The sequence below is a fragment of the Arthrobacter glycogeni genome (assembly GCF_054511155.1).
Genome location: NZ_JBTNDE010000001.1, coordinates 229,996 through 286,037 on the forward strand (window position 1 = coordinate 229,996; position 56,042 = coordinate 286,037).

The 56,042-nt window shown below is 63.9% G+C and carries 55 protein-coding genes (1 of these 55 running past the window's edge); 21 read left to right on the forward strand and 34 right to left on the reverse strand.

Features of this window, described 5'->3' with window-relative positions; all coding sequences use genetic code 11:
* Positions 1-33 precede the first annotated feature (33 nt).
* On the reverse strand, positions 34-1,125 hold the full coding sequence (gene dapE, locus ACX80O_RS01080; RefSeq protein WP_459332219.1) for a succinyl-diaminopimelate desuccinylase: 1,092 nt from the start codon (positions 1,123-1,125) through the stop codon (positions 34-36).
* A 33-nt stretch (positions 1,126-1,158) separates the two neighbouring features.
* On the opposite strand from dapE, the gene dapD reads away from it, so the two are divergent.
* Both dapD and ACX80O_RS01090 read left to right on the forward strand, forming a co-directional pair.
* Positions 1,159-2,118 (forward strand): 2,3,4,5-tetrahydropyridine-2,6-dicarboxylate N-succinyltransferase, encoded by a 960-nt coding sequence (gene dapD / locus ACX80O_RS01085; RefSeq protein ID WP_459332220.1) that lies wholly within the window; start codon positions 1,159-1,161, stop codon positions 2,116-2,118.
* A gap of 6 nt (positions 2,119-2,124) precedes the next feature.
* Complete coding sequence (locus tag ACX80O_RS01090; protein ID WP_459332221.1) at positions 2,125-3,012, forward strand: hypothetical protein; 888 nt, start codon at positions 2,125-2,127, stop codon at positions 3,010-3,012.
* Here ACX80O_RS01090 and ACX80O_RS01095 read toward each other — a convergent pair.
* Positions 3,009-3,590: a hypothetical protein gene (locus tag ACX80O_RS01095; protein ID WP_459305450.1), complete on the reverse strand. Its 582-nt coding sequence runs from the start codon at positions 3,588-3,590 to the stop codon at positions 3,009-3,011. The genes ACX80O_RS01090 and ACX80O_RS01095 overlap by 4 nt on opposite strands.
* A 172-nt stretch (positions 3,591-3,762) precedes the next feature.
* Here ACX80O_RS01095 and galE point away from each other — a divergent pair, with 172 nt between their 5' ends.
* A complete protein-coding gene (galE, locus tag ACX80O_RS01100; protein ID WP_459305449.1) occupies positions 3,763-4,776 on the forward strand; it encodes a UDP-glucose 4-epimerase GalE in 1,014 nt (337 codons plus the stop codon).
* 90 nt (positions 4,777-4,866) lie between these two features.
* Here the strand turns inward: galE and ACX80O_RS01105 are convergent, their stop codons facing one another.
* The 3 genes from ACX80O_RS01105 to fdxA form a co-directional block, all read right to left on the reverse strand.
* A complete protein-coding gene (locus ACX80O_RS01105; RefSeq protein WP_459332222.1) occupies positions 4,867-6,150 on the reverse strand; it encodes a citrate synthase in 1,284 nt (427 codons plus the stop codon).
* A 124-nt stretch (positions 6,151-6,274) separates the two neighbouring features.
* Positions 6,275-7,429, reverse strand: coding sequence for a succinyldiaminopimelate transaminase (dapC, locus tag ACX80O_RS01110; protein ID WP_459305447.1), 1,155 nt, complete (start codon positions 7,427-7,429; stop codon positions 6,275-6,277).
* Positions 7,426-7,752, reverse strand: coding sequence for a ferredoxin (gene fdxA / locus ACX80O_RS01115; RefSeq protein ID WP_459257918.1), 327 nt, complete (start codon positions 7,750-7,752; stop codon positions 7,426-7,428). Before fdxA ends, dapC begins: the two co-directional genes overlap by 4 nt.
* Positions 7,753-7,882: 130 nt before the next feature.
* On the opposite strand from fdxA, the gene ACX80O_RS01120 reads away from it, so the two are divergent.
* Positions 7,883-8,113 carry a putative acetyltransferase gene (locus ACX80O_RS01120; protein ID WP_459332223.1) on the forward strand — a complete coding sequence of 77 codons (231 nt, stop codon included), beginning with the start codon at positions 7,883-7,885 and terminating at the stop codon, positions 8,111-8,113.
* A 92-nt stretch (positions 8,114-8,205) separates the two neighbouring features.
* On the opposite strand, the gene ACX80O_RS01125 is transcribed toward ACX80O_RS01120, so the two are convergent.
* Both ACX80O_RS01125 and ACX80O_RS01130 read right to left on the reverse strand, forming a co-directional pair.
* A complete protein-coding gene (locus tag ACX80O_RS01125) occupies positions 8,206-9,051 on the reverse strand; it encodes a type IV toxin-antitoxin system AbiEi family antitoxin domain-containing protein (protein ID WP_459332224.1) in 846 nt (281 codons plus the stop codon).
* Positions 9,052-9,218: 167 nt separating this feature from the next.
* Complete coding sequence (locus ACX80O_RS01130; protein WP_459332225.1) at positions 9,219-10,487, reverse strand: MFS transporter; 1,269 nt, start codon at positions 10,485-10,487, stop codon at positions 9,219-9,221.
* Between the two features lie 67 nt (positions 10,488-10,554).
* Here ACX80O_RS01130 and ACX80O_RS01135 point away from each other — a divergent pair, with 67 nt between their 5' ends.
* Positions 10,555-11,049 carry an ArsR/SmtB family transcription factor gene (locus ACX80O_RS01135; RefSeq protein WP_459305443.1) on the forward strand — a complete coding sequence of 165 codons (495 nt, stop codon included), beginning with the start codon at positions 10,555-10,557 and terminating at the stop codon, positions 11,047-11,049.
* Between the two features lie 55 nt (positions 11,050-11,104).
* Here the strand turns inward: ACX80O_RS01135 and ACX80O_RS01140 are convergent, their stop codons facing one another.
* The 4 genes from ACX80O_RS01140 to ACX80O_RS01155 all read right to left on the reverse strand — a co-directional run bounded on the left by ACX80O_RS01140 (position 11,105) and on the right by ACX80O_RS01155 (position 17,566).
* Positions 11,105-11,632, reverse strand: a complete 528-nt coding sequence (locus ACX80O_RS01140; protein WP_459305442.1) for a hypothetical protein — start codon at positions 11,630-11,632, stop codon at positions 11,105-11,107.
* Positions 11,633-11,644: 12 nt separating this feature from the next.
* Complete coding sequence (typA, locus tag ACX80O_RS01145; protein WP_459305441.1) at positions 11,645-13,561, reverse strand: translational GTPase TypA; 1,917 nt, start codon at positions 13,559-13,561, stop codon at positions 11,645-11,647.
* Between the two features lie 209 nt (positions 13,562-13,770).
* Positions 13,771-15,552, reverse strand: coding sequence for a BCCT family transporter (locus ACX80O_RS01150; RefSeq protein ID WP_459305440.1), 1,782 nt, complete (start codon positions 15,550-15,552; stop codon positions 13,771-13,773).
* Positions 15,553-15,742: 190 nt separating this feature from the next.
* Positions 15,743-17,566, reverse strand: coding sequence for an ABC transporter ATP-binding protein (locus tag ACX80O_RS01155; RefSeq protein ID WP_459305439.1), 1,824 nt, complete (start codon positions 17,564-17,566; stop codon positions 15,743-15,745).
* Positions 17,567-17,646: 80 nt separating this feature from the next.
* On the opposite strand from ACX80O_RS01155, the gene ACX80O_RS01160 reads away from it, so the two are divergent.
* A complete protein-coding gene (locus ACX80O_RS01160) occupies positions 17,647-18,276 on the forward strand; it encodes a PH domain-containing protein (protein ID WP_459332226.1) in 630 nt (209 codons plus the stop codon).
* A 58-nt stretch (positions 18,277-18,334) separates the two neighbouring features.
* Here ACX80O_RS01160 and ACX80O_RS01165 read toward each other — a convergent pair whose 3' ends face one another.
* From ACX80O_RS01165 to ACX80O_RS01180, 4 genes are all read right to left on the reverse strand, one after another.
* Positions 18,335-19,378 carry an ABC transporter permease gene (locus tag ACX80O_RS01165; protein WP_459305437.1) on the reverse strand — a complete coding sequence of 348 codons (1,044 nt, stop codon included), beginning with the start codon at positions 19,376-19,378 and terminating at the stop codon, positions 18,335-18,337.
* Positions 19,375-20,916, reverse strand: a complete 1,542-nt coding sequence (locus tag ACX80O_RS01170; RefSeq protein WP_459332227.1) for an ABC transporter permease — start codon at positions 20,914-20,916, stop codon at positions 19,375-19,377. The genes ACX80O_RS01165 and ACX80O_RS01170 overlap by 4 nt, the downstream gene beginning before the upstream one ends.
* Before the next feature lie 212 nt (positions 20,917-21,128).
* The gene (locus tag ACX80O_RS01175; RefSeq protein WP_459305435.1) at positions 21,129-22,922 is read right to left on the reverse strand and encodes an ABC transporter family substrate-binding protein; all 1,794 of its coding nucleotides are present in this window, start codon (positions 22,920-22,922) and stop codon (positions 21,129-21,131) included.
* A gap of 263 nt (positions 22,923-23,185) precedes the next feature.
* Positions 23,186-24,910, reverse strand: a complete 1,725-nt coding sequence (locus ACX80O_RS01180; RefSeq protein ID WP_459332228.1) for a glycosyl hydrolase family 18 protein — start codon at positions 24,908-24,910, stop codon at positions 23,186-23,188.
* Positions 24,911-25,033: 123 nt separating this feature from the next.
* Between ACX80O_RS01180 and ACX80O_RS01185 the strand changes: the two genes are divergently transcribed.
* Positions 25,034-25,198 carry a hypothetical protein gene (locus ACX80O_RS01185; RefSeq protein WP_459305433.1) on the forward strand — a complete coding sequence of 55 codons (165 nt, stop codon included), beginning with the start codon at positions 25,034-25,036 and terminating at the stop codon, positions 25,196-25,198.
* A 32-nt stretch (positions 25,199-25,230) separates the two neighbouring features.
* On the opposite strand, the gene ACX80O_RS01190 is transcribed toward ACX80O_RS01185, so the two are convergent.
* The 7 genes from ACX80O_RS01190 to ychF all read right to left on the reverse strand — a co-directional run bounded on the left by ACX80O_RS01190 (position 25,231) and on the right by ychF (position 29,185).
* Entirely contained in the window at positions 25,231-25,569 is a 339-nt protein-coding gene (locus ACX80O_RS01190; protein WP_459332229.1) for a HepT-like ribonuclease domain-containing protein, read from the reverse strand.
* A 291-nt stretch (positions 25,570-25,860) separates the two neighbouring features.
* Positions 25,861-26,316, reverse strand: coding sequence for a hypothetical protein (locus ACX80O_RS01195; protein ID WP_459332230.1), 456 nt, complete (start codon positions 26,314-26,316; stop codon positions 25,861-25,863).
* Positions 26,307-26,891 (reverse strand): nucleotidyltransferase domain-containing protein, encoded by a 585-nt coding sequence (locus ACX80O_RS01200; RefSeq protein WP_459332231.1) that lies wholly within the window; start codon positions 26,889-26,891, stop codon positions 26,307-26,309. The genes ACX80O_RS01195 and ACX80O_RS01200 overlap by 10 nt, the downstream gene beginning before the upstream one ends.
* A gap of 184 nt (positions 26,892-27,075) precedes the next feature.
* On the reverse strand, positions 27,076-27,414 hold the full coding sequence (locus ACX80O_RS01205; protein WP_459332232.1) for a HepT-like ribonuclease domain-containing protein: 339 nt from the start codon (positions 27,412-27,414) through the stop codon (positions 27,076-27,078).
* Complete coding sequence (locus ACX80O_RS01210; RefSeq protein WP_459332233.1) at positions 27,411-27,713, reverse strand: nucleotidyltransferase family protein; 303 nt, start codon at positions 27,711-27,713, stop codon at positions 27,411-27,413. Before ACX80O_RS01210 ends, ACX80O_RS01205 begins: the two co-directional genes overlap by 4 nt.
* Positions 27,682-27,864 (reverse strand): type II toxin-antitoxin system RelB family anti-toxin, encoded by a 183-nt coding sequence (gene relB / locus ACX80O_RS01215; RefSeq protein WP_459332234.1) that lies wholly within the window; start codon positions 27,862-27,864, stop codon positions 27,682-27,684. Before relB ends, ACX80O_RS01210 begins: the two co-directional genes overlap by 32 nt.
* Positions 27,865-28,099: 235 nt before the next feature.
* Positions 28,100-29,185 carry a redox-regulated ATPase YchF gene (gene ychF, locus ACX80O_RS01220; protein WP_459305426.1) on the reverse strand — a complete coding sequence of 362 codons (1,086 nt, stop codon included), beginning with the start codon at positions 29,183-29,185 and terminating at the stop codon, positions 28,100-28,102.
* Between the two features lie 86 nt (positions 29,186-29,271).
* On the opposite strand from ychF, the gene ACX80O_RS01225 reads away from it, so the two are divergent.
* Positions 29,272-30,549, forward strand: coding sequence for a DNA recombination protein RmuC (locus ACX80O_RS01225; protein WP_459332235.1), 1,278 nt, complete (start codon positions 29,272-29,274; stop codon positions 30,547-30,549).
* A 31-nt stretch (positions 30,550-30,580) separates the two neighbouring features.
* Here the strand turns inward: ACX80O_RS01225 and ACX80O_RS01230 are convergent, their stop codons facing one another.
* Both ACX80O_RS01230 and ACX80O_RS01235 read right to left on the reverse strand, forming a co-directional pair.
* Positions 30,581-31,666: a 4-hydroxy-3-methylbut-2-enyl diphosphate reductase gene (locus ACX80O_RS01230; protein WP_459305424.1), complete on the reverse strand. Its 1,086-nt coding sequence runs from the start codon at positions 31,664-31,666 to the stop codon at positions 30,581-30,583.
* Positions 31,667-31,728: 62 nt separating this feature from the next.
* The gene (locus ACX80O_RS01235; RefSeq protein ID WP_459332236.1) at positions 31,729-32,598 is read right to left on the reverse strand and encodes a hypothetical protein; all 870 of its coding nucleotides are present in this window, start codon (positions 32,596-32,598) and stop codon (positions 31,729-31,731) included.
* A 223-nt stretch (positions 32,599-32,821) separates the two neighbouring features.
* Between ACX80O_RS01235 and xseA the strand changes: the two genes are divergently transcribed.
* Both xseA and ACX80O_RS01245 read left to right on the forward strand, forming a co-directional pair.
* A complete protein-coding gene (xseA, locus tag ACX80O_RS01240) occupies positions 32,822-34,123 on the forward strand; it encodes an exodeoxyribonuclease VII large subunit (RefSeq protein ID WP_459305712.1) in 1,302 nt (433 codons plus the stop codon).
* The gene (locus ACX80O_RS01245; RefSeq protein ID WP_459305422.1) at positions 34,120-34,371 is read left to right on the forward strand and encodes an exodeoxyribonuclease VII small subunit; all 252 of its coding nucleotides are present in this window, start codon (positions 34,120-34,122) and stop codon (positions 34,369-34,371) included. Before xseA ends, ACX80O_RS01245 begins: the two co-directional genes overlap by 4 nt.
* A 16-nt stretch (positions 34,372-34,387) precedes the next feature.
* Here ACX80O_RS01245 and ACX80O_RS01250 read toward each other — a convergent pair whose 3' ends face one another.
* The 3 genes from ACX80O_RS01250 to ACX80O_RS01260 form a co-directional block, all read right to left on the reverse strand.
* Entirely contained in the window at positions 34,388-35,242 is an 855-nt protein-coding gene (locus tag ACX80O_RS01250; RefSeq protein ID WP_459332237.1) for a PPK2 family polyphosphate kinase, read from the reverse strand.
* A 20-nt stretch (positions 35,243-35,262) separates the two neighbouring features.
* Positions 35,263-36,480 carry a pyridoxal phosphate-dependent aminotransferase gene (locus ACX80O_RS01255; RefSeq protein WP_459332238.1) on the reverse strand — a complete coding sequence of 406 codons (1,218 nt, stop codon included), beginning with the start codon at positions 36,478-36,480 and terminating at the stop codon, positions 35,263-35,265.
* Positions 36,481-36,698: 218 nt separating this feature from the next.
* The gene (locus ACX80O_RS01260) at positions 36,699-37,130 is read right to left on the reverse strand and encodes an NUDIX hydrolase (RefSeq protein ID WP_459305419.1); all 432 of its coding nucleotides are present in this window, start codon (positions 37,128-37,130) and stop codon (positions 36,699-36,701) included.
* Between the two features lie 79 nt (positions 37,131-37,209).
* Here ACX80O_RS01260 and ACX80O_RS01265 point away from each other — a divergent pair, with 79 nt between their 5' ends.
* From ACX80O_RS01265 to ACX80O_RS01275, 3 genes are read left to right on the forward strand one after another with little or no spacing between them, the layout of a single operon-like run.
* Complete coding sequence (locus tag ACX80O_RS01265) at positions 37,210-37,647, forward strand: MarR family winged helix-turn-helix transcriptional regulator (RefSeq protein WP_459305418.1); 438 nt, start codon at positions 37,210-37,212, stop codon at positions 37,645-37,647.
* Positions 37,648-37,662: 15 nt separating this feature from the next.
* On the forward strand, positions 37,663-38,673 hold the full coding sequence (locus ACX80O_RS01270; RefSeq protein WP_459332239.1) for a nitronate monooxygenase: 1,011 nt from the start codon (positions 37,663-37,665) through the stop codon (positions 38,671-38,673).
* 43 nt (positions 38,674-38,716) lie between these two features.
* Positions 38,717-39,232, forward strand: coding sequence for an Lrp/AsnC family transcriptional regulator (locus tag ACX80O_RS01275; protein ID WP_459305710.1), 516 nt, complete (start codon positions 38,717-38,719; stop codon positions 39,230-39,232).
* Between the two features lie 8 nt (positions 39,233-39,240).
* Here ACX80O_RS01275 and ACX80O_RS01280 read toward each other — a convergent pair whose 3' ends face one another.
* A complete protein-coding gene (locus tag ACX80O_RS01280) occupies positions 39,241-40,494 on the reverse strand; it encodes an MFS transporter (RefSeq protein WP_459332240.1) in 1,254 nt (417 codons plus the stop codon).
* 137 nt (positions 40,495-40,631) lie between these two features.
* Here ACX80O_RS01280 and ACX80O_RS01285 point away from each other — a divergent pair, with 137 nt between their 5' ends.
* The 5 genes from ACX80O_RS01285 to ACX80O_RS01305 all read left to right on the forward strand — a co-directional run bounded on the left by ACX80O_RS01285 (position 40,632) and on the right by ACX80O_RS01305 (position 44,598).
* Positions 40,632-41,105 (forward strand): Lrp/AsnC family transcriptional regulator, encoded by a 474-nt coding sequence (locus ACX80O_RS01285; protein ID WP_459332241.1) that lies wholly within the window; start codon positions 40,632-40,634, stop codon positions 41,103-41,105.
* Between the two features lie 52 nt (positions 41,106-41,157).
* A complete protein-coding gene (locus ACX80O_RS01290; protein WP_459332242.1) occupies positions 41,158-41,667 on the forward strand; it encodes a hypothetical protein in 510 nt (169 codons plus the stop codon).
* A 262-nt stretch (positions 41,668-41,929) separates the two neighbouring features.
* Positions 41,930-43,327, forward strand: coding sequence for a sensor histidine kinase (locus ACX80O_RS01295; protein ID WP_459332243.1), 1,398 nt, complete (start codon positions 41,930-41,932; stop codon positions 43,325-43,327).
* On the forward strand, positions 43,324-43,995 hold the full coding sequence (locus ACX80O_RS01300; protein ID WP_459305412.1) for a response regulator transcription factor: 672 nt from the start codon (positions 43,324-43,326) through the stop codon (positions 43,993-43,995). The genes ACX80O_RS01295 and ACX80O_RS01300 overlap by 4 nt, the downstream gene beginning before the upstream one ends.
* Before the next feature lie 267 nt (positions 43,996-44,262).
* The gene (locus ACX80O_RS01305) at positions 44,263-44,598 is read left to right on the forward strand and encodes a hypothetical protein (protein ID WP_459305411.1); all 336 of its coding nucleotides are present in this window, start codon (positions 44,263-44,265) and stop codon (positions 44,596-44,598) included.
* A gap of 213 nt (positions 44,599-44,811) precedes the next feature.
* On the opposite strand, the gene ACX80O_RS01310 is transcribed toward ACX80O_RS01305, so the two are convergent.
* Genes ACX80O_RS01310 through galU form a run of 4 tightly spaced genes read right to left on the reverse strand, consistent with a single transcriptional unit; the run spans position 44,812 to position 48,659 of the window.
* On the reverse strand, positions 44,812-46,098 hold the full coding sequence (locus ACX80O_RS01310; RefSeq protein ID WP_459332244.1) for a phosphotransferase: 1,287 nt from the start codon (positions 46,096-46,098) through the stop codon (positions 44,812-44,814).
* The gene (locus ACX80O_RS01315; RefSeq protein WP_459332245.1) at positions 46,070-47,044 is read right to left on the reverse strand and encodes a hypothetical protein; all 975 of its coding nucleotides are present in this window, start codon (positions 47,042-47,044) and stop codon (positions 46,070-46,072) included. The genes ACX80O_RS01310 and ACX80O_RS01315 overlap by 29 nt, the downstream gene beginning before the upstream one ends.
* Positions 47,045-47,072: 28 nt before the next feature.
* On the reverse strand, positions 47,073-47,753 hold the full coding sequence (locus tag ACX80O_RS01320) for a GNAT family N-acetyltransferase (RefSeq protein WP_459305408.1): 681 nt from the start codon (positions 47,751-47,753) through the stop codon (positions 47,073-47,075).
* Positions 47,754-47,762: 9 nt separating this feature from the next.
* A complete protein-coding gene (gene galU, locus ACX80O_RS01325; protein ID WP_459332246.1) occupies positions 47,763-48,659 on the reverse strand; it encodes a UTP--glucose-1-phosphate uridylyltransferase GalU in 897 nt (298 codons plus the stop codon).
* Positions 48,660-48,748: 89 nt separating this feature from the next.
* Here galU and ACX80O_RS01330 point away from each other — a divergent pair, with 89 nt between their 5' ends.
* From ACX80O_RS01330 to cpaB, 3 genes are all read left to right on the forward strand, one after another.
* Positions 48,749-49,396, forward strand: a complete 648-nt coding sequence (locus ACX80O_RS01330) for a 5-formyltetrahydrofolate cyclo-ligase (protein ID WP_459305406.1) — start codon at positions 48,749-48,751, stop codon at positions 49,394-49,396.
* Positions 49,397-49,485: 89 nt separating this feature from the next.
* Positions 49,486-49,839, forward strand: coding sequence for an FmdB family zinc ribbon protein (locus ACX80O_RS01335; protein ID WP_459332247.1), 354 nt, complete (start codon positions 49,486-49,488; stop codon positions 49,837-49,839).
* A 94-nt stretch (positions 49,840-49,933) separates the two neighbouring features.
* A complete protein-coding gene (cpaB, locus tag ACX80O_RS01340; RefSeq protein ID WP_459305404.1) occupies positions 49,934-50,635 on the forward strand; it encodes a Flp pilus assembly protein CpaB in 702 nt (233 codons plus the stop codon).
* Positions 50,636-50,677: 42 nt separating this feature from the next.
* On the opposite strand, the gene ACX80O_RS01345 is transcribed toward cpaB, so the two are convergent.
* Positions 50,678-54,697: a DUF4011 domain-containing protein gene (locus ACX80O_RS01345; RefSeq protein ID WP_459332248.1), complete on the reverse strand. Its 4,020-nt coding sequence runs from the start codon at positions 54,695-54,697 to the stop codon at positions 50,678-50,680.
* Positions 54,698-54,787: 90 nt separating this feature from the next.
* A protein-coding gene (gene guaA, locus ACX80O_RS01350; RefSeq protein WP_459305709.1) for a glutamine-hydrolyzing GMP synthase crosses the window boundary here: on the reverse strand, positions 54,788-56,042 show its 3' portion. 296 nt of this gene lie beyond the right edge of the window; the window shows 1,255 of its 1,551 coding nt (coding positions 297-1,551); its start codon lies off the right edge, out of view; its stop codon occupies positions 54,788-54,790.

The following is a 56,042-nucleotide window of genomic DNA, read 5'->3' on the forward strand; positions in this document are numbered from 1 at the left end:
GCCGGTCCCGCCGGCCGCCGGCCTCGGGGCGCGCTAGCCGAGCCAGGCCTTCAGCGCTCGCAAGCACTCGCGGATTTCGCCGGCGCTGACGTGCTCGTTGTCGGAATGCGCCAGCAGCGGGTCGCCGGGGCCGAAGTTCACCGCCGGAATCCCCAGCTCGCTGAAGCGTGCGACGTCGGTCCAGCCGTACTTCGGTTTCGGTTCGGCACCGACCGCGGCCACGAAGTCGGCTGCTGCCGGATGGTGCAGGCCGGGACGGGCTCCCGCTGCGGCGTCGGTGCGCTCGATGTCGTAGCCAGCCAGCACGGCTCTGACGTAGGCTTCGGCGTCGTCGGGTGATTTATCCGGCGCGAACCGGTAGTTGACCTCGATCACGGTCCGGTCCGGAATAACATTTCCCGCGGTCCCACCCTTGATCATCACCGCGTTGAGGCTCTCCCGGTAGGCCAACCCGTCCACGTCAACGGTGAGCGGTTCGTGGTCACGAAGCCGGGCCAGTATGTCGGCGGCCGCATGAATGGCGTTCTCGCCCATCCAGGCGCGCGCCGAGTGCGCGGCCGTGCCAGTGGTGGTGACGTTGAACCGGGCGGTACCGTTGCAGCCGCCCTCCACCGTGCCGTCGGTGGGTTCCAGGAGCACCGCGAAGTCAGCCGCCAGCCAGTCCGGGAATCTCTCGACCAACCGGCCCAGGCCGCTCAGCGACGCCTCCACTTCCTCATGGTCGTAGAACACATAGGTGATATCCCGGGCGGGTTCGGTGAGGGCAGCGGCAAGCGCCAGCTGAACCGCCACCCCACCCTTCATATCGGTAGCACCGCGACCGTAGAGCACGTCGCCCTCCCACATGCTGGGCACCGTTCCCCGGGAGCCTGCGACGCCGGGCAGGGGCACCGTGTCCAGGTGGCCAGCCAGGATGACCCGTTCGGCGCGGCCAAGGGAGGTCCGCGCGATGATCGAATCGCCGTCGCGCACTACTTCAAGGTGGGGGCAGTCCCGCAAACCGGTTTCGACTGCATCGGCGAGGGTCTTCTCGTTGCCCGAGACGCTCTCAATGTCGAGGAGCGACGCGGTCAGGAGAGCGACGTCGGCAGAAAGGTCAAGGCTGATGGGGAGGTGTGCGGTCATGGATCCAGCCTATCGCTCGGTAGACTTGAGGCCATGACTGAACGAGCCGCCGCCCCTACACCAGCCGATCCTGGCCCCCGATCAGCCCACGGACTTGGTCTTGCCACAGTCGATGCCGACGGGACTATTCTTGACGTGTGGTTCCCCCGGCCCGAGCTCGGTGCCTCGTCGCAGGAGGATCTGAGGGGTTCCCTCGACGCCTTGGCCGGCACCGATGAGCTGCGCGGTACCCGCCAGAAGGTCATCGAGGTGCACAGCGCCCTCGATGCTCCGCCGACGGATGCTGCCGACGCCTACCTGCGCCTCCACCTCCTGTCCCACCGCCTGGCGGCGCCGAATACGCTGAACCTCGACGGTGTCTTTGGGCTCCTGGCCAACGTGGTGTGGACCAACTTCGGGCCTTGCCCCGTCCAGGACTTCGAGACCACCCGGTTGCGGCTCCGCGCCCGCGGCACGGTCATTGTGTACGCAGTGGACAAGTTCCCCCGCATGGTGGACTACGTGATGCCTGCCGGTGTTCGGATTGCCGACGCCGACCGGGTTCGGCTGGGTGCCCACCTGGCCGCTGGCACCACGGTGATGCACGAAGGCTTCGTCAACTTCAACGCCGGCACCCTGGGCCAGTCGATGGTCGAGGGACGCATCTCCGCTGGGGTAGTAGTGGGAAACGGTTCGGACATCGGGGGCGGCGCCTCGATCATGGGGACCCTTTCTGGCGGCGGGAAAGAACGCGTCGCCATCGGTGAACGGTGCCTCCTCGGCGCGCAGGCCGGCATCGGAATTTCCCTCGGCGATGACTGCGTTGTCGAGGCGGGCCTCTACATCACGGCGGGCACGAAAGTTACCCTCCCCGACGCGCGAGTGGTTAAGGCTGTTGAGCTCTCCGGCGAGTCCTCCCTGCTCTTCCTCCGCAACTCAGCGACCGGCGTCGTCGAAGCCCGGGAGCGCAGCGGTCACGGAATCGCCTTGAACTCAGTGCTGCACGCCAACTAGGGAACTATGGCGTACAGGAAGGCCGAGGCACGGAAGCGCCGGCGGGTGAAGACAACACTCGTCCTCGTGATCCTGTCGACTGTGCTCTCCGGCGGGATCTACCTGGCGGTCAACCAGGTGGGTTCCTCTGAGGTATTGATCCGGGAACGGTGCACCGCCGTCGTCGGCAATGACACCTACGAACTTGGTCTCGAGCAGGCGGAGAATGCGTCGCTGATCGCCGCGGTGGCCGTGACGCGGGGCCTTCCCGCCCGTGCGGCGTCGATCGCCCTGGCCACAGCGGTGCAGGAGTCAGGCCTGCGCAACCTTGATTACGGTGACCAGGCCGGGCCGGACTCCCGCGGGCTCTTCCAGCAGCGTCCCTCGCAGGGCTGGGGCACCGACGATCAGGTTCAGGACCCGCTCTACGCAGCTGGTGCGTTTTACGACGCGCTGGTGAAGGTGCCGGCCTACCAGTCGCTGCCGATCACTGAGGCGGCGCAGGCAGTGCAGCGCAGTGCGCTTCCTGATGCCTACGCCGACCACGAGGCGGAGGGGCGGGCGTTCGCCTCGGCCCTCACCGGCAACTCCCCCGCGTCCCTGAACTGCGTCCTGCGGGGCGCTGATCAGACCGGCGATCCGGCCTCCGTCCAGTCAGCTGCCGAGCGGGTGTTCGGGCCGCTCGAAGCACCCGTGGTAGACGCCGGGATCCTGTCGTTGGAGGTCACCGGCACCCGCGGCTGGGCCGCCGCGCAGTGGGCGGTCGCCAACGCGAAGGCGCTCCACATCGAGGCGGTGGCCTTTGGCGGGCTGCAGTGGACCAGGGCAGATCACGGCTGGGACGCCGCCGAGACTGCCACCGGCCAGCTGGTCATCCGGCTCGCCGGGGATCCCACAGCACCACCGGCAGTCTAGGCGAGCAGCTCAACGACAGGGCGCACATAGCTGCAAAACGCCTCCTCGTCGTCGGAGAGGTCCTGACTCATGAGCAGCGTGCCGGGCTCGACAAACCACGCCCGCGGCTCACTGAGGGGAAGCTCAACCACCTGCAGCGTGAACGCCCTGGCATCCCGAGCTAGCTCGAGCTCCCGCTCCTGGATCAGCTGCCTGAACGGATCCTGCGGCCTCAACCGCCCACGACGCCGGGACAACTCCGTGTATTCGGTGATCCGGGCGCTGGACCACTCCATCGCTGAGCCATAGTGGGCGTGCGCGAGGAGCTGCAAGGCGGGCAGCGACTCCAGTTCAGGGAAGTGCGGCGGCGTGGCCTCCGGCGGGGGGTCTTTGCCCAGCAGTTGGCGCCACCACGTTTCCCATTCAATCCGCAGCACCGTCAACCCACCGGCGTCGTTCACCAGCTGACCCGGATCGGCCCGGGGCACCGGTGGGACCACCGTGGAAACCAGCGGGACCCCTACGGCGTCCAGTCCGAAGTCCAACCCGGCGGAGTCCCGCAGATACAGGGAAAACAACATTATCGGCGAAGTGCTCACAACTATCTGCCACCCAGAGTCACCGGAGGGCGTCATCCGCTCAACCTTCCCGTCGAATCCGTCCCGGACTCCCCGGCGCGGGTTCGGCTTACTCCTCAAGGGTAGACCGATCGCCCTCCACCCTCCAGCAGTGGACACCACGAATCCGCCGACAACAAACTAGGCTTGTCCTATGAAAATTCTGGTTACTGGCGGCAGCGGTTACATCGGTTCCCATACGACGCTCGCCCTCCTCGACGCTGGCCACCAGGTGGTAGTGGTCGACAATCTGATGAACTCCTCCGAGATCGCCCTCCACCGCGTGAGGGAGCTGAGTGGGAAGGACCTGACCTTCCACAAGGTCAACCTCCTGGACGAGGTGGCGTTGACGGCCGTGTTCGATACCGAGGCTATCGACGCCGTCGTCCATTTTGCTGGGCTGAAGGCCGTGGGCGAGTCGGTGACCCAGCCGCTGCATTACTACCACAACAACGTGGGCGGCACGTTGAACCTGCTCCGCGTGATGGAGGCGGCCCAGGTGCGGACCCTGGTCTTCAGCTCGTCGGCCACAGTGTACGGTGCCTCCGAAGAGGTGCCGCTGATTGAGAAGATGCCCCTGGATGCTGTCAACCCCTATGGGCGCACCAAGGAACAGATCGAGGACATCCTGACCGATCTCGGTGCCGCCGACGGTCGCTGGAACATTGCCTTGCTCAGGTATTTCAACCCGGTAGGCGCCCATGAATCGGGGCGAATTGGCGAGGACCCCACCGGAGTTCCCAACAACCTGCTCCCCTTCGTCGCGCAGGTGGCGGTGGGTCGCAGGGAGAAGGTCATGGTTTTCGGCCACGACTACCCCACCCCCGATGGCACTGGCATCCGCGACTACATCCACGTGGTCGACCTGGCGGCAGGCCACCTCGCCGCACTGGATTACCTCGCCACCCACGCCGGCGTGCACCGCTGGAACCTGGGCACGGGCAATGGGGCGTCGGTGCTCGAAGTGCTCGCCGCGTTCTCTGCCGCGGCCGGACACGAGGTTCCCTACGAGTTCGCCGACCGCCGACCCGGGGACGCGGCGGTGAGCTACGCGGACCCGTCGGCGGCGCTGGCCGACCTTGGCTGGTCGGCGCACCGGTCGCTGCGGCAGATGTGCGAGGACCACTGGCGCTGGCAAAAGCATAACCCTCAAGGCTACGAGAGCTAAGAAGACGCCCGACGACGACGGCCGGTCGCCCTTCCGCAGGAGACCGGCCGTCGTCGTAGATCAGAGACGCAAGGGGTGCGTTCGGTGCTGCTAGCGCGCTGGGTAGTTGCGTGCGCCCTCGCCGGTGTAGAGCTGCCGGGGGCGACCAATTTTGGTCTGCGGATCCTGCATCATCTCGCGCCACTGGGCAATCCAGCCCGGCAGTCGCCCGATAGCGAAGAGCACTGTGAACATCTTCTCGGGGAAGCCCATCGCCTTGTAGATCAAACCGGTGTAGAAGTCGACATTCGGGTACAACTTCCGTTCGATGAAGTAGTCATCGGCGAGGGCCTTCTCTTCTAGGCGCATCGCGATGTCCAGGAGTTCGTCGTTGCCGCCGAGCTTGCCGAGAATGTCGTGGGCGGTAGCCTTGACGATGGTGGCGCGGGGGTCGTAGTTCTTATAGACGCGGTGCCCGAAGCCCATCAGCTTCACGCCGTCTTCCTTGTTCTTGACCTTCTCCATGAAGTCTTCAGGCTTCATGCCCTTGCCCTTGATGTCGCGGAGCATATTCAGGACCGCCTCGTTCGCCCCGCCGTGCAGCGGCCCGAACAGTGCGTTGATGCCAGCCGAAACCGAAGCAAACATGTTGGCGTGTGAACTACCGACCAGACGCACCGTCGACGTGGAGCAATTCTGCTCGTGATCGGCGTGCAGGATGAGCAGCAGGTCGAGGGCTTTGACCATCATCGGATCCAGGTCGTATGGCTCGGCGGGGAGACCGAAGGAGAGCCTGAGGAAGTTCTCCACCAGGTTCATCGAATTGTCTGGGTAGAGCATCGGCTGCCCGATGGATTTTTTGTGCGCGTAGGCGGCGATGACAGGGAGCTTCGCCATCAGGCGGAAGGTGGAGAGTTCCACCTGCTCGTCGTCGAACGGGTCCAGGGAGTCCTGGTAGAACGTGGAGAGCGCCGAGACGGCTGACGACAGCACCGGCATCGGGTGCGCGTCACGGGGGAACCCGCCGAAGAAGCCCTTGAGCTCCTCGTGCAACAGGGTGTGGCGGCGGATCCGGCCGTCGAAGGATGCCAGTTCGGCGGGGGTGGGAAGATTCCCGTAGATCAGCAGGTAGGAGACTTCGAGGAAGCTGGAGTGCTGGGCCAGCTGGTCGATCGGATACCCGCGATAGCGCAGGATGCCCTGGTCGCCGTCAATGTAGGTGATGGCCGACGTGGTGGCGGCGGTGTTCATGAAGCCCGGGTCAAAGGTGACGGCGCCAGTCTGCTTGAGCAGCTTCGACACGTCATAACCATTGTTGCCTTCAGCGGCATTGACCATCGGAAGGCTGAGTTTGCCTCCGTCATAGTGCAACGACGCACCGTTCTGCTCGGTCATTGAACTCTCCTTCAGGAGTGGTGGCATGCATTGGCTGACGTCACTGTCACACATTCAGCTAAAACGCTACCGGTAGGGGCGCCCCGAGCGCTAATCGGAACACCGGGGTCGTCAGGTCGCCGCCTTACCGTGCTGCGGCGAGCCTTTGGACTGCTGCGTCGATACGCTGATCGGTGCCAGTCAACGCCACGCGGATGAAGCCTCGGCCGGCGTCGCCGTAGAACGTCCCGGGTCCCACGATGATCCCGAGCCCCGCGAACCGTTCGACAGTGGTCCAGGTGTCTTCACCGGCTGTGGCCCACAGATACAGGCCAGCCACCGAGTCCTCGATCCGCAGCCCAAAGCCCTGCAGCGCCGGGATCAACCGATCCCGGCGCAACCGGTAGAGGTCCTTTTGGGCTTGCACATGCTCGTCGTCGCTCAATGCGGCGCGCATGGCCTCCTGGACGGGGAACGGGACGATCATTCCAGCGTGTTTGCGGGAGTTGACCATCGTGGCGATTAGAGCAGGATCGCCAGCGGTGAACGCGGCCCGGTAGCCGGCCATGTTGGATTGCTTGCTCAGGGAGTAGACGGCCAGCAGATTGGTGTGGCTGCCGCCATTCACCCGGGGATCCAGCACACTGGGCACCGCTTCGCCGCCGTGCGCGCTATCCCAGTCGTCCCAGCCCAGTTCGGCATAGCATTCGTCCGAGGCGACGACGGCGCCGAGCGCGCGTGCGTCCGCCACGATGATTGAAAGATCGGCCGCAGATAGCACCCGACCCGTCGGATTCGCTGGCGAGTTGACCCAGACCAGGCGGACCCGCGATCGGGTGTCCGCATCGAGGGTGGAGAGGTCATCGGCTGCCACGGCTGTAGCGCCCGCCAGCACCGCACCAATGTCGTAGGTGGGGTAGGCGACGGTGGGGCGGACAACGATGTCGCCCTTCCCCAACCCGAGGAGGGTGGGAAGCCAGGCCACGAGTTCCTTCGATCCGACCGTGGGCAGGATGTCCTTCGGATCCAGACCCGGGACCCCGCGGCGGCGGGCAAACCAGTCGCTGACTGCAGCCCTCAGCTCGTCAGTGCCATGTGTGGTGGGGTACCCCGGGGCGTCCGATGCGGAGGTCAGCGCCCGCTGGATGACGGCCGGGGTGGGGTCAACGGGTGTGCCGATGGAAAGGTTGACGGCGCCGTCGGAATGCTGGTTTGCCAGTGCCACGTACGGCGCCATCGCATCCCAAGGGTAGTCCGGCAGCGCGATACCGAACGGGCGGTTGCCGCCGTGAGCGGTCATGCGTCCTGGTTCTGGGGCGGCAATGCGGCGATGATGGGGTGGTCCTTGCCGATATTGCCGAGCTTCGCGGCACCGCCGGGAGACCCGATGTCGTCGAAGAACTCGACGTTCGCCTTGTAGTACTCGGCCCACTGGTCGGGGGTATCATCCTCGTAGTAGATGGCCTCCACCGGGCACACCGGTTCGCACGCGCCGCAATCGACGCATTCGTCCGGATGGATGTAGAGGGACCGTTCGCCTTCGTAGATGCAATCTACCGGGCATTCCTCGATGCAGGCCTTGTCCTTCAAATCCACGCACGGCTGTGCGATTACGTAGGTCACTTCCCACGCCTTTCCAGTTGGGGCTTCGTTCCGTTTCCAGCTTAACGCAACGACCCGGCGCAGCCGCATCGGGCGGCTGCACTGCCCTATGACCCCTGCCACTGCTGGTCCCGCCCATTACGCTGATCACATGGACTCCCCCGCGCAGCAGTTGATCGCCCTCCCCGTGGGCACACGCGTGGTGGTCCGGTATCGCATCGACGGCGGACTCACCGACGCGCTGGGTGATTTGGTGCAGATCGACCAGCAGAGCTGCACGGTGCGGACCCGCCTCCACGGCGACGTCGTCGTACGCCTGGACCTGGTGACGGCGGCCAAACCGGCCCCTCCCCCGCCCCCGCGGCGGCCTCGGCGGTTCTAAGTCCCCGCTCCTGCTCACGCCCCTGCCCCTGCTCCTGCTCCCGCCCCTGCTGCGGCCCGGCGGCGGCGCAATTTCCCACTGGGAGCACCCCGTCATTGGGATTGTCTAGAGGATCCCAGCCGTCGGGACTGATCGGTGGGAGCGTAGGCGGCGAGTGCCTGTTTAACCAACCGTAGGAACTCTTCAGGGTGATCGACGAGCAACGGATAGGAGGCATGAAGTATTGGAACACGGCCTAACATCAGGAGGTTCCCGCGACGTCGGTCCTCTTCGAAATCTGCTGACCCGCTATGGAACCGACGCCCGTCGGCCTCGACCCCCAGCACCTTCTCTACCACCAGGTCGATCCGTCCGACCCCCTTGATGTAGACCTGCGACTGAAAGCTGTACCCGGCACGCCGAAGGTGGTACTTGGCGACCGTTTCCAAAATTGATTGGGAAAATGGGTCAATCTGATCAATAAGTCTTCGCAGGGAAACGTCCCTGCGACCGGCTGCCCGTTGTCGAAGTGCAGGGATACTCACGGCGTCCAGCACCACAGCAGATTCGACAATGCAGAGAGCATCCAGCTCGGGTAGACAGCGCATGCACTGCACACAGATGTCCAAAACCGTGAGCGGTTTTGCTGAGCGGTGGACCCTGAACCCACCGTCCAGCCCGTTGCCGTGGTCGACGCTGACATGAATCAAGGCCGGTGGACGGAGAATCCACAGCCCGCGGTGCTTCGCTGCGCTGATACAGGCCAGATCGGCGCCAGCGCGCAGTGCGGTCAGGAGAGACTGGTTTGCGTTGGGGAGGCAGTAGACACCCCGGCATGGCTTCGCCAATCGGCCGGCTGCTAGTGCCGCGCTCAGCTGGTGAGCACTCACGCCGTTGGACACCAGGTCCTTGCGGCGGGCAACACCACCGAGGGAAGTCAGCAGGCTAAAAAGGTCCATAGGTGATATCGTGCCCGAGTGCTGATGCCCGATATCTGTTAATCGTGCGGATGTGGACAATTCCACGCGACAATCCCACCAGCCGCGACCAGCCAGTGGGATTGTCTGGACTATCCCACTGGGAGCACCCCGCCACTGGGACCAAGCGACACAGGCGTGGGCGTGGGTCACTGGGCAACTTTGTCGGGGAGCTTCTTCATTCCCAGGAAACCGCCCCCCAGCACCGGAATGGACGCCACGACAGTGCCCACGACTCCGATCCACATGGTGGGGATGACGCCGATCTGCCCGCCCAGCACTCCGGCCAGAAGCCCAGCAATGGGCATGACACCCCAGACCACGAAACGGATGGACGCGTTCATCCGGCCAAGTAGCCGCGGTGGGCAGACCCGCTGACGCATGCTGACCTGCATGATGTTGTACGCCAGGACGCAGAAGGTCATCCCTGATTCACCGACGATCAGCAAAGCGAGGGCGATAGGCTTCGACGGCGCGAGCGCAGCCAACGGGACCAGCACCAGGAACGCACTGCCGGCCAGCGACGCCAAGGGGATGATGGTGCCTTCGCCGATCCGCCCGGCGATCCAGGGAGTGGCCAGGGCGCCGAGGAACCCTCCCACTGCAGCAACGGACAGAATCAGGCCCAGCGCCGCAGCGCCCAGGCCAAGATCCCGCAGGATCAGCAGCGGCAGCAGGGTAAAGACAAGCGACGCGAAGAAATTGACCCCGGCCGTGCATGCCGCGACCCGCCGAATCAGCTGGTGCCGCCACACGAAGGCTAAGCCTTCCTTGATTTCGACGGCGAGTGGGCGCCGGTCCGCAACGGGCGACCGCTGCTCCCGGTCCTGGGTCCTGGCAAGGAACACCGCCGACACCAGGTAACCCGCCGACTGACCAATGACCAGCAGCGGCGCGCTGACGATCTGCAGCAACCCACCGCCCAGCGCCGGCCCACCCAGGCGGGAAATCTGGGCGGTGGATTCCAGCTTGGAGTTGGCACTGGGCACCTGGTCGCTGTTCACCAGCACAGGAACGTAACTCTGGTACGCCACATCGAAGAAGACAGTTGCGACGCCGACGACGCCGGCCACCACACACAGGTGCCAGATGGTGAGGGTATCCGTCCACCAGAGAAGGGGTATGGCGAGCATCGCCACCATCCGCGCCAGGTCCGCCCCGATCATCACCCGGCGTTTGAGCCACCGGTCCACCCAGGCGCCGGCCGGTAACCCGACCAGCAGGAAGGCTGCGGTGCCGCTGGCGTTAAGCACTCCGACCTCGAATTCGGATGCCCCCAGCAGGAGAACGGCTATGACAGGGAGGGCCAGATGACCCAACTGGGTCCCGAATTGGCTGATGGCCTGCCCGGCCCAGAATCGGAGAAAGTTCCCGTCACGAAGCAGGGAGGGCGGTGGGGATACAAGCTCGGTGGTCACCGTCACAGTTTGCGGGTAGTGATTGATTACTGTCAATCACTACCCGGGTCTGACGTATCATCTAAGGATGGATACTGATGAGGATGTACAGGCGCGCGGCCGGGCGCTGAGCTCTCCCGTTCGGTTGCGAATCCTCAGGTTGTGCCTGCATAAAGGCAGAACAAACAAGGAGATCGCTGAGCTCCTCGACCTCAACCCGGCCACTGCCCTGCACCATGTGAGGACGCTCCTCGCGACAGGGTTTCTCGCCGCCGAAGAGGCCCGCACCGGAAACCGAGGAGCCAAGGAGATCCCCTACCGGGCGACCGGCCTATCCTGGCGCAGCCGGATCCCGAATGCCGCGCCGGTACTGGTGGAGACCTTCCTGCAGGAAATCGACGGGCTGAACCCGTCCGATATTGATGTGTGGCGGCTCGGGCTCCGCCTCAACGATACGAACCGTTCCGAAATGATGCGTCGGATCCGCGAGATCCTCGAGGAATACGCGATCCGCGATTCGGACACCGACGGCACCGCAACGTCCATCATGCTGGCTCACCATCTGGACCGCGGCGCGGACTAATCAAGCGCAACTTAGCGCAGCGCGGGGTAGGTACCCCGGGGCTAGGTAACCCGGGCTAGGTAGTGCGCGCGGCCCGCCGGGGACGTAGTACCCACCAGGACACCATGGATGCGAGCATCGTCACGATCGCCAGGCCAAACACCCAGATGCTTCCCGCAATGGCGACGGGCAGCAGCGGGGTCATCCCTAGATCGGTGAGCACCAGCTGCTGGTCCTCACTGGCGGCGAACAATCCGACCACCAGATAGGCAACCCCACCCACGGCTGGGCTGAGATACACATTCCGGGCCCACAGAGCGGCGAAAACCGCTGCACTCCCGGCCAGCAGTACTGCTGCTGCGGCCCCGACCGGAAGCGTGGCCCCGGGCAGCTCCCACACCTGGCTATGTAACGCCGTACCAAGGATGGCCACCGCCAGGCCCAGCACCACGGACATCGCGAGGGCCCACCACAGGGAAACCCTATGGTGGGGGGCCACACCGTAGCCGATGCGGGCCCTCGCCGAGGCCTCCCCCGGATCGCCGACGACGACGGCAGGGCGCCGAGCGTCGTCGTCAGTCAGTTCCGGCGGAGTGTTCTGCACGACTGTCGAAGACTAGACGCGAGCCCGTGAACGAGCCGCGCGCATCCGCTCGTTGGCGTCCAGGATCAGCTTGCGGATCCTGATCGACTCAGGGGTGACCTCGACGCACTCGTCTTCGCGCGCGAATTCCAGCGATTCCTCAAGGGTGAGCTTGCGGGGAGGGGTCAGGTTCTCGAAGGTGTCCGAGGAAGCCGCGCGCATGTTGGTGAGCTTCTTTTCCTTAGTGATGTTCACGTCCATGTCGTCGGCGCGCGAGTTCTCGCCAACAATCATCCCCTGATACACCTCGGAGGTTGGCTCAACGAAGAAGGACCCACGTTCCTGCAGGTTGATCATCGCGAATGGGGTGACGACTCCGGCGCGGTCAGCGATCATCGAGCCGTTGGTGCGGTACTCGATGTCCCCGGCCCAAGGCTCGTAGCCCTCAGAGTAGGACGCTGCGATGCCGGCACCGCGGGTGTCGGTGAGGAACTTGGTGCGGAAACCGATCAGGCCGCGGGCGGGAACGATGAATTCCATCCGAACCCAGCCGGTGCCGTGGTTGGACATGTTGGTCATCCGGCCCTTGCGGGTCGCGAGGATCTGGGTGACAGCACCCAGGTATTCCTCGGGCACGTCGATGGTCATGTGCTCCATCGGCTCGTGCACCTTGCCGTCGACCATGCGGGTCACCACCTGTGGCTTGCCGACCGTCAGTTCGAAGCCTTCACGGCGCATCTGCTCGACCAGGATGGCGAGTGCAAGCTCGCCACGACCCTGGACTTCCCAGGCGTCAGGACGCTCGGTGGCGAGGACCTTCAGGGACACGTTACCGATCAGTTCACGGTCCAGGCGATCCTTCACCTGGCGGGCGGTGACCTTCGCACCCTTGACCCGGCCTGCGAGGGGCGAGGTGTTGATACCGATGGTGACCGAGATGGCAGGGTCATCGACGGTGATCAGCGGCAGCGGCTGGGGGTTGTCGATGTCAGTCAGGGTCTCACCGATGGTGATGTCTTCGATGCCTGCGACGGCGACGATCTCGCCAGGTCCGGCCGAGTCGGTCGGTACACGGTCGAGGGCACGGGTGGCCAGCAGTTCGGTGATCTTGACGGACTTCAGTTCACCGTTCTGGCGGGCCCAGGCGACGGTCTGGCCTTTGCGCAGGGTGCCGTTGAAGATACGCAGCAGGGCGAGACGGCCCAGGAACGGGGAGGCGTCAAGGTTTGTGACGTGGGCCTGCAGCACGCCGTCCGGGTTGTACCGGGGTGCTGGGATGTGCTCGAGGATGGTCTGGAACAGTGGCTCAAGGTTGTCGTTCGAGGGAACGGTGCCGTCGGCGGGCTGCTCGAGGGAGGCTGCCCCTTCGCGGGCTGCGGCGTACACGACTGGCACATTGAGGACCGAATCGAGGTCAAGGTCAGGCACTTCGTCGGCGAGGTCCGAGGCGAGGCCCAACAGGAGGTCCATGGATTCGCTGACCACTTCGTCGATCCGCGAGTCGGGGCGGTCGGTCTTGTTGACCAGCAGCACCACGGGGAGCTTCGCAGCCAGGGCCTTACGGAGCACGAAACGGGTCTGGGGCAGTGGGCCCTCTGAGGCATCCACAAGCAGGACAACGCCGTCGACCATGGAAAGACCGCGTTCCACTTCGCCGCCGAAGTCGGCGTGGCCCGGAGTGTCGATCACGTTGATGGTGATGGTCTCACCTTTGGCGGAGGGTCCGTCGTAGAACACGGTGGTGTTCTTGGCGAGGATGGTAATGCCCTTTTCGCGCTCAAGGTCACCGGAGTCCATGACCCGGTCCGCCACGTCGCCGTGGGCGGCGAAGGAATTGGTCTGCCGGAGCATGGCATCAACCAGGGTGGTCTTTCCGTGGTCAACGTGGGCCACGATGGCAACGTTGCGGAGGTCGCTGCGAACAGCTGTGTTGCCTGTGGTTTCAGACATGCGTAATGGCTCAATTCAGTAATCTTGAGGGGAATCTAGCGTTATGAGGACGGCGCCTGCTTGTACCAGTCTAAGCTCTGAGGAAAAAATGGCCTAACGCGGGGCGCATATCGGGTCAGAAACGTCGCTGGCAACGGGCCTGAGGACAACGCACGACGGCGACCCACCCCCAAGGGGGTGAACCGCCGTCGCACTCACTCTCGATGGTGCTAGGGCTTCTTCGAGCGGGAAAGCTTCCAGCGTCGGGGCGAGCTGGTACCCGTTGATCCGGCGGCCTCCACCAGATGGTAGTCCTCCAGCTGATCCTGGATCTGCTGGTCCACCCGGTCGGACATGTGCTCGTTGACCTGGTCGGTCACCTGATCGGCAACAGCAAGGCGCGCCTGGCGCCGCTGGGCGCGCAGGAACTGCTGGTGCTCCTCGTGGAAGGCCTTCGCCGTGGCCACGCACATGAAGATCATCACCACACTGAACGGCAGTGCGGTCAGGATGGCGGCGGTCTGGATCGAGGCCAACCCGTCATCACCCACCAGGAGCAAGGCGATCGCGACCGCGGCGGCAGCCAGAGCCCAGAAGGCCCGAACCCAGTTCTTGGGGTCGGGGTGCCCTCCCGTAGAAATCATGCTCATCACCAGCGCACCGGAGTCCGCCGAGGTGATGAAGAAGATTGCGATCAGGATAATCGCGCCAATCAGCAGGACCGGACCGCCCGGCAGCTCCGTAAGGAGCCCGAAGAGTGCATTGTTGGTGTCCACCGCACCGTCTTCGCCGACCAGACCACCGTTGCCGAAGAGCTCGCGGTAGAGGGCAGATCCGCCCAGGACCGAGAACCAGAGGAAGGTGAGCAGGGTGGGAACCAGCAGGACACCTGCAACGAATTCGCGGACCGTGCGGCCCTTGGAGATGCGAGCAATGAAGATGCCGACGAAGGGGGCCCACGATATCCACCAGCCCCAGTAGAAGGTGGTCCAGGCGGACTGCCAGGCTTCGCCGTCGGCCCCGGCGAAGGCAAGGGTATCGAAGGTCAGGCCCACCACGTTCTGCAGGTAGTTGCCGATTGACTGAACGAATTCACGTAGCAGGAACAGCGTGGGGCCCGTGAACAGGATAACGAGCAGCAGCACGCCGGCCAGAACCAGGTTGGTGTTGGACAGCCATTTCATGCCTTTGCCCACGCCGGAGATGACCGATACGAGGGTCAGTGCGGTGATGCAGAGGATCAGACCGATCTGGGTGAACTTGGTTGCCTCCATAATGTTGGCGGTATCCAGCCCGGCCGACATCTGCAGCACGCCGAGTCCCAGCGAGGTGGCGACGCCGAAGAGCGTGCCAACCAGGGCGATGACGTCAATAGCATCGCCCCATTTGCCCTTGACCTTGTCGCCCAGGAGCGGCTCAAGTGTCCAGCGGATGGAGATGGGTCGACCTCGCCGGTGCACCGCGTAGGCGATGGAGAGGCCGACCACCACATAGATGCTCCAGGCGTGCAGGCCCCAGTGGAGGAAGGTCTGGGTCAGGGCTTGCTGCGCGAGCTCGACGCCGGTTCCCTCGGTGCCCGGTGGGGGCGACGCGAAGTGGTTCAGAGGCTCCGCGACGCCCCAGAAGACCAGACCAATGCCCATCCCAGCGGCGAAGAGCAACGAGAACCAGGACATCATCGAGAACTCGGGGCGATCGTCGTCCTTGCCGAGGCGGATATCGCCGAAGCGACTCAACCCGACCCAGAGGGAGAACACCACGAACATCGCGACGATTGCCACGTAATACCAGCCGAAGCTGCTGATGACATTGGTCTGGATGCTGCCGAAGACCTCGGCTGCTGTGGAGGGGAAAATGAGTGCGAAGCCCACGAACACCACGATGAGCGCCGCGGCGGGGATAAACACGTTCTTCGCTAGTTTGGAGGGCGCGACCGGTTTTCCTTCCGTGGGGTGGCCGTCTGGCTCGCCGGGTGGACTGTCGGTTGCCGGATTTCCGGACCTGAGGGACATTCGGTTAACTCCTCAAAAATTTCGATTTAGTTCAAATTAGCTATTGACACTCCGTCGAAATAGCAGTAAGACATGTTCCAGCTTACAGAAATGGGTCTCCAATTGCTAAGGAAGTCCTTAAACCGCAAACGACGGCGACCAGCCCCGGTAAGGGGACGGGTCGCCGTCGTCGGCTGATTGCGGCGCTGTACTACTCTGCTGACGCGAGCAGTTTCGCCCGTAGCTCGCGGCGCTCCCGCTGCTTCTCAGGGTTGGGTAGTGGGACGGCTGCGAGCAGCCGTTGGGTGTAGGGATCCTGCGGTCGGCGGAGGATCTGATCCCTGGTGCCCTGCTCCACGATTTTGCCGCGGCGCATGACACAGATCCTGTCGGACATGAGGTCGACGACGGCGAGGTCATGGGTGACGAACAGGCAGGCGAATCCGAGTTCCAGCTGCAGATTTTTCAGCAGTTCCAGCACCGTGGCCTGGACTGATACGTCGAGAGCCGAGGTCGGCTCATCGGCCACCAGGAGTTTGGGCTTCAGGGACAGCGCCCGGGCGATACCGACGCGCTGTTTCTGGCCGCCCGAGAGCTCGTGCGGGTACCGGTTGCGGTAGGCACGCGGGAGTTCGACCTGGTCCAGGAGCGTCTCGATGCGCTTCTGCAGATCGGCTCCCTTCGCAACCTTCGCGAGGAACATCGGCTCGCCAATGCTTTCGCCCAGGGGCAGCCGGGGGTTCAGTGACGAGGACGGGTCCTGGAAAACCATTCCCACGTTCCGGCGCAGCTCAAAGAGCTCCTTGCGGGTGGCATTCGAGATTTCCTTGCCGGTCACGGTCAGGGATCCTTCGGCAACCGGCAGCAGACCCACGGCGGCGCGGCCGATCGTCGTCTTGCCCGAGCCGGATTCACCAACCAACCCGAGGATCTCACCGGGATAAATGGCGAGGTTCGCCCCTTCAACTGCGCGGAAAGCCGGCACCCGGCCCTGCTTCGGGTACTCGATGGCAACATCGGTGAGCTGCAGGACCGCCGCGCCCCGGCTGGTATCAGCAGCACGTTCAGCCTCCTCCAGCTTCGCCTGGTTACTGCGCTCGCGCCGCATGAGCTCGTCGTGGTTGACCGCCCGGAGCTCGGTCTGTGTAGCGGCGGCCAGCGCCGCGGTGATGTCCACCTCTTCGGCGTCGTCACCACCCTGACCCAGATGGGGTACCGCTGCGAGCAGTTTCCGGGTGTACTCGTGCTGGGGGTGGTGGAAGATCTGCTCGGCCGTCCCCGCCTCAACGATTCTGCCCTTGCTCATCACCACGATGTGGTCGGCGAGGTCGGCGACCACTCCCATATCGTGGGTGATCAGCACGATCGCGCTGTTGAGTTTGCTGCGCAGGTTCCGCATCAGGTCAAGAATCTCGGCCTGCACCGTCACGTCAAGCGCCGTCGTCGGTTCGTCTGCGATCAGTAACTTTGGATCGCAGGAAAGCGACTGGGCGATCATCGCGCGCTGTCGCTGTCCGCCGGAGAGCTGATGTGGGTAGGACTTGAAGGCCTTGTCCGGGTCCGGGAGTTCGACCATGTCCAAGAGTTTCAACGCCCGCTCTTTGGCTTCCTGTGGCGAAATTTCGTTGTGCAGGCGGATCGTTTCGACGATCTGGAACCCAATGGTGTAGACCGGGTTCATCGCCGTCATCGGTTCCTGGAAAATGACCGCAACATCCCGGCCACGGATCTGGCGCAGCTTGCTTCCGGTCAGGCCGAGGATTTCCTTGCCGTTGAGCTTGACGCTGCCGGTCGTGCGGCTGTTTTCGGGCAGCAACCCCAGGAGCGACATGGAACTGGCGCTCTTGCCGGAGCCGGATTCGCCCACGATGGCAAGGACCTCGCCGGCCCTGACCTCATAGTTGAGGTCAATGGCCGCTGGCACCCAGACCTTGTCGACGCCATAGTCAACGCCCAAGCCCTTGACTTGGAGCACAGGAACGTCGCTCCGTGGTGTCCGCCCTGAATCCGAATTCTCGATGACGCCGTTGGTCATGATTCTGCTTTCCTTCCGCCCGTGGCCTGCCACATTGTGGTGATTAGTGAACTGGCAAGGGATCCTGAAACTATATGGGTATGAGTAGCCCGAGCAATGCAGCCAACCCAGTCGTTTTCACGCCGCGGTTTGGCAAGTGGTTTGCGGGACTGACCTGGGTACTTGCCGCGATTGGCATTGTTTTGTCTGTGGTTGGCGACGGTGTTGAGGGTCTTCTCTCTGCCTGGCCGTTGCTGGCCCTGGCCTACTTCGGCTGGCTGCTGTTTTGGTACCCCTCGGTGGTGATCGACGACGACGCCGTCACCCTCAACAACCCGCTCCGATCCGTTTCCGTGCCGTGGGCGGCGTTGATTCACGTCGACACAAAGTTCGCCCTGACGTTGGTCACCGTTCGCGGTAGCCACACGGCCTGGGCCGCGCCCGCGCCCGGCGTGTGGGGCACTCACCGCGGCAAACCTGAGCATGTCCAGGGCCTCCCCGAATCCAGCTATGGTCCTACCCAGTCCATCCGGCCCGGAGATCTGAAGAACACTGATTCCGGCGCCGCAGCATTTCTGGTGCGAACCCACTGGGCCTCGCTGATTGAGGACAACCTGCTGGATGTTGACGCTACTGAAACCACCGCGGTCTCCACACGTTTTCACTGGCTCGCCATCGGCTGCGCAGTTGTCCTGGTCGCGGCGAATGTGATCGCCTTCTCCGTGGTCTAGCCGGTGAGTGCGGCGCAGTGGCTCCGCGCTCACCGGCTCGATCCTGCGTCCCGGCACTCTAGGCCTCGGGGCGGTTGGGGTCGGAGATGTCGCCAGAGTGCACTGCCTTCTTGGCGTTGAACTTCTTCTGGCGGGGGTCAAACGCATCCCGAAGGCCGTCGCCGATGAAGTTGATCGACAGACAGATGAGGATGATAAACAGTCCCGGCCACCAGAACAGCCACGGCCTGGTGTTGAACGCCTGCTGGTTGTCGCTGATCAGGCTGCCCAGCGAAATGTCGGGCGCCCTGACACCGAGCCCGAGGAAGGAGAGAGCGGATTCCAGCAGGATCGCTGACGCCATCACCAGGGTGGTGTTGACGATGATCACTCCTACCGCGTTGGGCAGGATGTGCTTGAAGATGATCCGGGTGTCCGACGCTCCGGCAATCCGGGCTGCGTCAACGAATTCACGTTCCCGGAGGGACAGGAATTCGCCGCGCACCAGGCGAGCGAGGCCGGTCCAGATGATCAGCCCGACGAAGACGCCCAGCAGGATCACCCCGGCGCTGCCCCCCAGCACATTCCGCAGGAACGTGCCGCTGCCGGTGAGGTTGTTGCCGACGCTACCCAGCACAGCGGCCAGGATGATCAGGGGGATGACAATGATGACGTCAGTGAAGCGCATCAGGACTGCTTCAACCCAGCCGCGAAAGTACCCTGACACTCCGCCGATGATGACGCCGAGGATACCGCCGAGGATACCGATGATGAACATAATCAGCAGGGAGAGCTGAGTGCCTCGCATGGTCATAGCAAAGAGGTCACGACCGACACGGTCCTGGCCGAAGGGATGATCCCCGAAGTCGAACGGCAACACCCAGGTGGGCGACCCGGTCGGCGTCGCCAACGGCGGGGTGTCCGTATAACTCCACTTCCACCAACCCGGAATTCCGGCATAGCCGATCGAGCTGAACGCCAGGATGACGACGAGCACGAAAATGACCATGCTGACGACGGCGGCCGTGTTCCCGAAGAAACGCTTCCGGACGATCTGTCCCTGGCTGAGGCCTACTGACCCGTCTTTGGATTTCTCTGGCCTTACTTCTGCTGCGGTGCTCATGCTTTCACCCTCACTCGTGGGTCGAGTACCGAGTAGGCCAGGTCCGCAACGAGGTTGAAGACCAGGGCCAGCATGCCGGTAATCAGGAAGACTCCCATGATGGGATTCGGATCGACGCTACGGAGCGCGCCGACAAATAGTTGTCCCATGCCGCTGAAGGCAAAGACCTGCTCGGTGATGATCGCGCCGCCAATCAGTCCCCCGATGTCGAAGGCGACGAGGGTAGCCAAGGGGATCAGTGCGTTCCGGAAGGCATGGCGCATGACCACGGTCCGCTCCCCCAGACCCTTGGCGCGGGCCGTACGGATGTAGTCCTGGTTCATGATCTCGAGCATGGACGATCGCGAGTAGCGGCTATAGCCCGCCAGCGAGATGAGCATCAGCGCGATTGTCGGCAGCAGGAGGTGGGTAAACGTGTCGATCCCCATGATCCAGAAATCGCCATCAAGGTTGGGAGTTGACGAACCGAGGGTGGCAATTGGCCTGCCACGGATCCTGTTGTTGTCTGAGTACAGGGGCCAGGACTGCATGAACCGGTCGAGCAGGATGGTGAATCCCATAAGAAACGCGGTCAGTCCGCCCGCGGTCATGCTCTGCCTGCGGTCGTAGCCGCCCATGAAGTAGCCCACAGCAACGCCGACCAGCACTGTTGCGACGGCGAGCAGGACGATCATCAGCGGCGTCGCAAGGTCTAGCAGCGGCTGCACGGCGAAATAGGCGATCAGGCCGATACCCACGGTGATCAGCGCCGAGTAAAGAGCCTTTCGATTCTTCAATCCGGCAGTCAGCAGTGTGACCCCGTAGGCGATTCCGACGCCCGCGATGACAATGACCACAGGTCCGAAGCCGGGTTCCAGGAACCAACCAGTGAGGTCGAGGAAGAACAGTATCGCCGCTGCGAAACCAAACCCTGCCGCCGCCGCGGTGAGTCGATTTCTTAGGGTTCCCCGGGCTATCAGGTACCAGATGAAGGCACTGATCAAACTGGTGATGATGATCGCGGTCAACGGGATGCTGGGATCCGCAAGGAAGGTGTTGAAGCCGATGGCCCCGTACTCCTTCAGCAGCACGGCTACCCAGAAGATGGGGAGGGAGAAGAAGAGGAACGCCATGAAAGTCACACCGTAGTCGAGCCCGCTGTACTGGCGCAGGGCGGTGATGATGCCTAGCGAGATGCCGATCAGGATGGCCAGGACTGTTGCGCCGGTGACCAACAGGATGGTTTGACCCATGGCCTGGCTGAGAAGTTGGGTCACTTCAATGCCAGCGATACTGCTGCCGAGGTCGCAGGTTGCAGCAAAGGGGATGAGGCAGCTCGCGGCTCCACCCAGCCACTCGAAGTACCGGATAGGGGCGGGGACATCCAGGCTGAGGAGGTCTGTCCGCAGTTGAATGAGTGTTTCCTTGTTTGGGACGTTGCTTTCACGCAGATCAGCCAGGGGATCGCCCGAGACTGCCGTGAGCAGGTACACGATAAAGGAAGCGCCCAACAGGATGAGCACGGCGGCAATCAAGCGCCGGACGATGTAGGTCACCATAGTTTTATAACCTCAATGTTACGGTTCCGGGGATCACCCGGCGTTGTGGCAAAAGTGTAATGCACCTAACAGCCAGCGGATATTTGGGAGATCCCAATCGCTTTATTCTGGGGTGCGAATCAGAGATTGTCTGGGCGCCAGAAAGCGCTGGAGCCAATATTCCGGCCCCAGCGCTTTCGTGGCTGGCGCATTAGGTCGTAGGTAGTCCTGAGTTACTCAGCGACGGTCCATTCCCAGAAGTTCCACCAGATGCCCTCTTGAGTCGGGCTGAAGCCCGGGCCCTCGATGGTGTCTGATGCTGCGCTGATGCCGATGGACTGGAATAACGGCAGGCCGTAGCCGGTCTCGAATAAGCGGGTGTCAACGATGGTCTGAAGCTCCTGCTGTTCAGCTTCGTCGGTGGTGATGATCAACTCGTCCATGGCGGCCTGCGCCTCTTCATCGCAGAAGCCGTTGAAGTTGGAAGCGGAGTCACAACCATACAACTGGGGGACGCCGGTTACTCCGACCCCGGTGCTCACCCAGCCGAAGATCGTTGCATCGTAGGTTCCGGTACCTAGAGCTGAACCCCACTCGTTGCCGGGAAGTCCACCATCAATGACCTTGAAACCAGCCTGCGTGGCGCTCTCGGCGATCAGGGTGTAGGCATCAACGCGGTTCGGGTTCTCGGTGTTGTACATGATGCGTACTTCTGGGGTGGCGCCGTCGAGCAGTTCCATGGCTCCTTCAACGTCAACCTCGTCGTACTCAGCGGAGCCGTTTTCTGGGACTGCCGCCTCGTAGCCAGGGGTGCCGACGTCGAAGATGTTCGAATTCCGGTGGTCGGCCTCTGGGTCGAGCGCGGCGATGGTCGATTCGATAATCGCGTCACGTGGGATCGTCTTCATGAACGCCTTGCGGACGTTCTCGTCGGCGAAGACCCCGGAGTAGTTAAGGTCGAGGTGATCGAACGAGAGCTCGTCGCCTTCGAATATATTGATTCCCTCGATGGCCTCAAGCGAGGTCAGGGTGTCGGCCGACGCCTGCGGCTGGATGACGTCGACGTCACCATTCTGCAGACCCTGGACCTGTGCCGTGGCGTCACCGATGTATCGGATCGTGATCTCATCGAGCTGGGTTTCAGGGCCCCAGGCGTAATCTTCGTTCTTGACGAGGGTCATCGACTGGTCAGGAGTCATTGAGTCAACAATGTAGGGTCCGCTGGACAAGTACATCGCAGGATCGTCAGGAAGCGTTGTGGTGTCGAATCCGGTGTTCCAGATGTCGGCCACAGCCTGGATTTCGGGGCGATCCTGGGGATCCTCGGGATCGCCTTCCGGAGTGCTCTGGATTAGTTCGATCAGTGCGGCTTCGTCGGCCAGGCCAGCCTGGGTTGCCACGACGTGGGCTGGGGTATCCAGAATGCCATAGGCAATCTCCCAGTCGGCGTAGGGCTCCGTGTATTCGATGGTGATGGACATACCGTCTTCACTCAGCTCGGGGAGGAGTGAAAGATCGAGTCCGGCAGTACTAGCCGCCGAGAAGTACGTGGTACCGGTGGTTTCGTCTTCCTCGCCCCCTTCAACCGGTGCTTCATCGTCAAAGTACCCGGAACTGATGGCCCAGGAGAGCATCAAATCGCCACCATTGATGGGCTCACCGTCAGACCAGGCAACACCTTCGTTAACCGTATAGGTGACCGTCAAGGGATCTTCGGAAACAATCTCGTACGTTCCGAAGTCCTCGTTCCGGATCACTTCGAGCTGGTCATCGATGTAGTAGAAACCCGACTTGGTGAGGTAGCTGACCTTGCCGTTGATGTCTACGTTGCCAGTGGCACTGTCGGAGTTAAACGAGGTAAAGGGGTTCACCTCGGCTACGCTGACGATTCCACCAGAGGCGCCTGCATCGCCGCTCGCATCTGGGTCAGTATTGCCGTCGCCACTGTCAGTGCTGGCGCAGGCGCTGAGTGCGAGCGCAGCAATTGCCGCGACTCCCACAGCTTTGGAAGTACGTCCGAAACGCATTCCGCCTCCTATTTCATGTTCTAGGAAAGAGCCCAATGTGGTTTACAGAGAGCTGGCACGCCAACCTTCGTAGAGTGGCGTGCCTCACATGTGTAGAAGCCTAGGGGCTAATTGTTACAGGCAGGGGACGTGGAGCCCATCGCAACCGTGTTGTTACCGAGATGCAACCAAATTCATTTCCAGCTTCCGCACAGGCTTCTCCCAGCCCCAAAGACGCCGTGCTGTTTGGCCTCCTCGGCACGGCCCAGCCACTCTGCCGGCGGTTAACCGTTCGCCGGCGTCCATGGGCCCCACTGCTCAGCGCCAGGAATGTCACCTCTGGTCCACCACTGCGTCCGGTACACCTTGCCTTCGAAGGTCACACGACGTCCGTCGGTGTAGACCTCGTCTTTGCGCCATACGACGGGTTCTGCGGCAGCAGCCTCCTCGGCCGATAGAGAGGGTGCGGCAGTCGGAGCGGTTGACGCCGTTGCTTCCGGCGCCGTCATGCCGGATTCCGTAGCTGTTCCGCCTGGTGCCTTCGTCGCGGTGCTCGGTGGCTGGATCGCGGGCTCAGTCATCACCCGGTCGCGGGCCGGGCCTTCGGGGGCATCGCGCAGCTGATCGGACAACACGGCGAAGAGGGAGCCGTCCAGGTTCCCGGCGAGGTCCCACCACATTCCGCCACCGAGCCCCTTTTCCACAATGTAGTCGCTTTTCAGGCGCACGGTTTCGGGGTTGTCGTAGCTCCACCACTGATCGCCGTCGAACCGCCAGGCCGCCCCAAGGGTCGGATCGGTAAACTCCTCGCCGACCTCGAGCAATTCGTCGTAGTCCTCGAGGCCTGGCTCTTCGCCACCCGGCGCGGGTCCCGAGGCTCTACTCCACGACTCCGCTGAGGTAGCACCCAGCCAGCCCCTGCCGAAGGCCGCGAGACCAAGCCCAAGCTGTGCGGGATCGATTCCGGCATCGAGATAGGCACTCACAGTCCGGTCGACCGAGAAACTTTCGCCCTCCTCGCGTGGATCTTCCGGGTCGCCGAAGAGGTTGCCCTGGTGGCCGGTGAGGCCTGGCTCCCACGTTCCCCACAAGTCGTAGCCCTGGATGTTTCCGAAGTCGAGGTACTCAAACAGTGCGGGGTCGTTCCAGCCGCCGGCTTCGATGACCACCGGATTTGCGGGAAGGAAGGCGCTCAGAGAGTAGGAGGCTCCGGTGCTGGCGCCGTGGGTGTCGAGTTGCTCCCGGAACTCCTGCAGCAGGAGACGGAAGTTCTCGGCGTCGTTCTCGGCGTCCACACCGTTTCCCTCAAGCCCTTTGTCGGTACCCGGCCACTCCCAATCGATGTCGATGCCGTCGAAGATACCGGCCGCAGCCCCGTCCCCTCCCCTGCCCTCGATCACCGGAAGGTTTCCCTTGATATACAGGTCGATGCAGGACGCGACGAGCGCCTTGCGGGATTCGTCGGTTGCCGCGGCGCGGGAAAAGTTCTTCGACCAGGTCCACCCGCCGATGGAGATCACCGCTCGCAGCCCCGGGTTGGCTGCCTTCAGCTGCCGGAGCTGGTTGAAGGATCCGGCCAGCGGCTGCTCCGCTGTGTCGGCGATGCCGGCGATGGAGCCGGCGGCGTCGTAGGCCATGCCGTAGTCAGCCCAGGCGTCGGAAGCGCCGTCGGAGCCGTCCGGACCACTTCCCTGGGCCTGGTTCGCCTCGAAACACGTCAGCGTCTCGTGGTGGATGTTGCCGAAGGCGTAGTTGATGTGGCTCAGGTTTCGAGCAGCGCCCGAATCCTGAAGAGTCTTCATAGAGTACTGACGCCCATAGACTCCCCACTGGGGGAAGTAGCCAACGCTGCGGTAACCGTTGATGCTGGCTGGAGTGGTGGCGGGATCGCCGGAACTCGTCTCCCCCGACGAGTCCTGGACGGAACAGGAAGCGATGCCGCTGATTCCCAGCAGGGCCACTACGGTCACGACGCCGATCCGCAACAGACGCGGGCGCACTCGTTTCATTCTTTCCTCCGGCATGGACGCGAACACCGGCAGACAGCGGCTCCTCTAGGCTACGGTAGAACGCTTGCCCAGACGTTGAAGCGTGTTCCTACGCCAAGGACTCGCCCGGAAGAGAGAGACCTGTTGAACAAGAAGCTCATAAAACTGATCCCACTGCTCGTCATTGCTATTGGCATTCTGGTGTCGGCGGGACTGTATACGGCGCTTATAACCACCAACTGCGGCACCGGCGGCGTCGCGGAACTCATCAATGATTTCCGGGATTTCCACAGTCAAGACGGATGCTGAGCCGGCGCAACCTCTCCCCCCGACTCGCGGACTCACTCTGCTGACAGCGACTGGATATATCTGCCAATCACCGGTAGATCGACGACCATCGTGTCCCAGACCGCGCCGTAGTCAGTTCCCTCGTAGTGATGCGCCAGGCGGTCCCGCATCCGCTTGATCAATGACCATGGCACTTCGGGACGCCGGTCGGTCGTGGCGTCGCTCAAACGAGCCACATTCTCACCAATCTTAATGATCAGTGACTCTGCCGCCAGGCCCGGAACGTTGTCGGGGTCCCCGAGGTACCACTCGTCGCCGCGTACCACGATACTCGCGCCGACGCCACCCAGTCGGATGATCTCCCGCAGCGCTGCGTCATCCCAATTATTCATACCGCGACAGCCGTCGCGGAGATCTCATGATCGGCACGCAGAACGCCGTCCGTCACCACATCGACCTCGACGCCTAGCTGTATTGACCTTAGAGGTTGGTATAACTAGCCGTCCAAGGACTTCCGGGGCCAGTGAAGTGCCATGCCCCCGGTGCACCCCATTCGTGTCCCAAATTGTATGCGGCACTTAGCAGGGTGCGAGGACCCGCACGAACGGGCCTATCAACGCGTCACCCAAGAGCAATAAGGTCTTGCACGGCCTTCACTCCAAGGATCTTTGCGGACTGCCAGGTCACGACGAGATCCCTCTGGTGAGGGCGGCGTCGAACAGCGTTCGAGCGACCTGCTCGGCCTTCCCCGTCGCCGCGGCACCGACCGGCTTCGCCTCGTAGCGGTCTTGGTTGCGAGCACGTCGCAGACGGTCGAACTCTCGTGCCGCCCTGTCCGCCGGAGGTGTGTCCAGAACCGCGCAAATATCGGCCGAGCGCTCGTGCTGGCCGGGCCCATTGGTGGTCCGGAAGCCGTAGGCCGCAAGCAATGCCTCGCCCGTGTCGTGACAGGCGTCGTAGGCAATGCCGTATCTGACGACGACACTGGTGAGCAGCGGCAGTTGGTTCAGGCGCTCTTCGGCCTGACGAAGAAACGCGGTCGCACGCGCGAAGTCCGCGGGCACGACGTCGAGACGTCGCGCCTCGACCAACGCGAGGACCGTAGCCTGCTGGACGCGGGTGAGCGGATTCAGCGCCACGGCAGTTCCCCGATCACGGCGACCATCGAGCCGCGGCGCACGTTGTCGAGGAAGGCGGAGGGCGCGGCGAACTCCCCAGGAGTGAGGATCGTCGGGTTCACGGGACGGTGCACCGCGGCCTCGGTCCGGGCGCACGCCTCGTACACCGCTTCCACGTTGGGCTCACCGAGCACCATGACGTCGATATCGTGCGGTGCGGGACCGGTTTCTCCTCGCATCCGCGCGGCGAAAGAGCCATAGAGGAACGCCGACTCGATCCCATCGATACGGGAGAACTCCTCGGCAAGGATCACCACGGGGCCGGTCGCGACCATGAGGATCTTGCGCAACGGGTCCACCAGCGGGCTCTCGTGGTTGGCGCGGATGAGCCTCGTGCGGCCCACATATCTCTCGCTCAGGATGCCTGCGTCCGCCAGCCGCGCCACCTCGCGGTGCGCGGTCGGGTAGGCCAGGCTGGCCCGATTGGCCAGATCGGTGACGCTCAGTTCGTCGCCAGTAAGCAACAAGGTGGAGAGCATGCGGGCTTGTCCGTCCGACCGGAAGATCGGAGCGAGAAGCGGCGCCTCTGTTCTCATATAATTGATATTATCCTCCATTATATTGACCGTCAACGTCTCGGCGCCAAGTCCTCGTTCGGAACGCCGGCCTCGCCATGCAGCGAGTGCTTCCCCGGCCGACTTGTCAGCTCTCCACGCATCGGATCGCGGACGTCCTCGTGCTGCGAACGCGTATCGCCGCGAACGCTCGGGCCTCGCGGTCTCACTCTGCTGACAGCGACTGGATATATCTGCCAATCACCGGTAGATCGACGATCATCGTGGCCCAGACCGCGCCGTAGTCAGTTCCCTCGTAGTGATGCGCCAGGCGGTCCCGCATCCGCTTGATCAATGACCATGGCACTTCGGGACGCCGGTCGGTCGTGGCGTCGCTCAAACGAGCCACATTCTCACCAATCTTGATGATCAGTGACTCTGCCGCCAGGCCCGGAACGTAGTCGGGGTCCCCGAGGTACCACTCGTCGCCGCGTGCCACGATACTCGCGCCGACGCCACCCAGTCGGATGATCTCCGTCAGAGCCGCGTCATCCCGCTTGTTCATACCGCGACAGCCGTCGCCAAGATCTCATGATCGGCACGCAGACCGCCGTCCGTCACCACATCGACCTCAACACCGAGCAACTCGCTCGCGTCAGCAGCGAACGCCGCGACCTTAAGCAACCCGGTGCCGGGCGATCGGGTGACCAAGATGTCCAGATCGCTGCCGCAACTGTCTGTGCCGCGCGCCGCCGAGCCGAAGACACGGACATTGTCGAAGCCATACCGGCCCGCAAGGCTGACAAGGTCGGCACGGCGCGCAGCGAGCGCATCATGAGGCAGCGGCGGTCCGGAGGCGCTCAAGCATCTTGACCGAGACGCTGCGCCGCCCTGCCTCATAGGCGGCAACATTCGGCTGAGCAACCCCGGATCGTCGGGCAAGCTCTGCCTGGCTGAGGCCGGCAGCCTCTCGAAGCGCTCGAACTGGATTCACCATGATCGAATTATCTCGCATGATATGACTCTAGCGACAGCTAGACCGATTTGGACGCAACCGGTCACCTGAGCGCAGCCATCACCCTGAGAGTCACGAACAAGCACTTCGGTCCGGCTATCGCCCTCGTTCGTTCGGGCCCATCATTGCTCTCGCCCCCACGAAATTGATTTGCATTCTGTCCCCGAGCTCCACGCGTCACCATTGCTCGCAGCGTCGGGAAGTCCACTTGGCTTAGACAGTGAACCGGAATCAACTAGACATTAAATCTAAACTCCACCACGTCGCCGTCGGCCATGACGTACTCCTTACCCTCAATCCGGACCTTGCCTCGCGACTTGGCCTCGGCCATCGACCCGGCGTCGACGAGGTCGGAGAAGGAGACCACCTCGGCTTTGATGAAGCCGCGCTGGAAGTCGGTGTGGATGACACCGGCCGCCTCCGGTGCGGTGGCCCCCTTGGTGATGGTCCAGGCCCTGGTCTCTTTGGGCCCCGCTGTCAGATAGGTCTGCAGTCCCAGGGTGTGGAAGCCGACGTGCGCCAGCTGATCGAGTCCGGATTCGCTCTGCCCATTCATCTCGAGCATTTCGCGGGCTTCCTCCTCGTCGAGCTCCACGAGATCGGATTCAAGCTTGGCGTCGAGGAAAATGCAATCAGCGGGGGCAACAAGGTCGCGGAGCTCGGCCTGGCGTTTCTCGTTGCCCAGCACCGAGTCGTCGGCGTTGAAGACGTAGATGAAGGGCTTCGCGGTGAGTAGGCTCAGCTCCCGAAGGTGCTCCATTTCCAGTTTGTCGCTGGCCACTGAGGCGAAAATGGTGTCACCGCGTTCGAGCACCGACTGTGCCGCAACCATGGCGGCCAGCTGCGCAGGTTCGCGCTTCTTGATCTTGACTTCCTTCTCAACCCTGGGAATTGCTTTCTCAAGGGTCTGGAGGTCAGCGAGGATCAGTTCCGTGTTGATGGTTTCCATATCGGAGCGGGCATCGACCTTGCCGTCGACGTGGATGACGTCCGGATCGTCGAAGACCCGGATGACCTGGGCGATGGCCTCAGCCTCGCGGATGTTTGCCAGGAACTGGTTGCCCAGCCCCTCCCCCTCCGACGCACCCTTGACGATCCCGGCGATGTCCACAAACGAAACAGTCGCTGGCAGGATCCGCTGCGACCCGAAAATCCCCGCCAGCTGCCCCAGCCTGGCATCAGGCAGGCTGACCACCCCCACATTGGGTTCAATGGTCGCGAACGGATAGTTAGCCGCGAGCACGTTGTTGCGAGTGAGCGCATTAAAGAGAGTTGATTTGCCGACGTTGGGCAGTCCGACGATGCCGATAGTAAGAGCCACGGGAATAGAGTCTACCGTTTGCCCCCGCTTCCACCGCGCCGCCGGCGGTCAACCAAAATGTCGGTGGGGACTGACATGGTGGTGCCATGGACGGATTCATTGTGGTTGTGGTTATTTTGGCAGTTCTCATTGGTGGCATTCTTGGTGCTGCGGGCATGGCGTGGACTGCACGGCCGAGAGTTCAGCGCCTGACTGAAGAACTGGACGACGTCGGCGAACGGCTGGGCAGCGCCAGCGCAGCGTTGGCCACCGCCTCAGCAGAGAATCGGATGCTCGGGACGCAGAATCGCGAGCTCACGAATCGCTCAGCTGGTGACCAGTCGGTGCTGCGCGCCCTTGCTCCGGTCGCGGACAAGCTGAATCATCTGCAATCCCAGGTCGGGATACTGGAACGCGATCGGGTTGAGCAGTTCGGACAGCTTGCCGAGCAGCTACGCGAGGCACGGCACTCCGACGCGCAGCTTCTGTCCACCACGCATTCGCTTACCGCTGCGCTGCGGAGCAACAGTGCACGTGGACAATGGGGCGAGGTGCAGTTGCGGCGGGTCGTCGAGGCGGCCGGGATGCTGCCTCGCGTCGATTTTCTTGAGCAGGCCACCATCACGCTCAACACGGGCGCCAAGGAGACGTCCGCCCGGCCGGACATGGTCGTGCAACTACCGGGAGGGAAGCAGTTGGTGGTGGACGCGAAGGTGCCGTTGGCTGCCTTCCTCGACGCTCAGGAACTCCCCGAGGGACCCGAACAGGCGGAAAGCGGTGCCCTCAACCGGCGGGAGGCGTTGCTGCAGCAACACGCCAAGGCCCTGCGGGCCCACATCGATGCGCTGGCCCGGAAAAGGTACTGGCAGGGCGTCGACAACACCCCCGAGCTGGTGGTGTGCTTCATCCCCGTGGAGTCGGTGCTGTCCTCGGCCCTGCGCGCCGACCCGGGGCTCCTCGACTACGCCTTCACCCGCAACGTTGCCCTGGCATCGCCGGTGTCCCTCCTGACCATTCTCAAAGGTGCGGCCTACAGCTGGCGCCAGGATGTCCTGACCGAGAACGCCAAGGAGCTATTCGAGCTGTCCCGGCAACTTTATGACCGGCTCGGCACCATGGGGGAGCACGTGACGAAGCTGGGGAACTCTCTCAAGACCTCAGTGGAGAAATACAACTCGTTCGTCGGGACGCTGGAATCCAGGGTCTTGCCGACAGCCCGGCGGATCAACGAGTTCGACTCCGCGTCGCTTGCCTCGGCTCACCCGTCTGAGAAGTCAAGCCAGCTGCGCGTGCCGCCGGTGGAGTCAACCCCCCGGCTGCTCAGCGCGGCCGAGCTGCTTGACCAGGAAGACGAGGATTCCGACGACGACCGGCGCAGCGCCTGAGCTGACGGTCGACGTCGTAATCAGCCGTCTGTCAGCTCTGGGGGCGGGGGCCCCTACCCCCGACGCCGCTGGTGGAGTCCCCCATGGCTTTCAACGCGGCACGGATTTCCTTGGGCAGGGAAAAAATGATGTCTTCCTCCGCCGTCACCACCTCCTCGACGTCGCCGTACCCGTAGTCGGCGAGGAGGCGGAGCACATCCTGGACCAGGTTCTCGGGAACCGACGCACCAGAAGTCACGCCAATCGTTGCGACACCTTCGAACCAGCTCTCGTCCACCTCGTTGGCGAAATCGACCCGGTACGAGGCTTTGGCGCCGTATTCGAGCGCCACCTCGACCAACCGAACGGAGTTGGATGAGTTGGCCGACCCCACAACGATCACCAGGTCGGAACTTGGAGAGATCTTTTTGATCGCTGCCTGGCGGTTGGACGTGGCGTAACAAATATCGTCGCTCGGCGGGTCCTGCAGGGTAGGGAAGCGTTCCTTGAGAAGGTTGACCGTCAACATCGTTTCATCCACACTGAGCGTCGTTTGCGACAGCCAGATCACTCTGTCAGGATCACGCACCGTCACCTTGTCCACGTCCTCGGGACCGTTGACGATTTGGATGTGCTCGGGCGCTTCACCGGCGGTCCCTTCGACTTCCTCGTGGCCTTCGTGGCCGATCAGGAGAATGTCGAAGTCGTCCCTCGCGAACCGGACTGCTTCCTTGTGGACCTTGGTGACCAGTGGGCAGGTAGCGTCGATGGTCCTCAGGCCGCGGTCCGCTGCGGACTGGATAACTGCCGGTGACACGCCGTGAGCCGAGAAGACCACGAGGGCACCCTCGGGTACTTCGTCATTTTCCTCGACGAAGATTGCTCCTTTTTCCTCCAGCGTGGTGACCACATGAAGGTTGTGGACAATCTGCTTGCGCACGTACACGGGAGCACCGTAATGCTCCAGCGCCTTCTCGACGGCAATCACTGCCCGGTCCACCCCGGCACAATAGCCGCGGGGAGCGGCGAGCAGAACCTTACGCCCACCGAGGACGGGCTGCGCTGCGTTAATCTCCGCGGGCGAGCGCCGCCTTCGAGGCACAGAAGGCATGGGCACTGAAACTGCTGTGCTGGTCATCCTCCAATGCTAACGGCTGGAAGCCGTGCACCCCGAGGCGTCCGATGGCGATCCGCTCAGAGCTAAGCTGCCCTCGTCCTCAGTCCGCCACCCACGAGCCGTGCGGCGATGCCGATCACCAGCAGTACCACCCCGACGCCGACCACGGCCAGACTGAGCGGCTCCCCGTTCGCCATCGACCTGGCCACCAGACCATCCTGAAAAAGCCCGGAAATTGAATCGTCGGGGCTTACGCTTCCCGCCCGCAGCCGATCCAGAATGTCAGGCAACGCCCGGACGCCAGCCCAATACAGCCCACCAAGCGCTACCGTCCCGAGACCGAGGAGGGCAAGGGTAGTGCCGCGCCGTCGCGCGAGTACCAGCGAGAGCAGGGCACTCACCCCTGCCCCGATCGCCAGCATCGGCCACAGGCCGGCGACCGCGGTCAGTTGGCCCAGGGATTCCTGGTGCGCCGGCGACCCGATCTCCACGAGGGTCTGTTCCGGCGCTGGTACTTCCACACCAAACCCCGAGCCCACCTCCTGAATGACGAGTGCAACCACCGGCGCGAGGTCAAGCCTCAGCGGCTGAGGCGACTGCACCCCCGTGGAGAGGGTGGCATCAGTGGGGAAGCTCAGGTCGTGGGACAGGCGCAGCGTCTCGTCCCACGCTGCGGGATAGTCGGGCAGCGCTGCAACGTTAGCTGCTGCATCAGCTATCAGCGGCTCAACAATTCCTACAACTGCTGGAGGAAGGCCAGCACTCGCTGTTGCTTCGGCAGCCAACGCCGAGGTCAGCTGGCCCTGAAAATTAGGATCAGCTCCGAGCGGCCCCGCCAATTCGACGAAACCTCCCACCTCGACAATATTTCTGTCGATCCAGGCGCCCGGTAGGGCAACCCCGGCCAGCACGAGTGCAATCAGCGCAAAGAACGCTGAACCAAATGTCCGCATAGTTAGTCCCCGACTCATTGTGAAAGAAGTATCGATTATGCCCTCACCCACTGGACTATTCCTCCACATTGGACCCGTGTGGACCCAGCGGGGGGCGCAAGCTGATAAACATTAAGGGAACACGGCGAGCTCGCGACGCCGTGTTCCCACCACAAGTTGGGAGTGTCACCTGATGAACGACGACGGCGCAGCGCAGCCACGCCACGCGCCCACCGGTGGGCACATGCAGGATCAGGACCCGGTCGCAGCGGACCAGGCCCAGCCCACCACGCTTCCGGCCACTGCTGCCGAAACGACCGCTGAGCGCCCCTGGCCACTTCACCTCCTCTCCGAGAAGCTGAAGGCCCATCTTGAGCGCGCCCCCGCCGCCTGGGTGGAGGGTCAGGTCATCGAGGTGAACCGCAGATCCACTATGTGTTTCGTGACGCTGCGTGATGTTGATGCCGAGGTCTCGCTGCCATTGACGATCCGAGCCAGCGTGCTTTCCCGCCTTGAGCTTCCCCTTGAGCATGGTTCTCGGGTGGTCGCCCAGCTGAAGCCCGACTTCTGGCTCAAAACCGGACGCCTGTCCATGCAGGCCTGGCAGGTCCGGCAGGTGGGTCTGGGAGACCTGCTGGCGCGCATCGAACGGCTGCGACAGTCCCTCGCCGCCGAGGGATTGTTCGCCGCACGGCTGCGCAAGCCCCTGCCACTCCTCCCCCACCGGATCGGCTTAATCACCGGACGGGATTCCGACGCCATGAAAGACGTCCTCCGCAATGCCAGTCTCCGCTGGCCGGCAGTTGAGTTCGAGATCCGGGAAGTGGCGGTGCAGGGGGTGGGCTGCGTGGGCCAGGTGACAGCGGCTCTGGCCGAACTGGACGCCCTGCCCACGGTCGACGTCATCATCATCACCCGTGGCGGCGGCTCGCTGGAGGACCTGCTGCCGTTCAGCAGCGAAGAGATGGTTCGTGCTGTCGCCGCTGCGCGTACCCCCGTGGTCAGCGCCATCGGGCATGAGGCAGACCGGCCCTTGATCGATGAGGCGGCTGACCTCCGGGCGTCCACCCCCACCGATGCCGCCAAGCGGGTAGTCCCCGACGTCGCTGAGGAGCTCCAGCGGATCCGGCAGTCCCGCGGGCAGTTGTCGCGGGCCGTCGGCACCCTCATCTCGCGGGAAACGGAGCGCCTGACCCAGCTGCGCTCCCGGCCCGTGCTGTCACAGCCGGAGGGAATGGTGTCGGTACGGGTGGACGACGTCGAACGGTTGAGGGGGCGTACGCGCCTCGCCGTCACATCGGCGGTCGCCCGCGACGTCGACCGGGTGCACCACTTGCGCACCCAGATCCGGTCGTTGTCGCCCCAAAACACCCTCGACCGCGGGTACGCGGTCGTCCAGTTGGAGGGCGGCTCCATTGCCCGGGACGCCGCCGACGCACCGGCTGGGGCGCTCCTGAAGATCCGCTTGGCACGCGGGGAACTCGCCGCCACGGCGCTCGCTGCCACTTACGACGCCAGGTCCACCCACCCAAAGGAAAACCCATGAGCCAGCCCACCGCACCCATGACCGGAGATCAGGCAGCAGAACAGGACGTCAGCGGGCTGTCCTACGAGCAGGCGCGGGAGCAACTGCTCTCGGTGGTCAGCCAACTCGAAGCCGGCGGCGTGACCCTGGAACGTTCCCTGGCCCTGTGGGAACGCGGTGAAGCGCTGGCAGACCACTGCGAATCGTGGCTGGAGGGCGCCAAAAAGCGTCTCGCCGCGGCGCGTGACAAAGCCGAACAGACCGGCTGACCCTCTCAGAGAGCGGTCAGGACTGGGCCAGCCTTGCTCTTTCGGCCTCGACGTCGAAAGCCGCTGGCGGCCAACTGAGCTGCATGTCCTGGAGCGCGTCGATGATCAGCTGTTGCACAGCGATGCGGGCGTACCATTTTCGGTCCGCTGGGACTACATACCACGGCGCGTCAGTGGTCGCAGTGCGTTCGATAGCCAGCTGGTAGGCCGTCTGGTATTCGGCCCACAGTTCGCGCTCGTCGAGGTCGCCGGTGTTGTACTTCCAGTGCTTGTCCTCACGCTCAAGCCGGTCGGTCAGCCGTTTCTTCTGCTCCTCCGGGCTGATATGGAGCATGACCTTGATGATGCGGGTTCCTGCGGCGACCAGGGACGCTTCGAAGTCGCGGATGGCGCCGTACCGTTCCTCGATCACCGCTGGCTCGGCGAGTCCGCGCACGCGCTGGATGAGGACATCCTCGTAATGAGACCGGTCGAAGACACCGATCATCCCAGCCCCGGGGAGTTGCTTCTTGATGCGCCAGAGGAATTCGTGGCGTTTCTCGGCAGCAGTGGGTGCCTTAAACGCGTAATGCTTGACGCCCTGTGGATCGACCGCGCCGACCACATGGTGGACGATCCCACCTTTTCCCGCAGTATCCATCGCCTGCAGAACCACCAACAGCGAAATCTCGCTGCCAAACCTGCTTTCGGCAAACAGTTTCGTCTGCAGTTCCGAGAGCTGGGCGCGTTCCTCGGCCAGCTTGATCTGGCCCATCTTCTTGCCCCCCGAAAAGCCGGGGGTCGACCGGGGCTGGATCGACGCGAGATCTACATCCGGCCCAGCGAGCAGTGCCTCGGTGGGGCTGGTGGTGAATGCTGAAGTAGACGGCATGGTGTCCTTCCAGGCGCGCTTTAGGGCTTGTAGGTGCTGAGGAATTCGGCGAGCCTACCGATGGCGTCCTCAAGGTCGTCGACGTTGGGCAGGGTAACCATCCGGAAATGGTCAGGGTTGATCCAGTTGAAGGCCCTGCCGTGGGAGATCAGGATCTTCTGCTGCTTCAGCAAGTCGAGGGCAAACTGCTCGTCGTCCTTGATCGGGTACATGTCCGGGTCGAGACGGGGGAACAGGTACAGTGCTCCCTGCGCCAGTTCGCAGCTCACCCCCGGAATCTCGTTCAACAGCTGGTGGGCCCTGTCCCGCTGCTGTTTCAGCCGACCCCCGGGCAGGATCAAATCGTTGATACTCTGGTGCCCGCCCAACGCCGTCTGGATCGCGTGCTGGGCCGGAACATTGGCGCACAACCTCATATTGGCCAGCAGGTTGATTCCCTCGATGTAATCAGCTGCCTGGTGCTTGGGTCCGGTGATGGCCATCCAGCCACTTCGGAATCCAGCGATCCTGTAAGCCTTCGACAGCCCACTGTAAGTGAGGCACAGGACGTCGTCCCCGGTGACAGTTGCCGCGTTGATGTGCACAGCGTCGTCGTACAGGATCTTCTCGTAGATTTCGTCGGCGAAGATGATGAGACCGTGCTCGCGGGCCAGGTTCACCATGCCGTCAATGATGGATCGGGGATAGACAGCACCCGTGGGGTTATTGGGGTTGATGAGCACAATACCCTTGGTGCGGCTGGTGATCTTGGCCGCGAGATCCTCCAGGTCGGGCCACCAATGGTTGTCCTCATCGCACAGATAGTGCACGGCAGTGCCACCGGCCAGGGACACCGACGCCGTCCACAGCGGGTAGTCCGGCGCCGGGACCAACACCTCGTCGCCGTTGTTCAACAGGGCCTGCAGGGAGAGGGTTATCAGCTCGCTGACCCCGTTGCCGAGGTAGACGTCGTCGACACCCATGTGGGTGAGGCCTCGGCCCTGGTAGTACTGCACCACAGCGGTCCTGGCGGAAAAGATCCCGCGGGAATCACTGTACCCCTGGGCCTTGGGTAGGTGGCGGATCATATCCACCAGAATGGCTTCGGGAGCCTCGAACCCGAACGGTGCGGGATTGCCGATGTTCAGTTTCAGGATCCGGTGCCCCTCCGCCTCCATGAACTTGGCGTGATCGAGCAGCGGCCCCCTGATGTCGTAGAGAACGTTTCGGAGCTTGGTTGACTGCTTGAATTCTGCCATTTACACAGGATGCCACAGCCGGGCGGCGGGAGAGGTGATCGGCGCCCAGCCGCACGCCGCCGCCCGCTTTCGTTACGGCTACCGGAGACGCTCTGGATCACCGCAACACGGACAGTCTGGGCATCAACACCTGACGACGGTGGGGCGATCCCGCCGGTGAAGTGAGAGCTGATCCGCCCGGTAAAGCCGTACTGCTGGAGTATCTCCACTGCTGATCCTTAGTGGTGATTCCCCATCACCAGGGCAATGTCGACCAGTCCCACCCGGTCAAGGTCCGGCAGCTCCGCGAGGTCAACCCAGGCAGCCCGGTCGGTGGATCCGTTGGCCTCGTGGCGGAGGAAACCTTGGACAGTGTGCGCCCGATAGACAACCCGCAAGGCGTGCAGGGGCCGAGTGGAATCGCTTAGCCGCTCGGACGCTGGGATGTGCAGGCTGTCGATTCCCAGCAGTTCATCGAGGTCTGCGGTGTACCCGGTTTCCTCGAAAATCTCCCGGACCGCCGCGGCGGGCGCATCCTCGCCGAGTTCGAGTCCGCCCCCGGGGAGCGTCCAGCCGGTAGCACCCGATTCGTTCCAGTGCGCCAGGAGGATCTTGCCGTCGTTGATGATCAGCCCGTAGGCTCCGACCCTTGTGTCCCAGGCAGCAGTCATGGCGCCTAGTCTAGCCAGCCGGCCAGGCAGCCGGAACCCAGGCTTGACCTGGCACCGGAAAAGTTAACTACTTAACGGTATGGATCTTCGACAATCGACAGTCTTCAAGCTCCACCGGGCGACAATCCTGGTGAATAAGGTGTCGGATGAATACCTCGCCGCCCACCACGGAATCCGCTATGCACCCTTCCTGGTCTTGCTTGCCGTCCGCATCGCCGGCCCCTCCCCACAGCAGGCTATCGCCCGGTCGCTCGACGTGAGCCGGGCCTCGGTCACCCAACGCGTCCATCAGCTGAAGCGGCTTGGTCTGGTGGATGTCACGATTAGCGCCCAGGATCAGCGGGCCAACGTGGTCGCACTGACGATCCCCGGCCGACGCCTGACCGATGCTGCCTGGCATGGTTTGGAAGCAACACTGGACGGCGTCGACGATGGTGTCGACGACGCCGGACTCAGGCGCCAGCTCGACCTTCTGATTGCCAACTGCACGGCGGCGCTCGATGACCAAGCCAACTAAGCAAAGGATCCGCTGATGTTCCCCTCTCCCATCATCGTCGCACCCATGGCCGGCGGGGCATCCACCCCGGCACTGGTAACCGCGGCGGCGCGGGCCGGCGGCCTCGGCTTCCTGGCTGCCGGGTACAAATCGGCGGACGGCATGCGCTCGGAGATTGCCGCGGTCCGGGCCGGCGGCTTACCGTTCGGGGTCAATCTCTTCGTGCCGGGCCCTCCGGCCAGCAACAGTGAAGAGCTATTGGCCTACCGGGACACCCTGAGCGCGCTCGCGGACCACTATGGGGTGGCCCTCCCCGAGCCCCGCTACGACGACGACGCCTGGGACTCCAAGATCGACTCACTGCTGGCCGAGCCGGTGCCCTTCGTGAGCCTGACATTCGGCCTTCCGGACCGCTCGGTGATTAGGGCGCTCCAGGACCGTGGCACGGTGGTGATCGCGACAGTGACCCGCCTTCGGGAGCTTCTTATCGCCCAGGACCACGCGGTGGACGCCGCCGTCATCCAGCATGACTCGGCAGGGGGCCATAGCGCCGTGTTCGACGCCGGCGCTGCGGCGGGCGGATCCGCCGTCGACGCCGCAGCCCTGACGGCCGACCTCATTCCGCACGCGACCGTCCCGCTCATAGCTGCGGGCGGATTGACTGGTGGCACGGATATCCGGCGGGTGCTCGCGGCCGGGGCCACCGCGGTGCAGTTGGGCACGCTGTTTGTGCGCACGCATGAAAGCGGCGCCCGTCAGGCGCATAAGGATGCACTCGGGTCTCCGGCCTTCACCCGGACCGTGATGACCCGGGCGTTCAGTGGTCGTCCGGCACGGGGCCTGGAGAACCGATTCATCAGGGAGCACCGCGATGCCCCGCTGGGATACCCCGAGCTGCACCACGTGACGGCGCCCCTGCGGGCCGCGGCGGCTGCGATGAGCGATCCCGGTGGCATGGCGCTGTGGGCGGGCACCGGGTATCGCGCTGCCTCCTCGATCGGGGCAGCCGATCTGGTTGGCCTCCTGTTGACTGGTCTGGACCGCTAGGGTGGAGGTCAACCGCCGTCGTTCACAAGGAAGTGGCTTGCCCATGGCCGAAGACGCCGCACCCGAGTCACTTGCCCCCGCCGCGCGGGGAAGAGACGCCCTGGTGCTCGATCAAACCGACCAGCAGATTTTGAGGGAACTGGTCGCTGACGCCAGGATGACCAACGCGCAACTTGCCGAACGGATCGGAGTAGCCCCCTCCACCGCCCTCCTGCGGACCCGGGCCCTGGTGGAGCGAGGCGTCATCAGCGGGTACCATGCACAGCTCGACTTCGCGGCGGTAGGCCGGGCAGTGCAGGCGATGGTCTCGGTACAGCTCAAGGGCCACAACCGCGAAGAGATTGATCGGTTCACGGCGCGTGTTCCGAATCTGCCCGAGGTGGTGTCCACCTTCCATGTCGCAGGATCGGTGGACTATCTGTTGCATCTCGCCGTGCCCAGCACCGATGTCCTCAGGGACTGGGTCCTGGATCATTTGACAACCGATCCGGTCGTGGGACACACCGAGACCACCCTCGTGTTCAATCACTTGCCCGGCAACACCGGGGTGCTTCCGTAACCGACTGTCTACGCAGCGCCCACCGCGGAGGAACCGCTCGTGCGGCGCAGGCTTACCGCCGACAGCGTCAGTGCCGCGAGCGCTATCAGGGCGGCGAATCCTGTCACCGAATGATCGAGTCCCCACACCTGCGCCGCCACTCCCAGGCCAACTACCGGGAGGGCGCTTCCCAGATAGGTCAGGACATACAGGGTGCTGATGATCTGGGCGTGCTGCGATGCCTCCACCTGCAGGGATACCTCGTTGAAGACCACCCGAAACGCCACGCCCTGACCCGCGCCAGCGGCGAGGCACACCAGTACCAGGAGCGGCACGCTATTGAGGGCGCCGGCTACTGGGATCAGCGCGACCGCCACGCCCAGCAACCCCAGCCCCCACCCCACGACGTGCCGACCCCGGATCCTCATCAATTGACTGAGCGCTGACGCGGTCAGGACCAGAGCCGCCAACAATCCGATCAACGGACGGGAATCGACCCCGGCTAGTGAGGCAAAGTAGGTGGGAGCAAGGCTGAGAGTGAATCCAAAGACGGCGAAGCTGAGAAACCCTACCGCTGAGGCGGTCCAGAAGGCCCGCCTCGCTGCCCTCGATACCGCTGGACGGCGTGGTCTCAACACGCTGAGCCGGGAAACCTCAGTGGCGGAGTGGATGGCCGACCGGGCCTTCAGCGTCAGGAGGGGAATCAGGAGCACCAGCAGCACTGCCGAATACAGGGTGAAGGGTGTACGTGTGGGGTCCGGCAGGAGGGACAGCAGGCCCCCAATGACGGGGCCTGCTGCCACACCGCCAGCTGAGGCCAGGAGCGTGAACCGGGAGGCCCAGTCCGGCCGATGCGGCAGTAGGTCACGCAGCGCAGCCGAACTGGCCCCCGTAGCCAAAGCCACCGATGCACCCTGCAGGCAGCGTCCCAGCACGAGTGTGGGTAACGAGGAAGCGGCACCGAAAACGCTGGCACCAGCAAACCCGATCAGGATGGCGAGCACCAGGGCAGCGCGCCGACCGACATGATCCGACCAGTGACCCACCAGGAGTAGCCCAACCACTAGCGTGACTACATAGGCAGAAAAGGCCACGGTGACCTCCAGCGGCGAAATCCCGAGTTCGAGCTGCAGCAGTGGGTAAAGCGGAGTTGCAAGGTTCGCACCGATCAACAGCGTCGAGATCACCACCGCGGCAAGTACAAGCCGGCTCCTCACCGACGCATCCCAGCCCCAGCGCGCCTGGTCGGACGGCTTCATCCGCAGCTCGCTGAGCACACTCACGCTGACTCCAGACAGTAGAACAAACAGCACATATCCCCTACATTCTGGAACCTGACGGATCATTGGGGAAATCTGAGACAGTAAACTTGGATGTAATTGTCAATTTCCGGCCGTGATGTTGAAGGGAAGTGCTCGCAATGAGCAAATTGGACCGCGTCGACATCCGGCTCCTCCTGGAGCTGGTCCGCGATCCGCGGGCTCAGATCGGTGAACTCAGCGACCACCTTGGGGTGGCCCGCAACACCGCCCAGTCGCGCATTCGACGGCTGCTCCGCTCCGGGACGCTCCGGTCGGGCGGCAGGGAACTCGATCTTGAGGCCCTCCACTACGACGTCGCCGCTTTCGTGACCATTGAGGTGGCACACCGCGAGCTCGACGGCGTCATAGCGGGCCTGCGCCGCCTCCATCAGGTGCTTGAGGTGCATGAGATTTCGGGGAGGGGCGATATCTGGTGCCGGGTGGCAGCAACTGACACCCACCACCTGCAATCAGCGCTGCGATCAATTCTTCGCATCAAGGGTGTCATCCGGACCGAAACGGTCCTAGCATTGCACGAGCACATCCCGTATCGGACTGAACCCCTGCTGCGGACCCTCGCCGAGGAACCGTAAGCCTCGGCCCAGCTCTCATGTGCGTCTCATCTATTGGGAGGATACTGGGATAATGAAGTCCTCAGTGCTCCCCGCCTGGTTGGTAGGTGTGGTCTGCGCTGGCGGCTTGATGGCTGCTGGCGCCGGGCTGGTCGGCTCCCTGAACGATCCCGTTCCCGAAGACCTGGGATCGTCGGTGGTCGAAATCACCCCTTCCACCCCGCGACCTGCGCCAACCACCCAGACGCAGACATCGTCACCGTCCCAGTCGCCATCGCCGTCGGGCACCGCAGGAGCAGAGGACGACGGCACTGAGCCCGATCCGGTTCCGCCACCAACATCAGACGCCCCCGCACCCCCGGAGGTCGTGCCGGCCCCACTCCCCGTTCCCGGCGGCGGTGATGACGGCCCCAACGAGCTCCTGGATGGCGGAGGCCTCGACGACAGCTGGGATGACAGTGGCGGGGTCGACGGCGGCGGGGTCGACGGCGGTGGTGGCGACGGCGACGGTGGCGACGACAGCGACGGTGGCGACGACGACGGCGGGGTCGACGACGACGGTGGTGGCGACGGGGATGACTAGGCCGTCGAATAGCCCGGGCTCGGACGTGCTTCGACCTTCCCCCCGCAACCGCCATAATCAGTCACCCCAGAGTCCGGCCGGTCTGCCGCGACCCCCATCCGAGGCTCTTAGCCGGACCCTTGCCAAGGGGATAGATCAGCCGCCGACACCCGGGCACGGGGACACCGCGGCACCCCCTCCACAACGGGGGCGACGCACCTGGGCCCGGATCATCTCAGCACTGCGGGGCTATTGGACGGTCAGAACCCGCGTACTTGGGGCGGTGCTTGCGTTGTCTGCCCTGGGGTTGCTGGTGGCGGGGTCCGCTGCGTACGCGCTGCAGCGCAGCGATATCAACGCCGACATGGACGACTCGCTGGAACGCAACTTTCTCGAGTTCGAATCCCTCCTCGATACCGGCATTGACCCGACCACGCGAGAAGACTTTACCGAGGCTGAAGAGCTCATCTTCATTGCCATGCAGCGCACCCTCCCATCGCCCACCGAAGGCATGCTGGGGATGCGGAACGGTGGAGCGGTGCTGCTGGCCAACCCTGCAGTGCAGCTTCGGTTGGAAGATGATCAGGAACTGGTCGACTACGTGGCAACACAGGCGGACCTGTCACGGGTGAGTGTCTCAAGCATTTCGACGGCGGAGACCACCTACCGTGCGTTAATCGTCCCCATCCAGTTGTCGGCTGATTCCTCCCCCAGCCAGTATGTCCTGGCCTTCGATGCGAGGGCCGAGCACGGGCAACTCAACCAGACCTTCGCAACCTTCGCCCTGATCAGTTTCGGAACGCTGGTCTTCATTGGTGTGGTTGGCTGGCTGTTGGTCGGCAACCTTCTCCTGCCGATCCGGCTGCTGCGTGACACTGCCCAACGCATCGGGGATTCGGACCTGTCCGAACGGATACCCGTGTCGGGCAATGACGACCTGTCGGACCTCACTCGGACCGTCAACGCCATGCTGGAACGGCTGGAAGGATCTTTCACGTCACAGCGCCAACTGCTCGACGACGTCGGCCACGAACTGCGAACACCCATCACCATCGTGCAGGGACACCTCGAGTTACAGGACTCCGACGATCCCGCCGACGTCGCCATGGTGCGCGGGATCGCGTTGGATGAGTTGGATCGGATGCGACTCCTGGTGCATGATCTGGTCACCCTCGCCGGCATCACCCGGCCCGGGTTTGTGCGGCAGGAGCAGGTGGCTGTCGGGCGTTTGACCGACGAGATCCTGGATAAGGCGCGCCCGCTGGGATCCCGTCGCTGGACCATCGATGCCCGGGCCGAATCCTCCTGCCTGCTCGACTCCCGACGGATTACCCAGGCGTGGTTGCAGCTTGTGGTCAACGCCGTGAAATTCTCGGATGCCGGATCAACCATTGCGGTGGGCTCACGACTGGACTACAACGGGCTGGCACTCTGGGTACGGGATGAGGGAATCGGAGTTCCGGCGGAGGATCAAAAGCGCATTTTCGAACGGTTCGCGCGGGGCGCGCACGGCCGCCGTACCGAAGGTTCAGGCCTTGGTCTGACGATTGTCAGTGCCATTGTCGGCGCCCACGGTGGTACGGTTCGCCTGGAATCCGCCCGCGGCAGCGGGTCCACCTTCACCATGGTGCTGCCGCTCGATCAGCGGGCGGCAGACAAATCAGAGGAAGTAAGAGATTGAGCCAGATCCTAATTGTCGAGGATGAGGACCGCATCAGTTCGTTTGTTGCGAAAGGACTCCGGTCAGCAGGATACGCGCCAACTGTCGCCGACAACGGGAGAGATGGCTATCACCTTGCCCAGACCGGGGATTTTGAGCTGATCGTGCTCGACCTGGGATTACCCGATCAGGATGGGTTCACCGTGTTGCGGCGCCTGAGGGAATCCAGGAACACCACCCCGGTCATTATTCTGTCCGCAAGGAGCTCAATCGACGACACCGTTGCGGGACTGGAGGGTGGCGCCGACGACTACATGGCCAAACCATTCCGGTTTGAGGAATTGCTCGCCCGGGTACGCCTTCGGCTGCGCCAGGAGACGACCACCGCCGACAGTTCGGTGTTGACCCATCAGGACCTGCAGCTCGATCTCAGGACCCGTCGCGCCGCGGTCGGCGGCAAGGAAGTCGACCTGTCGGCACGCGAGTTTTCCCTCGCCGAGGCATTTCTCCGCAATCCTGGCCAGGTGCTGAGCCGCGAACAGCTGCTCTCCCGAGTCTGGGGCTACGATTTCGATCCGGGTTCCAACGTGGTGGACGTGTATGTTCGCTATCTTCGGAACAAGCTCGGTGCGCAACGCTTTACGACTGTCCGCGGGATGGGATACCGGCTCACCTCGGACGAGTCCTGAAGGGTCCCTAACGCGGGAACAGCGGCGGCGGGACCAGACACGCCGGGGCCGCCGCCGCCAACACCACTTCCCTGCGCCTCACAGGTCGGTGGTGTTGGAACTCCGGAATGCTAGGGGAACACCCCGGAGTCCCGGCCAAGGGAGCTGGTTCCACACACCGTGGACCAGCCCTGTGATCGAGTCAGCCTCCGCTTGAGGCGCTGGGGGCAGACACGCCGCTGGAACCCGAATCGGCTGCGCCTCCTGCCCCGTCCGAGGGGGGAACCGGTGCTGGGGCCGGAACCACTACCGGTGCTGGGGCTGGTCCTGGGACTGGTATGGGGACCTGGACGGGCGCTGGTGCTGGGACCGGCGCTGGTCCCAGCGCTGGTGCTGGGACCGGCGCTGGTGCTGGCGTTGGTGACATCGTGGGTGGCACCGATGACGCGCTGTCGGCGGTTGGCGCCGGAGCTTCTGGAGAGCGAGGCGAGGGAGATGGCGATGGCGAGGGGTCAGGGTCCGCACTATCTAGGATGGTGGCTTCGCTGCCGGCGCCGTCGCCGGGCTGACGATCCTCGCGGGACACCGCATCGCCGCCAGATTTACCGACGTCGGTTCGGTTAATGCTGGAGCCAAGGTCCATGGGGTCGTGCGTACTGTCAGCAACTGCGACTCCCAGACCGAGTGCCATCACGCTCAGGGAGCCGGTGGCGATCCAGATGTTTCGCTTTTGCATGGTTAGGTCCTTTCACAGTCCGCGGTGAGGCTATGCACATCACTGTGCACGGCGATTGTGAGACGGAAAGGAGCTGATCATGAGAGACCTCTCACAATTGGTCAGCGGTGAAGCACGAGCGCTTGATCGGCGAGGCTTTCGGCAATGGCGAGTCGTTGCAGCGCATCGCTCTGCCAGGAGTTTGGGTCCCGAGCCGTCGCCCGATGCTTTGCCCCAGCCACGAGGGTCAGCGCCACCCCGGCGGCGCGGCCCCGAAGCGCCGCAGGATGTACTTCCTGATCGAAGACCGCCAGGAAGCGATGCAGCGTCTGAGGGATATGGGTGTAGCGACTATCCACCGCGGGCAGGACCGCCAGGTGCCCGACAAAGCAGGCCAGATCATCCACCAGGTGTCCCGGGCCAAGGGCATCGACGTCGAGCAGTCCTGAGACAGCGTCGCCGGTGATGAGGAGATTCGCCTCGTAGAAGTCTCCGTGGGAGGGAACCCGCGGGCCGGCGTCGACCTCTGCCACCAACCGGTGCACCCTTGTGGCAAGGGCCGAGATCCTCGACTGTTCACCGGGCAGCACGGCTGCGGCTCCTCTGGCGTAGTCCTTGACACGGACGGCCCACGCCGGGCGGTCCGGGAGGTGCATCGCTCCCGCGGGGAGATTCTGCAGCAGATTTACGAGAGTTCGGGGCTGGAGCGATTGCGCGCCGTCGCTCATCAGTAGTTCAGCCAGCGGCGTGCCTGCCGCCGGGTGCATCGCCAAGACGTCTTGGGCGGGCACCTCGATCAGTGCTGGCGCTGGGATGCCCGCGTCGATGAGCAGCCGGTGGCGTTTGGCGAGGTGGGCACCCTGTCCACTTCTGAGCACCTTGAGGTAGCGGCGCTCGCCTCCGAAATCAGCAATCAGGACTGCCCGTCGGAGCGGCCGGTAACTGACTGTCGCGAGGTCGGGTACTGTCGCGGCTGAGCGGCCCGTAACCTGCACGCCGGCAAAGAGCGTGCTTCCGACTGAGGCGGCATCGCAAGCCCAGGACAGTCCTGGCAGCAGCGGGTCGTTGGGGTGCTCCCACACGGTGAGAGTGATGGCACCGTCGGGGCTGCTGAGCTGGACCGTTGCCGGGGTGTTGGCCGGCAACGCGGCAGTGCTGATGCACAGGAACTCAGTGGCGACGAGTCCACCTTTTGCTTCGATCTGGACCTGGTAGATGCCGGTTGCTCCGGCCCCGGGACGGTGGTGGATCTGGACGAGGGACCAGCTGGTGGGCTGCTTGCCGAGCGTTGCCAGAGCGAGTCGCAGCGGTTCGGCGGCGCCATCGCCTTCCAGTAGGCGCAGTTGCGCGGCTTCGGCCCCGGGATCGGGTGTCGAGGGCCTAGGCCCGGCGACGCTGCAGGACGTCATCAAGGTTCATCCTGCCGGTGGTGGGATGGGCGACAGCGCTGCTGCCCGATGAATGGTCTGCCCCGTCGACAACTGGTGGAGTGGCCCCCTGCTTGAGGGAAGTCTTCGACTGGGCTTTAGGGGCCTCGGGAAGTTCAAGAGGTGCTGGAGCCTGGCGTTCAACTTTCGCTGCCGCGACGTACATCGGTTTGGGGACCTCGACCGGCTGCCATGGTGTCCCCGTCGGCGGGGCTCCGGTCCCGGCGTCCGCGACAGGTGATCCGGTGGATGACGGGTCGGCGCCCGCAGCGACGGCGAGGGCCGCCTGGCGCAGTTCGGTGGCGGTGAGGTTTGATGCTGCGGGGGCCGTCCGCTTGGCGGCTGCAGCATCGCCGTCGACTGGGTCCGGCCTCTCGGCGTCAAAGAGGTTAGTCTCGCGGCGCGGCGCCTGAGCGACGCTGCTGGTGCGGGGGGTATCGGAACGCGCTGACATCGCGTCGGCGAAGGCGGCCTCGACCTTGCGACGCCGGTCCCGGATGGCGAGGAAGCGAAGACCCGCTACGGCGAGCAGGAAGACGAGAAAGGCCGCAGCAGGCAGGATCCAGGGGACAAGGGAGAGCACCGCGAGAGGTGTGCAGATCACTGCTGCCAGCACCGCAATTGCGCCCACGAGTGCGACCGCTGTGCGGTCACGCCTGATACTGAACAGGGGTCGCTCCCCCTGACTGGCGACGGATGTTCCAGCCGTCCGGGTGTGGGAGGTTTCATTGCTGTATGCGGACATTTCCATGATGCTCCCCTGAGAGACTCGACTCTCGGCTGTTGCGGGCGGTACTAGGGCAGAGGTGGCAGCCAGCTCGACCAGCAGTGCTGGCCTGCGGATACGCAGAACGTAGGGGGCAACCCAGATCAGCCAGAGACCGACGATCGCGGCAAGCACCACCGAGCTGTTCATAGAGAAGTCCACGTCTAAAACGGTAGGTCGTTGACCCTGCTCAGGAGAGTATTGCCGGGGGTGTGTCGTCGCCGGGTTGGTGCACACCCGGTTCGCTGCGACCTGATGGTTGGTGCTCCTGCCACCGAGCCAGCACTCCTTCGGGTACCTCGTCATGAGTCAGCGCGAAGGTTCGGTGATCGGCCCACTGCCCGGCGATGTGCAGATAGCTCCGGCGTAGGCCCTCATCCCGGAACCCGAGCTTCTCGACCACCCGGAGACTGGCCGCATTCTCTGGCCGGATGTTGATTTCCATCCTGTGCAGACCGAGGCTTTGGAAGCAGTAGTCGGTGACCAGAGCGACGGCGGTCGGAGCGATCCCCCGGCCGGCGCACTGGCGATCCACCCAGTAACCGAGCGTCGCGTTCATCGCCGATCCCCAGACGATTGTCGAGACCGTCAATTGGCCGACGATCGCCGTCTCGCGGTGGTAGGGGCTGCGTTCAGTGATGAGAAACGGAAGGCTTGTGGCGTCCCGTGCCTGCCGCCTGAGTGACCGCACCATTTCCGGGTAACTCGGCAGGTAGCCCCCCGGCGCAGGGTTGGATGCCTCCCAGGGAGCCAACCAATCGGCGTTGCGCTGCCGTACGGCCGACCACGCTTTCTTGTCCCGAAGACGGACCGGCCGGAGCACCAGGTCACCAGTCTCCAGGGTCACCGGCCAGGTGAATTGCCCGCTCATTGACTTGGGCTAATGGTCCAGGGAGTTGGTGAAGCTCTTCAGCCACGTCTGAAGGTCTGGCCCCAGGTCCTCGCGCTCCGAGGCCAGTGTGACCACTGCCTTGATGTAGCTCAGCTTGTCGCCGGTGTCGTAGCGCCGTCCGCGGAACACCACGCCATAAACACCCGATCCCTCGCCGTCCGCAGCGGCGAGTGTCTGCAGCGCGTCAGTCAACTGGATTTCTCCGCCACGGCCCGGCCCCGTGGTTTCCAGGACGTCGAAAACCCTCGGGTGCAACACATACCGGCCGATGACAGCAAGGTTGGACGGCGCCTCGTCGACGGCTGGCTTCTCAACCAACTCCCTGACCCGGACGTAGTCCTCGCCATCAATAGCGGAGATGTCAGCGCAGCCGTAGGCGCTGATTTGATCCGGTTCAACCTCGATCAAGGCAATCACCGATCCCCCGGTCTTTTCCTGCACCTCGATCATGGTCTGCAGCAGCACATCGCGCTCATCTATGAGGTCATCGCCCAGCAGGACCGCGAACGGCTCCTTGCCGACGTGCAGCTTCGCCCGGAGCACAGCGTGTCCAAGACCCTTCGGGTCGCCCTGGCGCAGGTAGTGAATATCCCCGAGTTCGGAGGGGTATCGCACGGCCGCCAGCTTCTCAAGATCACCCTTGGCCTCAAGCGTCTGTTCGATGAAGGGCACCCTGTCGAAGTGGTCCTCGAGGGACCTCTTGTTTCGACCGGTGATCATGAGGATGTCGGTCATGCCAGCGTTGACAGCCTCCTCGACCACATACTGGATGGCTGGCTTGTCCACTACCGGGAGCATCTCTTTGGGCATCGCCTTCGTGGCGGGAAGAAAGCGCGTGCCAAGTCCCGCAGCGGGGATGACAGCCTTGTTCACTCGTGAGGTCATGACACCACCCTACATAATGGCAGCGTCCTGACAGCGCCACATACCCGCGGGCATCACGGGCGTGGTGGGCGTCGGTAAAGTGGAGGGGTATGGAACCCACCACCCCTGCGGAGCTCAAGGAAGCTGCCCGGCACCGCTTCCGCGCCGCACGTCAGACGATGTCCCGGGAAGACCGCGCGCTCTCCACCACCGGTCTGCAGCGCCGGGTGTCTGAATGGTTGCTGCACCAACCGGCCACAGCAACCGAAGGCCCGGTGGCCGCCTATCTGTCGGTGGACCCGGAACCCGGGACACTTGCGCTGCTTGACACGCTCACACGGAAAGGATTGGACGTCGTTGTGCCGATCTGCGAGCCGGACTATCAACTTTCCTGGTGCAGGTGGCGCAGCGGGGTCGAACTGCACCCGAGCCCCCGTGCCCCCCTGCTTGAACCGGTTGGTCAGCGATTCCACTATGCCGAACTGCTCGATAGCCATGGCGGGTTCACTCTGGTCCTGGTGCCGGGTCTCGCTGTCGACCGCAGCGGTACCCGGCTCGGCCAGGGCGGAGGCTACTATGACCGGTTCCTTACTCAACTGCGGTCAGCCGTCCCAGACGTCCCGGCAGCGGCGTATCTGTATGAGCATGAACTGTTGCCGGAACGGTCTCTGGCCGCCACGGCGCTGGACATGCCGCTCGCCGGCGTCTTCACCCCGTCGGCGTTCCACCGGATCGGGCCAGGCGATGCGGCGGTGTAGACTTGGCACTCGGGACCCTAGAGTGCCAGCCGATACCGGTTTGGGTGATCAAGCCCCCAACGAAACTTAGCTCGTCCAGGAGGATTCCTTTGCCTACATACGCATACGCCTGTAGAGACTGCGACCACGCTTTCGACATCCACCAGGCCTTCGCGGATGACTCGCTGACCGTGTGCCCGTCGTGCGATGGCTCGCTGCGCAAGAAGTTCAACAGCGTGGGGGTGGTGTTCAAGGGCTCAGGGTTCTACCGCAACGATTCCCGCGATAGCAAAAAATCGGTTGAGGTGGGGGCCAGCGGCTCCGCCGCAACCACCTCAACGTCGTCCGACTCCTCCACCGGGGGGTCCGACGGCGGAAGCAGCAACTCGACTGCTACCAAGGATTCTGCCCCTGTGGCGAAGAAACCGGCGCCGACCACAAAGACCACCGCCGCCGCCAGCTAGGACTCCTCCTGCACCGCGACGGGTCATCCGGCGTGTTATCCACATAGCTTTCCCGGTTCCGCCGGGGTCTCCACCGATGTCCTAACCTGGATGGATGGCACCCGGAACGGCTCCCCAGCGGCAAGCATGGGCCCACCACTTCATCCGCCGGTTTGTGTTTCGCAACCGCCGGCTTTTAGCGGCCCTGCTGTTGTGCCTAGCCGCGGCGCTCACGGTCGAGGCGTTGATCCCGCCTGAGCAGACGCGGGTAACGGTGGTTGCGGCGGCGGCAGATCTGCCGGTCGGCACAGTCCTGACGGCCGGCGACCTGGCCACGCTGAACCTTCCGCCGGAGGCCGTCCCCTCCACGTCCTTCGCCGATCCCGGCGCTGTCGTCGGGGAACAGCTTGCCGTCCCCCTGCTCCGCGATACAGTCCTCGCACCGACGTTCTTTGTAGGATCCGGGCTCCTCACCGGCGCCCCCGCCGGGACGGTGGCCGTGCCAGTGCGTCCGGCCGATCAGTCGACAGTTCAGTTACTCTCCCCGGGCCAGTACGTGGACGTCGTCCTCAGTTCGGGGAACGGTTTTGAGGTTCCAGCGACGGCAACTGTGATCGCCCGCGGGTTGCCGGTGCTGTGGACCTCAACTTCGGTGAAGGCCCGCGCCCCGGAGCCCTGGCCCGGCGACGCCAACGGTGAGGGACTGGTGGTGCTGGCCGCCGATCCGACCCACGCGGCCACCCTGGCCGGGTCGTCCAGCAACGGCCAGGTTCACCTGGTGTTGACGGGCCCTCCACCTGAGTCGGTGCTGCCTTGAGTCGGTGCTGCCCCGCTCAGCCTCAACCCCGGAATGGACTTTTCAATCCCAGTGCGGAGGACGCTGATCCTTCAACCACGCTTCATGGGAATCGTCAGTCTCCCCCCAGGAGCGCGCCTCATCCTCTGCGGCGTGTTTGGGGAGAACTCCGTCAGAGGAGGCCGATCCAGCACCGCCCGCCACCGTAGTCCCTTCGTCCGCCGGGCGAGGCGACCCCTTACCCGCCTGTGAGATCTCGCTCATGGTCATCCTGCTCTCTGAGTGCCGGCCGCTCCCCGACACCTCGGCGAGGCCCAAGTAGCTGCCGATCAGGTCAGCGGACCCGTTAGGGTCAGTGAACACTTCGATGGTCCAGAGGGGCATGTACCGCCAGCCCATCCGTTCAAGCAGTTGGGGGCGGAGCCTGCTGCGCTCCCGGACGGTCATGTTTCGGTACCGCTCCGTTCCGTCCGATTCGATGGCCATTGGCGGCGGCTGCGAACCGGAGTCTGCTGCGGTGTGCGACGGTCCGGCGAGCGATGCAGCACCCGCCCCCGCCGTGGCAACAATGTCGAGGACGCCGTCGTAGTGGTCGAACACCTGTGCGCCCCGATCGCGGAGCCGGTTCACCAGGTCGGCGACCAGCGGGTCGTCGTTCACTACCTGTGCGCCTTGCTCCGGCTCGGGCGAAGCGTCTCCGATCGGGTCACCGCTTGGCTCGCCAAGCTCACGCTCAAGCAACCCGTAGAAGTCCAGGGCACCGTTTTCAAGCCTGGTCGGGTCCAGATCTGTGGGCAGGAAACAGGTCACCACCTGGAGTTGGTGGCGTGCCCGGGTCATGGCTGTGACAAAACGACCCCGACCGTCGGGACCGGATAGTTGACCGAAGTTGTGCAGTGCCCTGCCGTGCGGGGTCCTGCCGAACCCCAACGAGAAGATCACGCAATCCCGGGTGAGACCTGCGGCGCGTTCCACGGGCACTACCCGGAAAGACTCCCTGCCGGGAGCGAAAAAGTCGGCAGCCCACGGCAGATCCGCCATTCGCTGTCTGATGGCCTGGCCCACGCGCCCTGCATGGCCGGAACTCGCGGTCACGACGGCCAACGAGTTGCTGGGACGACGGCGGATATGTTCAAACACCAGTTCTACGACGCGGCTGACCTCGGCGGCGACGCTTTCCACGCCGGCCTGATCAGCCGTGGGCATCCCGGTGCCGTCTGGCAGATAGTCAACGGTGAGAGCCCGCCCAGCGCCGGTCACTTCGGCGCCATGCGGGAGGCGTGAGAGCCTGCCGTCGTAGAAGGTATCGCTGAGATATCCGGTCAGGGCCTTGTCGACCCCGCGGTACACCACGCTCAGTGCAATGGTCGGGAGGGTGGTAGAGAGCGCGGAGTAGGCGCTGGTCAGCCGGTCAGCGCCTACTCCGGGTTCGGCTCCCGCACCCACGCTGAAGCTCTGGGGACCGCCGAGCCGGTCATCCCCGAAGGCGATGATCTGGCTTCCCCGCGCCAGTGCCGGAACAACTGACTGAAGGGAGATGGATTCGGCGTCGAGGACTATGACCGCGTCGAATGTCTTGGCGGCCGGCAACACCATGGGCAGCATGAGTGGGCTGGCGGCCCAGACCGGCATCAGCGCTGTCACAAGATCGTCGTCTTGGGCGCTGAGGCCCGCGAGGTCAAGCGTCCCGGTCCGGAGCAACTCCTTCAATTTCCCGGCTTCTGCTGGGCGCGCGGCCAGCGCGGTGCGCCACCGTTCAGCGAGGGCGAACCGAAGCCGGCCGGGGCCGGAAGCGATATGCGCGTTGTCGGCGAGACGGTAATCCGCCTCCAGCCGGCGAAGGCTTCCGCCGTCAGACATTGCAAGGTAATCGTCGCCGCTGATCATGGCGTCGAGCGCCGATTGCCACCACGCGAGTTCCAGTTCGGATCCGACCTGCCGGGCTTCCACCTCGCGGCTCGCCAGGTCGTCGAGCAATTCACCCAGCCCGTGCTCCCGCATCTCGTCGAGGAGGAGCGTGCGCTCCGGGAGGGTGGCGAGGGTCTGCTTATCCTTGGCGAGCTCGGCCAGGCGGTAACCGAGGTCGTCCAGCGGCATGTCAGCGAGATCGACATGACCGGGCGTGGTGGAGAGCACCTGCGTGAGCTCGTCCAGCTCGCGCCGGATCTTGCGGTGGAAGCTGTTGATTTCGGCGAGACCGGTAGGAACCGCGGGATGCCGTTCGGTAGTCGCGTAGCGGGTCCACAGTGTCCGCTGGTGTTGGACTTCCACCAGGGAGGTGTGCAGGTCGGCTATGTGCACTCCCGGGCGCACATATTCCTTGGCTACCCGGCGCAGCCGTGAGCGGGTCATTGAGCTCATCTCGATGGCTCGTTCGCGGCGCCAGGACGATGACGCGGTGGCGGTGATGAGGTCGGTGACTGGCCGGTCAAAGATATCCGGTGTGAACTTGTCGAGGCTGGCCCGGACCGCGGCGAGGAGTTCCAACTGTTCACCCCACTCGGTGAACGAGCCGCCAAGACTGATCTGGGAGTGATCGGCCACGCGTAGCACTTTGTCGCGGAGCAACGGAATGTCACGGGCGAGGTCGACGGCCAGCTTGTGCGCGCGTTCGGTTTCCTTGCGGTTCAGCAGTTTCGCCCCGTACCAGGGGCTATCGACGGCTGAAGCACTGAAACTGCCGAGCTCGGCCGCCCTGCGGAGCCTGCCCGTGAGTTCGGCACGGTCGGGGATGCTGTCCATCACGCTGCGCAGCAGACGCACAGTAGTTGCCGGCGCCGGGTTCAACGAGGTCAGCTCGGCGAGGGACTGCATTGCCTGGTACGGAGAGCAGCCCCAACGGCTTCGCACGTTGTGCAGCGACTTCACATGATCCTGCAATTGGTGTCGGTGGTCGACGAGGGTCTGATGCAGACCGTCCAGCTCAGGCCGGGTTGCCTTCTCATTCCGCACGATCGCGCGGATCAGTTGATCCTTCAGTTGCTGTTCGTTGATGTTGGCGTTGAGCTGTAGGACCAGCGACCCGAGGTTGAGCGTGTCAAGTTCCTGCACCACTTCGTTGAGGGTGCCACGACGCTCCGCCACGACCAGCACGCTTTTGCCCTGCTCGGTTAGTGCTGCAATTGCGTTCAGGGCCGTCTGGGTCTGTCCCGAGCCGGGCGGAGCTGACACCACCAGGGAGTGTCCGTGGGTAATGTGGTCCAGCACCCGCTGCTGTGCGGAGTCGGCGTCCCTGATCAACAGCTCTTCGGCTGGGTGGCGTTCGTCGATTGGGGTCCCGGTGTCAGGGCTATCGAGGGCCCTGGGCGCAGTTTGCCCGTCCTTGGCCGCATCCATCAGCGCTGCCAGGACCGGGTGGTCAGGGCGAATGGCAGGGTCATCGGCAATGTCGGCAAGATCGGCGAAAGTGGACACCAATAGGTGGTGCTCGATCGCCATCCCCCGCACCCCCTCGGTGAGCGCGCGTAGCCGGTCGAGGACTGGCATTGGATCAAACCTGGCGGTGCCGTAGGCGAGTTTGGCTACCGTCTCGGCGTCGATGGTCACGCCTTGGGCCGTGCGCAGGTGACGCACCAGGGCAGGGTTGAACCGGGCGTGCTCGGTGAGCTGGAGCTCGTAGTCATCCTGGGACGTGTGCACCGTCAGTGACACGGCGGTCAGGAGCACAGGCGCAGTCAACGATTCTGTCCTGCCGTCGTCGTCGACGCTACGCCACGCGGCGGTTCCTGCCGCCAGGTACCCGACGTCGATACCCCGCTCGGTGCCGAGCTCGTAGATCTTCGCCCGGAGCACGCGGGCGGCCTTCATCGCTGCCGCGTACTGGCCCGGGTCGCGGAGCAGCGTGGACAGGCGGGTTCGGCGGCCAGCGAGCAGTTGGGCCAGACCCGAGGGGTGAGCATGGGTGAGATCAATGTTGCTGGACGCAGCCGCCGAGAAGTGGAGCAGGGTGTCAGTGCCTGCGTGAGTGCCAAGCTGCTTGAGCCACGGCAACAGGAAGTTCCCAGCGGAATCTCCGGGATCCTGCACTGACACGGTGGTCTCCTTTTCTGCGGTTATTTTCGACGGTCTCGACCAGAGGGGCATGTCTTCCAAGCTATCCGACAAGGGGCGTCCGGACGGGGCCGCAACACCGGGAACGGGTAAATACCCATCCCGACCGCGACCACGGCCCAACTACTCCCACTCGATGGTTCCGGGCGGTTTGCTGGTGATGTCCAGGACCACCCGGTTCACTCCCTCAACCTCATTCGTGATCCGGTTGGAAATCCGGGCCAGCAGGTCGTACGGCAGACGCGACCAGTCGGCGGTCATTGCGTCCTCGCTTGAGACGGGGCGCAACACTATCGGGTGGCCGTAGGTACGACCGTCGCCCTGCACCCCGACGCTGCGGACATCAGCCAACAGGACGACCGGCATCTGCCAGACGTCGTCATCCAGACCCGCGGCGGTCAGCTCGGCCCGCGCGATGGCGTCGGCCCGCCGCAGCAGGTCCAGCCGCTCCTGGGTGACGTCGCCAACGATCCTGATTCCCAGGCCAGGGCCAGGGAACGGCTGCCGGCCAACAATTTCAGCGGGAAGCCCCAGCTGCGCTCCGACCGCTCGGACCTCGTCCTTGAACAGCGCACGGAGGGGTTCCACCAGTTCAAACTGCAGGTCCTCGGGGAGCCCACCGACGTTGTGGTGGCTTTTGATGTTCGCGGCTCCCTCGCCTCCGCCGGATTCGACGACGTCGGGGTAGAGCGTTCCCTGCACCAGGAACCTGATCTTTTCGCCGTGAGCCTGCGCCTGGGCGATGATCGCCCGTTCGGCTTCTTCGAACGCGCGAATGAACTCGCGGCCGATAATCTTGCGCTTGGTTTCCGGGTCGCTGACCCCGGCGAGCGCGTCGAGGAAACGCCTCTGTTCGTTGGCTACGTAGAGGTTCACGCCGGTAGCTGCGACGAAGTCGCGCTCCACCTGCTCTGCTTCACCGTCGCGCAGGAGGCCGTGGTCTACGAAAACACAGGTCAACTGGTCTCCCACCGCACGCTGTACCAGCGCGGCCGCGACGGCGGAATCCACACCCCCGGAGAGCCCGCAGATTACACGGGCGTCGCCTACCTGCTCCCTGATGCGTTCCACCTGTTCCTCGACGATGTTGCCGGTCGTCCAGTTAGCGTCGAGACCCGCGCCCTTGAAGAGGAAGTTCTCCAGCACCTGCTGGCCATGCGTCGAATGCCTTACCTCGGGGTGCCATTGCACTCCGTAGAGGCGCCGGTCCTCGTCGGCGAACGCAGCCACCGGGGCTCCCGCGGTGCTCGCCAGCACCTCGAATCCTTCGGGGGCTGACTGCACACTGTCCCCGTGGCTCATCCAGGCGTTTTGATGCTCAGGGATGCCGTCGAGCAATGACCCGCTGGCCCCGGTCGCTGCAACGTCGGTCGAACCG

What these genes read in the sequence shown, in the direction of transcription:
- dapE (WP_459332219.1), bottom strand. Translation starts at nt 1,125, where the DNA reads ATGACCGCACACCTCCCCATCAGCCTTGACCTTTCTGCCGACGTCGCT.
- dapD (WP_459332220.1), top strand. Translation starts at nt 1,159, where the DNA reads ATGACTGAACGAGCCGCCGCCCCTACACCAGCCGATCCTGGCCCCCGA.
- ACX80O_RS01090 (WP_459332221.1), top strand. Translation starts at nt 2,125, where the DNA reads ATGGCGTACAGGAAGGCCGAGGCACGGAAGCGCCGGCGGGTGAAGACA.
- galE (WP_459305449.1), top strand. Translation starts at nt 3,763, where the DNA reads ATGAAAATTCTGGTTACTGGCGGCAGCGGTTACATCGGTTCCCATACG.
- ACX80O_RS01105 (WP_459332222.1), bottom strand. Translation starts at nt 6,150, where the DNA reads ATGACCGAGCAGAACGGTGCGTCGTTGCACTATGACGGAGGCAAACTC.
- dapC (WP_459305447.1), bottom strand. Translation starts at nt 7,429, where the DNA reads ATGACCGCTCACGGCGGCAACCGCCCGTTCGGTATCGCGCTGCCGGAC.
- ACX80O_RS01120 (WP_459332223.1), top strand. Translation starts at nt 7,883, where the DNA reads ATGGACTCCCCCGCGCAGCAGTTGATCGCCCTCCCCGTGGGCACACGC.
- ACX80O_RS01125 (WP_459332224.1), bottom strand. Translation starts at nt 9,051, where the DNA reads ATGGACCTTTTTAGCCTGCTGACTTCCCTCGGTGGTGTTGCCCGCCGC.
- ACX80O_RS01135 (WP_459305443.1), top strand. Translation starts at nt 10,555, where the DNA reads ATGGATACTGATGAGGATGTACAGGCGCGCGGCCGGGCGCTGAGCTCT.
- typA (WP_459305441.1), bottom strand. Translation starts at nt 13,561, where the DNA reads ATGTCTGAAACCACAGGCAACACAGCTGTTCGCAGCGACCTCCGCAAC.
- ACX80O_RS01150 (WP_459305440.1), bottom strand. Translation starts at nt 15,552, where the DNA reads ATGTCCCTCAGGTCCGGAAATCCGGCAACCGACAGTCCACCCGGCGAG.
- ACX80O_RS01155 (WP_459305439.1), bottom strand. Translation starts at nt 17,566, where the DNA reads ATGACCAACGGCGTCATCGAGAATTCGGATTCAGGGCGGACACCACGG.
- ACX80O_RS01160 (WP_459332226.1), top strand. Translation starts at nt 17,647, where the DNA reads ATGAGTAGCCCGAGCAATGCAGCCAACCCAGTCGTTTTCACGCCGCGG.
- ACX80O_RS01165 (WP_459305437.1), bottom strand. Translation starts at nt 19,378, where the DNA reads ATGAGCACCGCAGCAGAAGTAAGGCCAGAGAAATCCAAAGACGGGTCA.
- ACX80O_RS01170 (WP_459332227.1), bottom strand. Translation starts at nt 20,916, where the DNA reads ATGGTGACCTACATCGTCCGGCGCTTGATTGCCGCCGTGCTCATCCTG.
- ACX80O_RS01175 (WP_459305435.1), bottom strand. Translation starts at nt 22,922, where the DNA reads ATGCGTTTCGGACGTACTTCCAAAGCTGTGGGAGTCGCGGCAATTGCT.
- ACX80O_RS01180 (WP_459332228.1), bottom strand. Translation starts at nt 24,910, where the DNA reads ATGAAACGAGTGCGCCCGCGTCTGTTGCGGATCGGCGTCGTGACCGTA.
- ACX80O_RS01190 (WP_459332229.1), bottom strand. Translation starts at nt 25,569, where the DNA reads ATGAATAATTGGGATGACGCAGCGCTGCGGGAGATCATCCGACTGGGT.
- ACX80O_RS01200 (WP_459332231.1), bottom strand. Translation starts at nt 26,891, where the DNA reads ATGAGAACAGAGGCGCCGCTTCTCGCTCCGATCTTCCGGTCGGACGGA.
- ACX80O_RS01205 (WP_459332232.1), bottom strand. Translation starts at nt 27,414, where the DNA reads ATGAACAAGCGGGATGACGCGGCTCTGACGGAGATCATCCGACTGGGT.
- relB (WP_459332234.1), bottom strand. Translation starts at nt 27,864, where the DNA reads ATGCGAGATAATTCGATCATGGTGAATCCAGTTCGAGCGCTTCGAGAG.
- ACX80O_RS01225 (WP_459332235.1), top strand. Translation starts at nt 29,272, where the DNA reads ATGGACGGATTCATTGTGGTTGTGGTTATTTTGGCAGTTCTCATTGGT.
- ACX80O_RS01230 (WP_459305424.1), bottom strand. Translation starts at nt 31,666, where the DNA reads ATGACCAGCACAGCAGTTTCAGTGCCCATGCCTTCTGTGCCTCGAAGG.
- ACX80O_RS01235 (WP_459332236.1), bottom strand. Translation starts at nt 32,598, where the DNA reads ATGCGGACATTTGGTTCAGCGTTCTTTGCGCTGATTGCACTCGTGCTG.
- xseA (WP_459305712.1), top strand. Translation starts at nt 32,822, where the DNA reads ATGCAGGATCAGGACCCGGTCGCAGCGGACCAGGCCCAGCCCACCACG.
- ACX80O_RS01245 (WP_459305422.1), top strand. Translation starts at nt 34,120, where the DNA reads ATGAGCCAGCCCACCGCACCCATGACCGGAGATCAGGCAGCAGAACAG.
- ACX80O_RS01250 (WP_459332237.1), bottom strand. Translation starts at nt 35,242, where the DNA reads ATGCCGTCTACTTCAGCATTCACCACCAGCCCCACCGAGGCACTGCTC.
- ACX80O_RS01255 (WP_459332238.1), bottom strand. Translation starts at nt 36,480, where the DNA reads ATGGCAGAATTCAAGCAGTCAACCAAGCTCCGAAACGTTCTCTACGAC.
- ACX80O_RS01260 (WP_459305419.1), bottom strand. Translation starts at nt 37,130, where the DNA reads ATGACTGCTGCCTGGGACACAAGGGTCGGAGCCTACGGGCTGATCATC.
- ACX80O_RS01265 (WP_459305418.1), top strand. Translation starts at nt 37,210, where the DNA reads ATGGATCTTCGACAATCGACAGTCTTCAAGCTCCACCGGGCGACAATC.
- ACX80O_RS01270 (WP_459332239.1), top strand. Translation starts at nt 37,663, where the DNA reads ATGTTCCCCTCTCCCATCATCGTCGCACCCATGGCCGGCGGGGCATCC.
- ACX80O_RS01275 (WP_459305710.1), top strand. Translation starts at nt 38,717, where the DNA reads ATGGCCGAAGACGCCGCACCCGAGTCACTTGCCCCCGCCGCGCGGGGA.
- ACX80O_RS01285 (WP_459332241.1), top strand. Translation starts at nt 40,632, where the DNA reads ATGAGCAAATTGGACCGCGTCGACATCCGGCTCCTCCTGGAGCTGGTC.
- ACX80O_RS01290 (WP_459332242.1), top strand. Translation starts at nt 41,158, where the DNA reads ATGAAGTCCTCAGTGCTCCCCGCCTGGTTGGTAGGTGTGGTCTGCGCT.
- ACX80O_RS01310 (WP_459332244.1), bottom strand. Translation starts at nt 46,098, where the DNA reads ATGACGTCCTGCAGCGTCGCCGGGCCTAGGCCCTCGACACCCGATCCC.
- ACX80O_RS01320 (WP_459305408.1), bottom strand. Translation starts at nt 47,753, where the DNA reads ATGAGCGGGCAATTCACCTGGCCGGTGACCCTGGAGACTGGTGACCTG.
- galU (WP_459332246.1), bottom strand. Translation starts at nt 48,659, where the DNA reads ATGACCTCACGAGTGAACAAGGCTGTCATCCCCGCTGCGGGACTTGGC.
- ACX80O_RS01330 (WP_459305406.1), top strand. Translation starts at nt 48,749, where the DNA reads ATGGAACCCACCACCCCTGCGGAGCTCAAGGAAGCTGCCCGGCACCGC.
- cpaB (WP_459305404.1), top strand. Translation starts at nt 49,934, where the DNA reads ATGGCACCCGGAACGGCTCCCCAGCGGCAAGCATGGGCCCACCACTTC.
- ACX80O_RS01345 (WP_459332248.1), bottom strand. Translation starts at nt 54,697, where the DNA reads ATGCCCCTCTGGTCGAGACCGTCGAAAATAACCGCAGAAAAGGAGACC.